51 protein-coding genes and 3 tRNA genes (2 of these 54 running past the window's edge) are annotated in these 57,671 nt (G+C 67.6%); 26 read left to right on the top strand and 28 right to left on the bottom strand.

The features are described from left to right. On the bottom strand, window positions 1-151 hold the start of the coding sequence (locus tag ACSVDM_RS20275) for an RDD family protein (RefSeq protein ID WP_439267015.1). 596 nt of this gene lie to the left of the window's left edge; only the first 151 of its 747 coding nucleotides appear in the window; its start codon is at window positions 149-151; the stop codon falls past the left edge of the window. An 18-nt stretch (window positions 152-169) separates the two neighbouring features. On the opposite strand from ACSVDM_RS20275, the gene ACSVDM_RS20270 reads away from it, so the two are divergent. Further along, complete coding sequence (locus tag ACSVDM_RS20270) at window positions 170-1,195, top strand: stage II sporulation protein M (RefSeq protein WP_439267013.1); 1,026 nt, start codon at window positions 170-172, stop codon at window positions 1,193-1,195. 701 nt (window positions 1,196-1,896) lie between these two features. Then, window positions 1,897-2,535 carry a class I SAM-dependent methyltransferase gene (locus ACSVDM_RS20265; protein ID WP_439267011.1) on the top strand — a complete coding sequence of 213 codons (639 nt, stop codon included), beginning with the start codon at window positions 1,897-1,899 and terminating at the stop codon, window positions 2,533-2,535. 57 nt (window positions 2,536-2,592) lie between these two features. Here the strand turns inward: ACSVDM_RS20265 and ACSVDM_RS20260 are convergent. Next, window positions 2,593-2,675 (bottom strand) — tRNA-Leu (locus ACSVDM_RS20260). Window positions 2,676-2,893: 218 nt separating this feature from the next. On the opposite strand from ACSVDM_RS20260, the gene ACSVDM_RS20255 reads away from it, so the two are divergent. From ACSVDM_RS20255 to ACSVDM_RS20220, 8 genes are all read left to right on the top strand, one after another. Continuing rightward, window positions 2,894-4,285, top strand: coding sequence for a DUF3662 and FHA domain-containing protein (locus ACSVDM_RS20255; RefSeq protein ID WP_067495183.1), 1,392 nt, complete (start codon window positions 2,894-2,896; stop codon window positions 4,283-4,285). A 165-nt stretch (window positions 4,286-4,450) separates the two neighbouring features. Continuing rightward, window positions 4,451-4,927 (top strand): FHA domain-containing protein FhaB/FipA, encoded by a 477-nt coding sequence (locus tag ACSVDM_RS20250; RefSeq protein WP_067495180.1) that lies wholly within the window; start codon window positions 4,451-4,453, stop codon window positions 4,925-4,927. Continuing rightward, window positions 4,924-6,366 (top strand): PP2C family protein-serine/threonine phosphatase, encoded by a 1,443-nt coding sequence (locus tag ACSVDM_RS20245; RefSeq protein ID WP_067495178.1) that lies wholly within the window; start codon window positions 4,924-4,926, stop codon window positions 6,364-6,366. Before ACSVDM_RS20250 ends, ACSVDM_RS20245 begins: the two co-directional genes overlap by 4 nt. Next, window positions 6,366-7,838 (top strand): FtsW/RodA/SpoVE family cell cycle protein, encoded by a 1,473-nt coding sequence (locus ACSVDM_RS20240; RefSeq protein WP_067495175.1) that lies wholly within the window; start codon window positions 6,366-6,368, stop codon window positions 7,836-7,838. The genes ACSVDM_RS20245 and ACSVDM_RS20240 overlap by 1 nt, the downstream gene beginning before the upstream one ends. Beyond that, a complete protein-coding gene (locus ACSVDM_RS20235) occupies window positions 7,835-9,298 on the top strand; it encodes a peptidoglycan D,D-transpeptidase FtsI family protein (protein WP_067495172.1) in 1,464 nt (487 codons plus the stop codon). The genes ACSVDM_RS20240 and ACSVDM_RS20235 overlap by 4 nt, the downstream gene beginning before the upstream one ends. A gap of 37 nt (window positions 9,299-9,335) precedes the next feature. Then, window positions 9,336-10,826, top strand: a complete 1,491-nt coding sequence (locus tag ACSVDM_RS20230; RefSeq protein WP_439267007.1) for a protein kinase domain-containing protein — start codon at window positions 9,336-9,338, stop codon at window positions 10,824-10,826. Then, complete coding sequence (gene pknB, locus ACSVDM_RS20225; protein ID WP_067495166.1) at window positions 10,823-12,712, top strand: Stk1 family PASTA domain-containing Ser/Thr kinase; 1,890 nt, start codon at window positions 10,823-10,825, stop codon at window positions 12,710-12,712. Before ACSVDM_RS20230 ends, pknB begins: the two co-directional genes overlap by 4 nt. A 65-nt stretch (window positions 12,713-12,777) precedes the next feature. Next, window positions 12,778-13,197, top strand: a complete 420-nt coding sequence (locus ACSVDM_RS20220; protein ID WP_067495164.1) for a CBS domain-containing protein — start codon at window positions 12,778-12,780, stop codon at window positions 13,195-13,197. A 6-nt stretch (window positions 13,198-13,203) separates the two neighbouring features. Here ACSVDM_RS20220 and ACSVDM_RS20215 read toward each other — a convergent pair whose 3' ends face one another. The 3 genes from ACSVDM_RS20215 to ACSVDM_RS20205 all read right to left on the bottom strand — a co-directional run bounded on the left by ACSVDM_RS20215 (window position 13,204) and on the right by ACSVDM_RS20205 (window position 15,205). After that, window positions 13,204-13,662, bottom strand: a complete 459-nt coding sequence (locus ACSVDM_RS20215; protein ID WP_245655532.1) for a deaminase — start codon at window positions 13,660-13,662, stop codon at window positions 13,204-13,206. A gap of 131 nt (window positions 13,663-13,793) precedes the next feature. After that, window positions 13,794-14,480 carry a RibD family protein gene (locus ACSVDM_RS20210; protein ID WP_439267005.1) on the bottom strand — a complete coding sequence of 229 codons (687 nt, stop codon included), beginning with the start codon at window positions 14,478-14,480 and terminating at the stop codon, window positions 13,794-13,796. A gap of 62 nt (window positions 14,481-14,542) precedes the next feature. Beyond that, entirely contained in the window at window positions 14,543-15,205 is a 663-nt protein-coding gene (locus ACSVDM_RS20205; protein ID WP_439267003.1) for an aminodeoxychorismate/anthranilate synthase component II, read from the bottom strand. A 95-nt stretch (window positions 15,206-15,300) separates the two neighbouring features. Here ACSVDM_RS20205 and crgA point away from each other — a divergent pair, with 95 nt between their 5' ends. Together crgA and ACSVDM_RS20195 are read left to right on the top strand one after the other, a co-directional pair. Then, window positions 15,301-15,564, top strand: coding sequence for a cell division protein CrgA (gene crgA, locus ACSVDM_RS20200; RefSeq protein ID WP_067495154.1), 264 nt, complete (start codon window positions 15,301-15,303; stop codon window positions 15,562-15,564). A gap of 76 nt (window positions 15,565-15,640) precedes the next feature. Continuing rightward, the gene (locus tag ACSVDM_RS20195) at window positions 15,641-16,099 is read left to right on the top strand and encodes a PH domain-containing protein (RefSeq protein ID WP_439267001.1); all 459 of its coding nucleotides are present in this window, start codon (window positions 15,641-15,643) and stop codon (window positions 16,097-16,099) included. A 68-nt stretch (window positions 16,100-16,167) separates the two neighbouring features. Here ACSVDM_RS20195 and ACSVDM_RS20190 read toward each other — a convergent pair whose 3' ends face one another. Beyond that, a complete protein-coding gene (locus ACSVDM_RS20190) occupies window positions 16,168-16,695 on the bottom strand; it encodes a peptidylprolyl isomerase (RefSeq protein ID WP_439267000.1) in 528 nt (175 codons plus the stop codon). A 99-nt stretch (window positions 16,696-16,794) separates the two neighbouring features. On the opposite strand from ACSVDM_RS20190, the gene ACSVDM_RS20185 reads away from it, so the two are divergent. Beyond that, window positions 16,795-16,971 carry a hypothetical protein gene (locus ACSVDM_RS20185; protein WP_166655808.1) on the top strand — a complete coding sequence of 59 codons (177 nt, stop codon included), beginning with the start codon at window positions 16,795-16,797 and terminating at the stop codon, window positions 16,969-16,971. Window positions 16,972-16,975: 4 nt separating this feature from the next. Here ACSVDM_RS20185 and ACSVDM_RS20180 read toward each other — a convergent pair whose 3' ends face one another. From ACSVDM_RS20180 to dnaA, 13 genes are all read right to left on the bottom strand, one after another. Next, complete coding sequence (locus tag ACSVDM_RS20180) at window positions 16,976-17,818, bottom strand: ABC transporter permease (protein ID WP_439267058.1); 843 nt, start codon at window positions 17,816-17,818, stop codon at window positions 16,976-16,978. 8 nt (window positions 17,819-17,826) lie between these two features. Then, window positions 17,827-18,822, bottom strand: a complete 996-nt coding sequence (locus tag ACSVDM_RS20175) for an ATP-binding cassette domain-containing protein (RefSeq protein WP_067978046.1) — start codon at window positions 18,820-18,822, stop codon at window positions 17,827-17,829. Window positions 18,823-19,392: 570 nt separating this feature from the next. Next, on the bottom strand, window positions 19,393-20,331 hold the full coding sequence (locus ACSVDM_RS20170) for an acyl-CoA dehydrogenase family protein (protein ID WP_439266998.1): 939 nt from the start codon (window positions 20,329-20,331) through the stop codon (window positions 19,393-19,395). A gap of 5 nt (window positions 20,332-20,336) precedes the next feature. After that, window positions 20,337-20,409 (bottom strand) — tRNA-Ala (locus tag ACSVDM_RS20165). A 31-nt stretch (window positions 20,410-20,440) separates the two neighbouring features. After that, on the bottom strand, window positions 20,441-20,548 hold the full coding sequence (locus tag ACSVDM_RS20160) for a DLW-39 family protein (RefSeq protein WP_210740150.1): 108 nt from the start codon (window positions 20,546-20,548) through the stop codon (window positions 20,441-20,443). Between the two features lie 29 nt (window positions 20,549-20,577). Continuing rightward, a tRNA-Ile gene (locus tag ACSVDM_RS20155) sits at window positions 20,578-20,651 on the bottom strand. 137 nt (window positions 20,652-20,788) lie between these two features. Further along, window positions 20,789-21,811 carry a DUF3566 domain-containing protein gene (locus ACSVDM_RS20150; RefSeq protein WP_067495142.1) on the bottom strand — a complete coding sequence of 341 codons (1,023 nt, stop codon included), beginning with the start codon at window positions 21,809-21,811 and terminating at the stop codon, window positions 20,789-20,791. 39 nt (window positions 21,812-21,850) lie between these two features. Next, window positions 21,851-24,361: a DNA gyrase subunit A gene (gene gyrA / locus ACSVDM_RS20145; protein ID WP_439266996.1), complete on the bottom strand. Its 2,511-nt coding sequence runs from the start codon at window positions 24,359-24,361 to the stop codon at window positions 21,851-21,853. A 54-nt stretch (window positions 24,362-24,415) separates the two neighbouring features. Next, window positions 24,416-26,449 (bottom strand): DNA topoisomerase (ATP-hydrolyzing) subunit B, encoded by a 2,034-nt coding sequence (gyrB, locus tag ACSVDM_RS20140; RefSeq protein WP_439266994.1) that lies wholly within the window; start codon window positions 26,447-26,449, stop codon window positions 24,416-24,418. A gap of 375 nt (window positions 26,450-26,824) precedes the next feature. Then, a complete protein-coding gene (locus ACSVDM_RS20135) occupies window positions 26,825-27,391 on the bottom strand; it encodes a DUF721 family protein (protein WP_357151920.1) in 567 nt (188 codons plus the stop codon). A gap of 102 nt (window positions 27,392-27,493) precedes the next feature. Continuing rightward, window positions 27,494-28,678 (bottom strand): DNA replication/repair protein RecF, encoded by a 1,185-nt coding sequence (gene recF / locus ACSVDM_RS20130; RefSeq protein ID WP_439266992.1) that lies wholly within the window; start codon window positions 28,676-28,678, stop codon window positions 27,494-27,496. 17 nt (window positions 28,679-28,695) lie between these two features. Then, window positions 28,696-29,871 carry a DNA polymerase III subunit beta gene (dnaN, locus tag ACSVDM_RS20125; protein WP_067644045.1) on the bottom strand — a complete coding sequence of 392 codons (1,176 nt, stop codon included), beginning with the start codon at window positions 29,869-29,871 and terminating at the stop codon, window positions 28,696-28,698. A 773-nt stretch (window positions 29,872-30,644) separates the two neighbouring features. Beyond that, on the bottom strand, window positions 30,645-32,852 hold the full coding sequence (gene dnaA, locus ACSVDM_RS20120; protein ID WP_439266990.1) for a chromosomal replication initiator protein DnaA: 2,208 nt from the start codon (window positions 32,850-32,852) through the stop codon (window positions 30,645-30,647). Between the two features lie 683 nt (window positions 32,853-33,535). Between dnaA and rpmH the strand changes: the two genes are divergently transcribed. The 9 genes from rpmH to ACSVDM_RS20075 all read left to right on the top strand — a co-directional run bounded on the left by rpmH (window position 33,536) and on the right by ACSVDM_RS20075 (window position 40,326). Further along, window positions 33,536-33,679, top strand: a complete 144-nt coding sequence (gene rpmH, locus ACSVDM_RS20115; RefSeq protein WP_071932098.1) for a 50S ribosomal protein L34 — start codon at window positions 33,536-33,538, stop codon at window positions 33,677-33,679. A gap of 22 nt (window positions 33,680-33,701) precedes the next feature. Beyond that, window positions 33,702-34,118 (top strand): ribonuclease P protein component, encoded by a 417-nt coding sequence (gene rnpA, locus ACSVDM_RS20110; RefSeq protein WP_439266989.1) that lies wholly within the window; start codon window positions 33,702-33,704, stop codon window positions 34,116-34,118. After that, window positions 34,118-34,417 carry a membrane protein insertion efficiency factor YidD gene (gene yidD / locus ACSVDM_RS20105; protein ID WP_067495118.1) on the top strand — a complete coding sequence of 100 codons (300 nt, stop codon included), beginning with the start codon at window positions 34,118-34,120 and terminating at the stop codon, window positions 34,415-34,417. Before rnpA ends, yidD begins: the two co-directional genes overlap by 1 nt. Window positions 34,418-34,421: 4 nt before the next feature. Further along, window positions 34,422-35,498, top strand: coding sequence for a membrane protein insertase YidC (gene yidC, locus ACSVDM_RS20100; protein ID WP_439266987.1), 1,077 nt, complete (start codon window positions 34,422-34,424; stop codon window positions 35,496-35,498). Window positions 35,499-35,524: 26 nt separating this feature from the next. Next, a complete protein-coding gene (locus tag ACSVDM_RS20095; protein WP_439266985.1) occupies window positions 35,525-36,058 on the top strand; it encodes a protein jag in 534 nt (177 codons plus the stop codon). Between the two features lie 93 nt (window positions 36,059-36,151). Continuing rightward, window positions 36,152-36,898, top strand: coding sequence for a 16S rRNA (guanine(527)-N(7))-methyltransferase RsmG (gene rsmG / locus ACSVDM_RS20090; protein WP_356984759.1), 747 nt, complete (start codon window positions 36,152-36,154; stop codon window positions 36,896-36,898). 534 nt (window positions 36,899-37,432) lie between these two features. Beyond that, window positions 37,433-38,428 (top strand): ParA family protein, encoded by a 996-nt coding sequence (locus ACSVDM_RS20085; RefSeq protein ID WP_439266983.1) that lies wholly within the window; start codon window positions 37,433-37,435, stop codon window positions 38,426-38,428. A 37-nt stretch (window positions 38,429-38,465) separates the two neighbouring features. Continuing rightward, on the top strand, window positions 38,466-39,494 hold the full coding sequence (locus ACSVDM_RS20080; protein WP_067644027.1) for a ParB/RepB/Spo0J family partition protein: 1,029 nt from the start codon (window positions 38,466-38,468) through the stop codon (window positions 39,492-39,494). A 106-nt stretch (window positions 39,495-39,600) separates the two neighbouring features. Continuing rightward, entirely contained in the window at window positions 39,601-40,326 is a 726-nt protein-coding gene (locus ACSVDM_RS20075) for a hypothetical protein (protein WP_067495097.1), read from the top strand. A gap of 57 nt (window positions 40,327-40,383) precedes the next feature. Here ACSVDM_RS20075 and ACSVDM_RS20070 read toward each other — a convergent pair whose 3' ends face one another. The 8 genes from ACSVDM_RS20070 to ACSVDM_RS20035 all read right to left on the bottom strand — a co-directional run bounded on the left by ACSVDM_RS20070 (window position 40,384) and on the right by ACSVDM_RS20035 (window position 53,351). Continuing rightward, window positions 40,384-41,571, bottom strand: a complete 1,188-nt coding sequence (locus tag ACSVDM_RS20070; RefSeq protein ID WP_067644024.1) for an N-acetylmuramoyl-L-alanine amidase — start codon at window positions 41,569-41,571, stop codon at window positions 40,384-40,386. A gap of 134 nt (window positions 41,572-41,705) precedes the next feature. Then, window positions 41,706-42,038: a thioredoxin gene (trxA, locus tag ACSVDM_RS20065; protein ID WP_067495091.1), complete on the bottom strand. Its 333-nt coding sequence runs from the start codon at window positions 42,036-42,038 to the stop codon at window positions 41,706-41,708. 31 nt (window positions 42,039-42,069) lie between these two features. Further along, on the bottom strand, window positions 42,070-43,056 hold the full coding sequence (gene trxB, locus ACSVDM_RS20060) for a thioredoxin-disulfide reductase (protein ID WP_439266980.1): 987 nt from the start codon (window positions 43,054-43,056) through the stop codon (window positions 42,070-42,072). A 212-nt stretch (window positions 43,057-43,268) separates the two neighbouring features. Further along, window positions 43,269-44,072, bottom strand: coding sequence for a hypothetical protein (locus ACSVDM_RS20055; RefSeq protein WP_439266978.1), 804 nt, complete (start codon window positions 44,070-44,072; stop codon window positions 43,269-43,271). Window positions 44,073-44,168: 96 nt separating this feature from the next. After that, window positions 44,169-44,726: an RNA polymerase sigma factor SigM gene (gene sigM, locus ACSVDM_RS20050; RefSeq protein ID WP_439267056.1), complete on the bottom strand. Its 558-nt coding sequence runs from the start codon at window positions 44,724-44,726 to the stop codon at window positions 44,169-44,171. Between the two features lie 329 nt (window positions 44,727-45,055). Beyond that, entirely contained in the window at window positions 45,056-48,784 is a 3,729-nt protein-coding gene (locus tag ACSVDM_RS20045) for a murein biosynthesis integral membrane protein MurJ (RefSeq protein ID WP_439267054.1), read from the bottom strand. A gap of 1,667 nt (window positions 48,785-50,451) precedes the next feature. Next, window positions 50,452-52,899 (bottom strand): DUF6049 family protein, encoded by a 2,448-nt coding sequence (locus ACSVDM_RS20040; RefSeq protein ID WP_439266976.1) that lies wholly within the window; start codon window positions 52,897-52,899, stop codon window positions 50,452-50,454. Next, on the bottom strand, window positions 52,896-53,351 hold the full coding sequence (locus tag ACSVDM_RS20035) for an NUDIX hydrolase (protein ID WP_067495077.1): 456 nt from the start codon (window positions 53,349-53,351) through the stop codon (window positions 52,896-52,898). Before ACSVDM_RS20035 ends, ACSVDM_RS20040 begins: the two co-directional genes overlap by 4 nt. A gap of 270 nt (window positions 53,352-53,621) precedes the next feature. On the opposite strand from ACSVDM_RS20035, the gene ACSVDM_RS20030 reads away from it, so the two are divergent. Continuing rightward, window positions 53,622-55,076, top strand: a complete 1,455-nt coding sequence (locus ACSVDM_RS20030; RefSeq protein WP_439266974.1) for a CCA tRNA nucleotidyltransferase — start codon at window positions 53,622-53,624, stop codon at window positions 55,074-55,076. Here ACSVDM_RS20030 and ACSVDM_RS20025 read toward each other — a convergent pair. Next, window positions 55,073-55,927, bottom strand: coding sequence for a hypothetical protein (locus tag ACSVDM_RS20025; protein ID WP_439266972.1), 855 nt, complete (start codon window positions 55,925-55,927; stop codon window positions 55,073-55,075). The genes ACSVDM_RS20030 and ACSVDM_RS20025 overlap by 4 nt on opposite strands. Window positions 55,928-56,025: 98 nt before the next feature. Here ACSVDM_RS20025 and ACSVDM_RS20020 point away from each other — a divergent pair, with 98 nt between their 5' ends. The 3 genes in view from ACSVDM_RS20020 to ACSVDM_RS20010 are tightly spaced (each overlapping or abutting the next) and all read left to right on the top strand, a layout consistent with a single transcriptional unit that may run on beyond the window. After that, window positions 56,026-56,424, top strand: coding sequence for a TOBE domain-containing protein (locus ACSVDM_RS20020; protein ID WP_439266970.1), 399 nt, complete (start codon window positions 56,026-56,028; stop codon window positions 56,422-56,424). Next, window positions 56,421-57,161 (top strand): molybdate ABC transporter substrate-binding protein, encoded by a 741-nt coding sequence (gene modA, locus ACSVDM_RS20015; protein ID WP_439266968.1) that lies wholly within the window; start codon window positions 56,421-56,423, stop codon window positions 57,159-57,161. The genes ACSVDM_RS20020 and modA overlap by 4 nt, the downstream gene beginning before the upstream one ends. Next, on the top strand, window positions 57,158-57,671 hold the 5' portion of the coding sequence (locus ACSVDM_RS20010) for an ABC transporter permease (RefSeq protein WP_439266966.1). The gene runs 317 nt beyond the window's last position; the window shows 514 of its 831 coding nt (coding positions 1-514); its start codon is at window positions 57,158-57,160; its stop codon lies beyond the right edge, outside the window. The genes modA and ACSVDM_RS20010 overlap by 4 nt, the downstream gene beginning before the upstream one ends.

Raw genomic sequence — 57,671 nt, 5'->3', positions numbered from 1 at the left:
TCCACAACAGCATCAGCATCCCGGCGTAGAACAGGCCGAAGGCCAGCGTCAGCTGCAGCATCAGGTCGAGCAGGAAAGCGCCCGCACGGCTGGGGATGCGCGCGATGGGGAGTTCGAGCGCCACCGCTTCGCCGGTGGTGAATTCGGCCATGTGGCTAGCATTCCCGATATGGACACCGATGCCTACAGCTGGGCGCGTCAACGGTCGTGGTATCGGCTGGATCAGCTGGTCCGTCAGCGCAGGCTCACCGGGGCCGAGGCCGACGAACTGATCGCCCTGTACCGCTCGGCGTCCCAGCAGCTGGCCAAGCTGCAGGGTCATCGGGCCGATCCCGAGGTGCTCGCCGGGCTCAGCGCGCTGCTCGCCCGCGCGCGTGGGCGGGTGCTCGCGGCGCGCGCACAGCCGTGGCGCGAGATGGGCAGATTCTTCACCAGGGGCTTTCCGGCGGCTGTGTACAGAGCGTGGCCGTGGTGGTTGGGGACAACCGCGATCTTCCTGCTCGTCAGCACGGTGATCGCGGTGCTTGTGGACAACTCGGCGGGCGCCCGCGAAGCCCTGGGGATTCCCGAGGGCGATCACTCGATCATCACCGGACCTGGGGGTTCGTTCGAGACCTACTATTCCGAACACCCCAACGACGCCTTCGCCGCCAAGGTGTGGACCCACAATTCCTGGGTCTCGGCCATCGCCTTGTTCACCGGCGTGCTGATCCTCCCGGCTGTGTATGCCCTGTTCATGAACGCGCTGAATCTGGGGATAACCGGTGGATTGATGGCCGACGCCGACCGGCTCGACTCGTTCTTCGGTTTCATCCTTCCGCACGGAACGCTCGAGCTCACGGCGCTGTTCGTGGCGGGCGGCGTCGGCTTGAAGCTCGGCTGGACGCTGGTCGATCCCGGTCGGTCGAGCCGGGCCGTCGCGATGGCCCGGCAGGGCAGGGCGACTGCCACTGTCGCGCTCGGTCTCGTCGCGGTGCTTCTGGTGTGTGGGTTGCTGGAGGGCTTCGTGACGCCGAGCGGCCTGCCCGCGCCCGTGCGCATCGCTCTCGGCTTCCTGGCCGAGGGATTGTTCCTCACCTATGTGTTCGTGGTGGGCCGCCGGGTCGCCGAAGAACAGGACGCCGCTTCCGCGCTGCCCGAGGCCATGCCCGATCCGGCCCTGCGATGGCTGCCGAAGGTTCCCACGCGGGTGTGATCACGCATCTGCACGTGCATTTGTGCGGCAGGCAACTCCGAGCACACCTCGGCTGTGAGCCCACTGGGCAATCGACAGCTACGTGAGGTTACGAGTTGGTGAACTCCCCCGATTTGAGTTCCGCTGGCCGCAGCGAGTCGAGCTCGAGCTGCGGCCAGCGTTGCCGTTAACTGTACACAATCGTTATGCCCATGCAACCCCCAACGCGCAGGTTAGGGGTATCGAGTGCGGGTCTGCGAAGACGTGTGAAGCGCACGCTCTCCACAACTACAGCTAACTCCTGGCGCGTCGTCGGGACGGCAATTGCACACACCGGGAATTCACCTTCGGCAAACCTGGGACCGTCGGTCCCATGCGTTCGAAGGGGCGGTCCAGGGAATATTGCTGCCCATTGCCCACACCCCCGACCGCACCCCGCGCATAGCCGATAACCTGCGACAACGGCAACCGGATTTCGGTTTGCGCGATACTCGGGGCCTTAAAAGAAACCTTAAGTTTGTTTACAAGGCTGCAAACATGATCAACAACTAGCAATCAGGTCGAATCACCTGCCATACAGCTACTTACTGCGCGGCTGACAAGTTGCGCAGGGCCTCCCGAACGGCGCGAGACGGGCAGTGAAACAGCTGGAAGACGGCCGGATTACCGCGCTGTGATCTTCGCCTCACCGACCCGATACGGCGAAGCCCTACGATGACGAGATGACCGGGGTCAAGGACCGTTTGCTCACCATCGTTGCCGGCCAGCTCGGTAATCCGCACGGACCGCTCGGCAAGGTAGTGGCCCTGCTCCTCAATCGGGGGAACAAACGCGCCATCGCGGGTGCCGTCGACGGCGCCGCCCCCGCCGCGGGCGCGGAGGTGGCCGATATCGGTTTCGGTGGCGGCGCGGGCCTGGCGATGCTGCTGGAACGAGTGGGCCCGGACGGCGTGGTGCACGGCATCGAACCCTCGCCCGACATGCTCGCCCGCGCCCGTGGCACCTATGCCATGGAGGTGGCCGAGGACCGGCTCGTGCTCGCCGAGGGCACCCTTGCCGCCCTGCCGCTGCCCGATGCGAGCCTGGACGCGGCGATCACGGTGAACACCGTCTACTTCCTCGACGACCTGCCCGCCGCGTGTGCCGAACTCGACCGGGTGCTCCGGCCCGGCGGTACGGCCGTGATCGGTATCGGCGATCCGGACGGTATGGCCCGGATGCCTTTCACCCCTTATGGATTCACGCTGCGCCCGGTGGCCGAGGTGACGGGCGCGCTGACCGGTGCCGGTTTCACGGTCGAACAGCGCACCCTGCCCGGCCCGCCGTTCCCCTTCCATCTACTTGTCGCGCGCAAGGAGTGAGCGTCGCCGGAAACGACAAAAGGCCCGATCCCGTGGGATCGAGCCTTTTGCTCTCTGTGGGCGAAGGGGGACTTGAACCCCCACGTCCTTACGGACACTGGCACCTGAAGCCAGCGCGTCTGCCATTCCGCCACTCGCCCGAGCGACTCGAAAAATCTAACATGCCCTCCGGCTGAAAATAAAATCGGGTCCCTGACCTGCGGTGATGCGGACGCGTTCGGCTCGGGAACCGGGGCGCCGCGCCGGGAGTTACCTGGTAGGAGGATCGTGGATATCATGCAAGGAACGTGGTCGGGTTCGGACACGCCGTAAAGGGCACTCCGACAGGACGGACACGCGCACCGAAGGGAGGGCTGTGATGGGCATCGTGTCGAGATTCGAACGTCGCTTACAGAGCGCCGTCGGTGACGTGTTCGCGAGGGTGTTCGGCGGCAGCGTCGTTCCCCAGGAGGTAGAGGCCGCGCTGCAGCGCGAAGCCGCAGATCGGATCCAGGAACTGGAGGGCGGGCATCAGCTCGCACCCAACAGTTATGTGATCACGATCAACGAATCAGATTTCGGGAAACTCGACGCAGATCACGACCTGACGACCAAGGCGTTCGCCAAACATCTGCAGGATTACATCCGCGAGCAGGGCTGGCAGACCTACGGCGAAGTGCACGTGGCGTTCGAGGCATCACCTACGCTGCACACCGGAATGTTCAGAGCGAGCGGCCGCGTCGACCCCGACGCCGGTCGCGGGACCGTCCCACCTCGCCCCGGACCGCCACAACGACCCGCACACCCGCAACCAGGAGCTGGCCCCATGACGCACAACTCAGGCTACGAGCCAAGCCGAGAGCCCGCGGAGTCCGATCCACGCAACCGCGGGTACGCACCGCCGCCCGCCGCGCCTGGGGCTCCCTATCCGCCTGCCGACGACTACGGCCGCGGTGGCTACGGCGCGCCCGAGGGCCAGCCCGGCTACGACCCCGCCTACGGCCAGCAGGGCGGCGAGTACCACAACGGGTACGACCAGGCCCCGCAGCCGGGCTACGGTCAGCCCGGGTACGGCCAGCAGGGCTATGCCGAACCCGGTTACGACCAGCAGGGCGGGTACGGCCAGCAGGCCTACAGCCAGCAGGGTGGTTACGGTCAGCCCGGGTACGCCGAGCCGGGCTACGACCAGCAGGGTGGGTACGGCCAGCAGGGTTACGCCGATCCGCAGCAGGCCTACGGCCAGCAGCCCGGATACGGCCAGCAGGGTTACGCCGAACCCGGTTACGACCAGCAGGGCGGCTACGGCCAGAACGGTTACGCCGAGCCCGGCTACGGCCAGTCCTCCGGTTACGGCGCCCAGGCGGCCGGTTACGCCGAGCCCGCTTACGAGGAGCCCGCCGGTTACGGCCAGCAGGGTGGGTACGCCCAGCCGCAAGCCGGTTACGGCCAGCCCGCGGGTGGTTACGGTGCCCCGGCGCAGTCCAGCTACTCGGCCACGCTGCAGCTCGACGACGGCAGCGGCCGCACCTACCAGCTGCGTGAGGGTTCCAACATCATCGGCCGCGGCCAGGACGCGCACTTCCGGCTGCCCGACACCGGTGTGTCGCGCCGCCACATCGAGGTCCGCTGGGACGGCCAGACCGCCATGCTCTCCGACCTGGGTTCCACCAACGGCACGCTGGTCAACGGCTCGCCGGTACAGGACTGGCAGCTCGCCGACGGTGACGTCATCCGGGCCGGACATTCCGAGATCCTGATCAGGATCGTCTGATCCCGTAAGCTGCGCGGTGCAGGTCACGTGTCGACGCCGTCGGCCCTATGATGCTGCCATCACACGCACGGCCCCGACCTCGGGGCCCGCAAGCCAGCACGCTGGTGGGGGTCACTTCGTCCCCTGCCGCACCGACGTACCCGGGCGAACAGGAGGTGGAACGCCGTGCAGGGACTGATCCTGCAATTGACCCGCGCGGGGTTCCTGCTGCTGCTCTGGTTGTTCGTCTGGGCCGTTCTGCGGACCTTGCGCAGCGATATCTACGCGGCATCCGGCATCCGGATACAGCCGAGGGCCGCACGCGGAGCGCGTGGTTCCATCGGTCTGCCATCCCTGAGCCGAGGCCAGAAGGGCGCCAAGTATCTAGTGGTGACTCATGGTTCACTAGCCGGCACTCGGATCACACTCGGCACGCAGCCGGTCCTCATCGGCCGCGCCGACGATTCGACGCTGGTACTCACCGACGACTACGCCTCGACCAGGCACGCGCGACTGTCTCAGCGTGGTGACGACTGGTACGTGGAAGACCTCGGTTCCACCAACGGCACGTATCTCGACCGCGCGAAAGTCACCACCGCCGTCCGTGTTCCGCTCGGCACTCCTGTCCGGGTCGGCAAAACAGTGATCGAGCTGCGATCGTGACACTTGTTCTGCGCTACACCGCGCGAAGCGACCGCGGACTCGTCCGGGGCAACAACGAGGATTCGGTCTACGCGGGCGCTCGCCTGCTAGCCCTCGCCGACGGTATGGGTGGACACGCCGCCGGTGAAGTCGCCTCCCAGTTGATGATCGCCGCGCTGGCGCATCTCGACGACGACGAACCCGGCGAGGACATCCTCGGCAAGCTCGACCGCGCCACCCGTTCCGGCAACGCCGCCATCGCCGACCACGTCGAGGCCGAACCCGAACTCGACGGCATGGGCACCACGCTCACCGCCATCCTGTTCGCGGGCCGCAAGCTCGGCATGGTGCACATCGGCGACTCGCGCGCCTACATGCTGCGCGACGGCGAACTCACCCAGATCACCCGCGACGACACCTTCGTGCAGTCGCTGGTCGACGAGGGTCGTATCACGCCCGAACAGGCGCACACCCACCCGCAGCGATCGCTCATCATGCGCGCCCTCACCGGCAACGAGATCGAGCCGACGCTCATCATGCGTGAAGCCCGCGCCGGTGACCGGTATCTGCTGTGCTCCGACGGACTCTCCGACGTGGTGAGCGACGAGACCATCGGCAACACCATGCGCGAGGGCAATACCGACGAGTGCGCCGACCGGCTCATCGAATTGGCTTTGCGCTCAGGCGGTCCCGACAACGTCACCGTTGTCGTCGCCGATGTGATCGACCTCGACTACGGGCAGAGTCATCCGATCGTCGCCGGTGCCGCCTCCACCGAGGAGGAGGAAGACGCGCCGCCGCCGAACACCGCGGCCGGCCGCGCCGCCGCCATGCGTCCGCCGCGCGCCCAGCCGCGCCGGGCCGCCGCCGCTCCCCCACCGCCCGAGACCAAGTCGCACAAGCTGCGCTGGCTGCTGCTGTCGGTGGCCTTGATCGTGGCCGTCGCGGTGGGACTCGTGGTGGGCTACAAGATGATTCGCAGCAACTACTACGTGGGCGCCGACAACGATCAGGTGGTCGTGATGCGCGGCCTGCCCGGTTCGATCCTCGGCTACGCCATCCACGATGTGGAGCTCACCGCCTGCGTGAACAGCAAGAACGAGATCACGCTGCTCGAGGTCGGCGCCACCGCTCCCAACGGCTGCAAGAAGCTGATGGTCAGCGATCTCAAGCAGACCGGCCGCGATCAGGTGGAGCGCAGCCTGCCGCCGGATTCGCTGGCCCAGGCCCGCGAGAGCATGCGCCGGCTCACCGGCGAGGTCCTCGACCCGTGCCCCAAGAAGGAATCGGTGCCGCAGCCGGGTGTGCTGCCCACCGAGGTTCCCCCTGCCACCCCGGCGCCCGCGCCCGGACCCGGTGACCAGCCCGCCACGGCGACACCGACGCCTGCCCCGACCACTACGCCCGCCCCGACACCTTCCCCGCAGATCTCAGGGGAGAACTGCCGGGTGACGGACTGATGTCCGCACCGGCACCACCGTCGGCGGGGGCTTTCCCGAGTCCCCCAGGCGGATTCGCGCCCGCACCGCCGCCCTCGACGCGGCGGAATCAGGAGCTGTTGCTGCTGGCGGGCGCGGCGGGTATCACGACGGTGTCGTTGTTCATCGTCGAGGCGAGCCAGGAACAGTCGATCACCTGGGACATCGCCAAGTACGGTGTGGCGTTCCTCGCGCTGTTCGGAGTGGCGCACCTGGCGGTTCGCCGGTTCGCGCCGTTCGCCGACCCACTACTGCTACCGATCGTGGCGCTGCTCAACGGTCTCGGTCTCGTCCTGATCCACCGCCTCGACCTCGCCGACGCGCAGCAGGCGGCATACGACTCGAGCCCCATACCGTCCCCGGACGCCAACCAGCAGATCATGTGGACCGGCCTGGGCATCGTCGTGTTCATCAGCCTGCTCATCGTGTTGCGTGACTACCGCACGCTGGCGCGCTACACCTACACACTAGGCCTGGTCGGACTGATCGCGTTGGCGATTCCGGCACTGTTGCCGAGCCGGTTCTCCGAAGTCAACGGCGCCAAGATCTGGATCAAGCTCCCCGGATTCAGTGTGCAGCCGGGCGAATTCGCCAAGATCCTGCTCATCATCTTCTTCGCGGGTGTGCTCGTCGCCCAGCGTGACCTGTTCACCGCCGCGGGCAAGCACTTCCTCGGCATGGAGTTCCCGCGTCCGCGCGACCTCGGTCCGGTGCTGATCGTGTGGGTCGTGTGCATCGGTGTGCTCGTGCTCGAAAAGGATCTCGGCACCTCGCTGCTGATCTTCGGCACGGTGCTGGTGATGCTCTACATCGCGACCGAACGGGTGGGCTGGTTGCTCATCGGCGGCGGCCTGCTCGCGCTCGGCTTCGTGTTCGCCTACCAGCTGTTCGGGCATGTGCGCGTGCGCGTGGATACCTGGCTGCACCCGTTCGACGACTACCACAACACCGGCTACCAGATCTCGCAGTCGCTGTTCGGTTTCGCCACCGGCGGCCTGGCGGGCACGGGTCTGGGCAGCGGGCGTCCGCAGCAGGTTCCGTTCGCCAAGACCGACTTCATCGTCACCACCATCGGTGAGGAACTCGGCCTGATCGGCCTGGCCGCCGTGCTGATGCTGTTCCTGATCTTCATCGTGCGTGGGCTGCGCACCGCGCTCGCCGTGCGCGACAGTTTCGGCAAGCTGCTCGCGGCGGGCCTGTCGTTCACCATCGCCATCCAGATCTTCGTGGTGGTCGGCGGCGTCACCAAGCTGATCCCGCTCACGGGTCTGACCACACCGTTCATCTCCTACGGTGGCTCCTCGCTGCTGGCCAACTACGCGCTGCTCGGGTTGCTGATCAAGATCTCCGACGCCGCCCGCGCGCCCGCGCCGACCCGCAAACGCGCACCGGCGCCGATCGCCGAGGCGTCGACCGAGTTGTTGCGCAGGTCGGAAGGCAGGGCGAGCGCATGAACACTCCACTACGCCGGGTCGCCGTCGCCGTGATGGTGATGGTCGTCGCGCTCCTGGTGAACGCCACCTATCTGCAGGTGGTGAAGGCCGACGACCTGCGGGCCGACCCGCGCAACGTGCGCGTGCTGCTCGACGAGTACTCGCGCCAGCGCGGACAGATCTCCGCGGGCGGCACCGTGCTCGCGGGGTCGGTGGCCACCGACGACCGGTACAAGTACCTGCGCCAATACCCGAGCAGCCCACCGGCTTACGCGCCCGTCACCGGGTTCTACTCGATGCAGTACGGCAAGACCGGGATCGAGCTGGCCGAGGACCCGTTGCTCTCGGGCAACGACTCGAGCCTGTTCGGGCGCAGGCTCGTCGACATGTTCTCCGGTCGCGACCCGCGCGGCGCCAATGTGATCACCACCTTGAACCCGGTGATGCAGCAGGTGGCCTACGACGAGATGACGGCCAAGGGCTACACCGGATCGGTGGTGGCGATCGAGCCGAGCACCGGCAAGATCCTGACGATGGTCTCCACCCCGAGCTACGACCCCAACGAACTGTCGGGCCACGACGGCGCGGCCGGCCGGGCGGCGTGGGACCGGCTCAAGAACGACCCGTCCCAGCCGATGCTCAATCGCGCGGTCTCCCAGACCTATCCGCCCGGTTCCACGTTCAAGGCCGTGGTCACCGCCGCCGCGCTTGCCAACGGCGTGAGCGTGGACGACCAGTTCACCGCCGCCCCCAACATCACCCTGCCCGGCACCAGGACCACGCTGGAGAACTACAACGGCGCCACCTGCGGTGACCAGCCGACCGCCTCGCTCACCGAGGCCTTCCGGCGGTCCTGCAACACCGCGTTCGTCGAGCTGGGGATGAAGGTCGGCGCCGCCGAACTCAAGGACCAGGCCGCGGCCTTCGGGATCGGCCCGCACCGCGGCGTCCCCATCCCGGTCGCCGAGTCGACGGTCGGGCCGATCCCCGACAACGCGGCTCTCGGCCAGAGCAGCATCGGTCAGCGCGATGTCGCGGTGACCCCGCTCGACGTCGCCGTGATCGCCGCCACCATCGCCAACGGCGGCTCCCGGATGCAGCCGTACCTGGTGGACCAGACGCAGGCTCCCGACCTGTCGGAGCTGAGTGTGACCGAACCCTTCTCGGTGGGCCAGGCCGTGAGTCCACAGGTAGCGTCGAGCCTGGTGAACCTGATGATCGCCTCCGAAGCCAACACCGCGGGCGGCGGCCGGTCGCCGTACCAGATTGCGTCCAAGACCGGCACGGCCGAACACGGCAGCAATCCCCGTAACACCCCGCCGCATGCCTGGTATATGGCCTTCGCGCCCGCGCAGAACCCGAAGATCGCCATCGCGGTGATCGTCGAGAACGGCGGCGACCGGGCGCTGGCGGCGACCGGCGGCTCGGTGGCCGCACCGATCGCCAGGTCGGTACTGGACGCAGGCCTGGCAGGGGGCTGAACGAAATGAGTGTGCGAGTGACAACACGGGGGCCCCGATGCTGAACAACGGCGCCATGATCGCCGACCGCTACCGCCTGCAGCGGCTCATCGCCACCGGCGGTATGGGTCAGGTGTGGGAAGCGATGGACACCCGGCTCGACCGCCGGGTGGCGGTCAAGGTCCTCAAGACCGAGTTCTCCGCCGACCCGACGTTCCGTCAGCGGTTCCGGGTCGAGGCACGCACCACCGCGCAGCTCAACGCGCCGGGGATCGCGGGCATCTACGACTACGGCGAGACCACCGACCCGTCCGGCGGCGAAACCGCCTACCTGGTGATGGAGCTGGTGCAGGGCGAACCCCTCAACGCCGTGCTCAACCGCATGGGCAGGCTCTCGGTGATCCAGGGCCTCGACATGCTCGAGCAGACCGGACGCGCGCTCGAGGTGGCCCACGCCGCGGGTGTGGTGCACCGCGATGTGAAGCCGGGCAACATCCTGGTGACGCCGACCGGTCAGGTGAAGATCACCGACTTCGGCATCGCCAAGGCCGTCGACGCCTCGCCGGTGACCAAGACCGGCATGGTGATGGGCACCGCCCAGTACATCGCGCCCGAACAGGCCGTCGGCGAGGATGCCACCGCCGCCTCCGACGTGTACTCCCTCGGTGTGGTCGGGTACGAGGCGCTGGCAGGCGCGCGCCCGTTCACCGGTGAGGGCGCGATCACCGTCGCCATGAAGCACGTGCGCGACGCGCCGCCGCCGCTGCCCGCCGATCTGCCCGCCAATGTGCACGAGCTGATCGCGATCACCATGGCCAAGGATCCGGCGCAGCGCTACCGCAGCGGTGGCGAGTTCGCCGATGCCGTGGCCGCCGTGCGCGCCGGGCACATGCCGCCCGTGCCCGGTGGTGCCGCCGCGTCGATGACCGGGGCGACCCGCGTGCTGCCCCCCGGCCCCACCACCGTGATCCCGGCCGCCGACTACGACGGCGCGACCATGCGTTTCGGCAATCAGCCGCCGACCGGCGGATACGCGGGCCCGGCCACGCAGGCCGCCGCGCCCGCCGCCGTCGCCGCGACCAACGATGCCAAGAACAACCAGAAATGGCTGATCGCGCTCGGTGTCGGCGCGCTGCTGCTCGGCGGTGGCGTGATCTGGCTGCTGTTCGGCGGCGAACCCAACCGCGACACCGGCCCGACCACAACCACCGTGCAAACCACCGCGCCGGTTGCCCCGCCGGTGACGACCACCCGTCCGCTGCCGCCGCCGGTCACCTCCGAGGAACCCGCGCCGACGCAACCCGACCGCCCGACGACGACCACGCCGGAACCGACGACGACCACGGAACCGCCGACCACCACGCCGGAACCGACCACGACCAAACCGGAACCGACGACCACCGTCCCCAAGACGACCAAACCCGCGCCGACCACCACGAAACCGGCGGCGGCGACCACCACCCGGGACAAGCCGCGTATCCCCACCCTCGATCTACCATTTCCGAATGAGGACAACAACGCCGTAGGCCCGAACATAGGACAGCAATGACCACCCCGAAGAATCTCTCCTCGCGGTACGAGCTGGGCGAGATCATCGGGTTCGGCGGCATGTCGGAGGTGCACAAGGCCCGCGACGTGCGCCTCTCGCGCGACGTCGCGATCAAGGTGCTGCGCGCCGACCTGGCCCGCGACCCAACGTTCTACCTGCGCTTCAAGCGCGAGGCGCAGAACGCGGCCGCGCTGAACCACCCGGCCATCGTCGCCGTCTACGACACCGGCGAGGCCACCGTCGACGACGGGCCGCTGCCCTACATCGTCATGGAATACGTCGAGGGCGACACCCTGCGCGACATCGTGCGCGGCAAGGGTCCGCTGGCGCCGCGCAAGGCGATGGAGATCGTCGCCGATGTCTGCGCCGCACTCGACTTCAGCCACAAGGCGGGCATCGTCCACCGGGACATGAAGCCCGCCAACATCATGATCAACCGCGCGGGCGCGGTGAAGGTGATGGACTTCGGCATCGCGCGCGCGATCGCCGACAGCTCCAACCCGATGACCCAGACCGCCGCCGTGATCGGTACGGCGCAATACCTTTCCCCCGAGCAGGCGCGCGGCGAGACCGTCGACGCGCGCTCGGACGTGTACTCGGTCGGCTGTGTGCTGTTCGAGATCCTCACCGGCCAGCCACCTTTCACCGGTGATTCGCCGGTCGCGGTCGCCTATCAGCATGTGAAGGAAGACCCGCCGCTGCCGTCGTCGGTGAATCCGGCGGTCCCGCGCGAGCTCGATTCGGTGATCCTCAAGGCGATGGCCAAGAACCCGGCCAACCGCTACCAGACCGCCGCGGAGATGCGCGCCGATCTGATTCGCGTGCTCGGCGGGCAGAAGCCGAGCGCGCCGATGGTGATGAACGACGAGGACTACGCCGGCTACGACGAGCCGGCGCCGCGCCGGTTCCACGACCGCGACGACACCTCCGAACACCCCGCCGTCGGCCCACCCGCCGAGCAGGGCAATCGCACCGGTTTGATCGCGCTCGGCGTCGCCGCGGCGCTCGCCGTCGCGTTCGGCATGTTCTGGGTGCTGATCGGTCCGGGCAGCAAGCCCGACCAGGTCGCGGTGCCCGACCTGTCCGGCAAGACCGCGCAGCAGGCCGAATCCGAGCTCGTCAAGGCCGGTTTCAGCGTGGCCGTGCAGCAGAAACCGGACGGCAAGGTCGCGCCGGGCAATGTGATCGCCACCCAGCCGCTCGGCGGGTCGCGCATCGACGAGGGCAGCACCGTCACCCTGCAGGTGTCGACCGGACCCGCGCAGGTCGCGGTGCCGCGCATCCTCGGGATGACCCAGGCCGAGGCCGAGCAGGCGCTGAATTCGACCGGGCTGCAGATGGATCCGAACGTGCAGCGGCGCGCCTCCAGCGTCGCCGACACCGACCGGGTGATCGGGCAGGAACCGACCGCGGGCGTGCGCATCGACATCGAGCAGCCGATCGTCATCGTCATCGGCAGCGGGCCCGAACAGGTCCGGGTACCCGACGTGGTCGGCCAGGACATCTCCGTCGCCGAACCGAACCTCACCGTGAGTGCCGGGTTCAAGGTGGAGGTCAAGGAGGTGCTCTCGCCCCAACCGAAGGGCCAGGTGCTCTCCACCAGCCCGGCGGGCGGCAGCAACGCGGAGAAGGGATCGACCATCACCGTGCAGGTGTCCCTCGGCGACCGCATCACCGTTCCTGACCTGACCGGGCTCACCCCCACCCAGGCCCAGGAGAAGTTGCGCGCACAGGGCTGGACCGGTCAGCTCAGCCAGACGACGGTCATCACTCTCGACGGCAGCGCCTCGGGCAAGGTCGTCGGGCAGAATCCGCCTGCGGGCACCTCGGTGACGATGAGTGGAAATGTGATCCTGCAGGTAGGCGCCTCACCCATTCCACGGTGACGCCCACGGGCCTAGACTTGGGCTAGCTCCATCCCACCCAGCACTGCTGAACGAGGAGGTAGCCCATGACCACAGCCAGGGACATCATGAAGCCCGGCGCTCAGTGGATCACCCGCGACGACACCGTGGCCACGGCCGCGGCGGCGATGGCCGATCTCGGTGTCGGCTCGCTCGTCGTCGCCGACGACAACGAACGCATGTGCGGCATCATCACCGACCGCGACATCGTCGTGAAGTGCATCGCGCGCGGCCTGTCGCCGGAACTGACGACCGCGGCCGAACTGTGCGAGGCGACGCCGCGCTGGATCAGCGCGGACGCCGATGTGGAAGACGTGCTCGACCAGATGGAAGACCATCGGGTGAAGCGGATGCCGGTGATCGAGAACAAGCGGCTGGTCGGCATGATCAGCGAGGCCGATCTGGCTCGCCACCTGGACGACAATCAGCTCGGCGAGTTCGTCACCGCCATCTACGGGCGGCCCTGACTCCCGTCAGCTCAGGTCGAGGTGATCGTTCATCGACCTGGCCGCCTCGGCCAGGTCGGTGAGTTCGACGACCTCAACCCCGTTGGTGCGGAGTTTGTCCACACCCTCGCAGGCCGCGACGAACAGGCTCGGTTCGCGCCAGGCGATGACCACCCTGGGGATACCCGCCGCCAGGATGCGGTCGGTGCAGGGCAGCCGGGTCGCGGTGGCGCGCGTCGAGCAGGGTTCGAGCGTGCTGTAGATCGTCGCGCGGGCCAGGCGGGGGTCGTCGGCGTCGAGTTTGTTCAGCGCCGATTCCTCGGCGTGCACCTTTTCGTCGGTCTCGCGTGAGTAGCCGGTGGAGATCTCCACACCGTCGACGACGATGACGGCGCCCACCGAGTAGGCCGTCGAACTGGGCGGACACTGCCGGGCCAGTTCGATGGCCCTGTGCATGAAGCGGTGATCGAGGCTGTCTGTGTGCACGTTTTCCCCTGGGTTCGAAAGTTATCCACAGCCTGTGGCAGTTGTGGAGCCGGTCATGTTCAGGTTGTGCAGTACGCCGGTGAATGAACTGTGAACAGCGGCATTTCCCCAGGTCGGCACCGGGAATTCAGTCACAGGGCCGGTGGGTGAATCGGCTCCGTCGGCGCGCCGACCAGGTAGTTCACAACAGCGACATCCCCAAGTTGTTCCACACCCGTCAAGTGGAGTCGACGCTGCGGTCCACCTGGGAACAGGGCCGGGCCGACGAAGCGGGGCGCGGCCGCGTCACCGACCAGGATCGGCGCGATCGCCAAGCGGATCTCGTCGACCAGGTCGGCTGCGAGGAAACCTGTGTGCATCCCGGTGCCGCCTTCCACCATCAGCCTGTGGATTCCGCGCGCGGTGAGGTCGTCGAGCAGGGCGGCCAGGTCGAGCCGGTCACCCAGGCACACGACCTCGGCCGTGTCGGCGAGTCGATCACCGAGCCGGACCGCGCCCGCCGTGGTGGTGTAGACGATCTTCGCGCCTCCGGTGTGCCAGAAGCGCAGCGCCGGATCCAGCTCGCCCGATGCGGTGACGGTGATCTTCACGGGATACTCCGGGCGCCCCGACGCGACGCGTGTTGCCCGCCGCTCGGCGCTGTTGACCAGCAACCGTGGATTGTCGATCCGTAAAGTGCCCGCACCGATCAGGATCGCGTCGGACTCGGCGCGCAAACGATCGACCTCGTCGAAGTCGGCGCTGTTGGACAGCAGCAGCCGCTGCGCGCTGGCGTCATCGATGTAGCCGTCGAGACTGGTCGCCACGGACAACAGCACTCGCGGGCGTCTCGGCGGGGCGGCGCTCCCGTCGCCTCCGCCGGATGCCGCGGGCACCTCGCTCACGGGGTCACCAGCGCGGCGACCTCCGCCTCGAGCGCCGACACCAGCGCCTCGGCCGGGCGTTCGCCGCAGACCTCGAGCCAGTTGGCCAGCATCCGGTGCCCGCCCTGGGTGAGCACCGACTCCGGGTGGAACTGCACGCCGTGGATCGGCAGGCTGCGGTGCCGCATGGCCATCACGATGCCGCTCTCGGTGTGGCCGACCACTTCCAGCTCCGCGGGCATGGTCTCCGGGAGCACGGTGAGCGAGTGGTAGCGGGTGGCGGTGAAGGGGTCGGGCAGACCGGCCAACACGCCCGAGCCGAGGTGGTACACCGAACTGGTCTTGCCGTGCAGCAGTTCCGGCGCCCGGTCGACGGTGCCGCCGAACGCCTCGCCGATGGCCTGGTGTCCGAGACACACGCCGAGCAACGGCTTCTCGTACTTGGCGGCGGCGTGCACCAGCGGAATGCTCGCGCCCGCCCGGTCGGGGCTGCCCGGCCCGGGGCTCACCAGCACGCCGTCGAAAGCGCCGCCTTCGTCGCCACGGGTGAGCAGGGTGTCGAGGTCGGCCAGGCGCGGGTCGTCGTTTCGCCATACGACGGCGTCGGCACCCAGCTGGCCGAGGTATTGCACCAGGTTGAACACGAAGCTGTCGTAGTTGTCGACGACCAGAACACGCATGCAACGAGGGTACGTGCCCGGCCGGTAGGTCGTCGCATCCATTACCTGGTGGGATAGCCTAGGAGACGACCAGTACCGGAGAATACGAGGACGTCATGCCCAAGTCCAAGGTCCGTAAGAAGGCCGATTACACCCCGAGCCCTGCCAGCCGTACCCCGGTGAAGGTCAAAGCGGGTCCGTCGCCTGTCTGGTACGTCGCGATCATGCTCGGCTTCATGCTGGCCGGCCTGCTCTGGCTGCTCGTGTACTACCTGGCTGCCGAGAAGATCAGCTGGATGAACGACCTGAACGCCTGGAACTTCCTGATCGGTTTCGGCCTGATGGTCATCGGGCTCATCATGACCATGCGGTGGCGCTGAACTACACCGTTGTCATTCATGCACACCTGTGGATGAAGCTGTGGACAACTCGAGGATCAATGGGGGAACAAGCCGCGTGAACGCAGGTCGACCCGCCGCCAGCTTGTCCTGGACCACGCCGACCGCCGCCCTGGTCGCGGTGACCGGCGGTGGCCTCCTGCTGACCGTAGCGGCCGTTCTCGCCCAGGACGGCCCTTCGCGGCTCTTCCTCGGCGTCGCCGCCGTCGCGGTGCTGGCCATGGCCGTGCTCGCGCTGCGTCAGCGCCCCCGGCTCACCATGGTTCCCGGTTCCCCGCCGCGCCTGATCGTCGGCACTCTCACCGGCCGCGACGAGTACCCCCTCGACCACATCGACCGGATCCGTGTGACCTCCTACCGGCGCATCGGCCGTAAGAACACCATGCTCGAGGTCGACGTCCGCCACAACGACACCGAGCGCCTGCTGATCTTCGGCCGCTGGGACCTGGGCGCCAACCCCGCCGACGTCTTCGACGCCCTGGTCGTCAACGGCTTCGCGAAGGTCGCCACCGACTGACGTTGTTTCACGTGAAGCAAAGAACTCCCCGCCGCGAATATCGCGACGGGGAGTTCTGTTTTCCAGATTCAGTCGATTTTCACCGAGGAGATGACGACCGGTTCGGTCGGGCGATCGTTGCGGTCGGTCTCCACCGCCGCGATCGCATCGACCACCTTGCGTGAATCCGGGTCGACCACCTCGCCGAAAATCGTGTGCTTGCGGTTCAGGTGCGGTTGCGGGCCGACGGTGATGAAGAACTGCGACCCGTTGGTGCCCGGTCCCGCATTGGCCATGGCCAGCAGGTATCCGCGATCGAAGCGCAGCTCGGGATGGAACTCGTCGCCGAATTCGTATCCCGGACCGCCGCGGCCGGTACCGGTCGGGTCGCCACCCTGGATCATGAATCCCCGCATCACCCGGTGGAAGACGGCGCCGTCGTAGAACGGGCCAGCTTCCGTGCCACCCGCGTTCGGGGTGGTGTACGGCGCGCTGCCGTCGGCGAGGCCGACGAAATTGCGCACCGTCTTGGGCGCGTGGTTACCGAAAAGCGCGATCTTGATCTCGCCGTGGTTGGTGTGCAGCGTCGCCACGGCCGTCTGATGGGGTGAGGTCACGCAGCAATGGTGCCACGCGGTCACCGCGCTGCCGGGCACCTGGTGGAGCGTGGTTTTCGTGTTTGTGCCGTCGGCGGCGTTCTATGCCACAGTGGTCGCATGAAGCTTCGTAACCCGCTCATCGCCTCCCTCGCGATCGCCGGTGCGGGCGCGCTGGCCTGGATCGCCCGCAGCAAGCGCCCCCAGCTGCCCGAACCCGCCGCCGAACCGCCGCGTCTCGGCTACTCCCGCAATGGCTCCGCGCCGGCCCCCGTCGCGGAGACCGGCGCGAGCTGAACCCTCAGCGGCTCACGGACTTCTTGTACTGCACCTGAGCCAGCGGCACGAAGATCAGCAGGATCAGCACGATCCAGATCAGCGACGTGGCCACCGGGTGCTGCATCGACCAGGCCTCCGAGGTGGGCGCCAGCGGGCTGGTGTTGCCGAACAACTGACGCACCGACTCGGTGACGGCCGACATCGGATTCCACTCGGCGAACACGCGCAGCGGGCCGGGCAGGTCGTTGATCGGCACGAAGGCGTTGGACAGGAACGTCAGCGGGAAGATCACCATGAAGCTGGCGTTGTTGAACACCTCCGGCGCCCGTACGAGCAAGCCGACCACGGCCATCATCCACGACAGCGCGTAGGCGAACAGCAGCATCAGCAGGTACGCGAGCACCGCGTCGAGAATCGACCCTCGAATACGCCAGCCGACGATCAACCCGGTCAGCGACATGACCACCAGGCTGACCAGGTTGATCACCACATCGCTGATCGTGCGCCCGAACAGCACCGCCGAGGGCGCCATCGGCAGCGACCGGAACCGGTCGATGATGCCCTTCTGCATGTCTTCGGCCAGGCCGGCGCCGGTGAACGAGGCACCGAACACCACGGTCTGGACGAAGATGCCCGCGATCAGGAATTCGCGGTAGCCGCCTTCCAGCCCCGGCACCTTGATCGCCGAGCCGAACACGTAGGCGAACATCAGCACGAACATGATCGGCGACATGGTCGTGAAGATCAGCACGTCGGGCACGCGCTTGATCTTGATGACATTTCGCTTGGCGATCGTGAGACTGTCGCTGACCACCATCGACAACCGCTGCGCCAGATCTGGCTCGGTCACCGGCGTCTTGTCCATCGTGACGCTCATCGGCTCTGTCCTTCCTTGACGCCTGCCTTCTCGGCATCCCCGGCGACGAGTTCTTCGGCCTCGTGCCCGGTGAGGGTGAGGAATACGTCGTCCAGCGAGGGCCTGCGCAGCGCGACGTCGTTGATCTGAACCTTGTGCTCGGTGAGCCTGCCGATGGCGGTGACCAGGTCCTGGGAACCGTCGGCCACGGGCACGGTGATCTTGCGCAGACCCGGTTCGATGTGGATTTCGCCGTCGGCCAGGCCGCTGAGCACCTGTTTGGCGTCGGTGAGCTGGTCGGCGGTGGCGACGGTGAGTTCGATGCGGTCGCCACCGACGAGTGCCTTGAGTTCGTCGGCGGTGCCGCGGGCGATGACGGTGCCGCGGTCGATCACCGCGATGGAATCGGCCAGGCGGTCGGCCTCCTCCATGTACTGGGTGGTGAGCAGCAGGGTGGTGCCGCCGGAGACGAGTTCCTCGATCACGTCCCACAGATCCAGGCGGGCACGTGGGTCGAGGCCGGTGGTCGGCTCGTCGAGGAACAGCACCGGCGGGTTGGCGACCAGCGCGCCCGCGAGGTCCAGGCGCCTGCGCATGCCGCCGGAGTAGCCCTTCACCGGGCGGTCGGCGGCGTCGGTGAGCCGGAAGCGTTCGAGCAGCTCGCGGGCCCGTTCCTTACTGCGCTGCGTGCCGAGGTGATAGAGCCTGCCGACCATTTCGAGGTTCTCGAAGCCGGTCAGATATTCGTCGACGGCGGCGTACTGGCCCGACGCGCCGATGCGCGAGCGCAGTGCCTGCGGATTGTTGATGACATCGACCCCGGCGACGGTGGCGCGGCCTTCGTCGGGAACGAGCAGAGTGGTGAGTACACGGACAGTCGTGGTCTTTCCCGCGCCGTTCGGGCCGAGAAGTGCGGTGACGGTGCCTTCGGGGACGGAGAGATCCAGCCCGTCCAGTGCGGTGAGCTGTCCGTACCGTTTGACCAGACCCTCGGCGACGATTGCGTCGGGCATGATTCTCCTGATGTCGTAGTTCGCGAACCCTTGATGGCCTCAGTATTGCCCCACCCACCGACAAGTCGCATCCTCATTTCGGGTGGTTCGCGATGTCAGATGTACAAATCTGTTCGACATGCCGAGTGCATGCGACACGCGGCGAATCGGACTGATTTTTCGGCGATGCGGCTGCGCTCCGGCCCGGACTCCGGGTGGCCGCACATCGCCGCCGACGAGAACATGTTCAGCGCGCGCGAGGCGTAAAACCTTGCGTACCAGCGACTTCGGGCGTTCGTAAGAGGTTTGTGATGTGTCACAACCCTGCGGCGACCGCTCTGCCGCTGCGGCCGACACCCCCATGACGGGCCGCGACACGAAAAATTCTCGGAAACTGATCCGTTGCGCGTACACGATTTCCGCGTGGATCGCGTAGGATCGTTCACGTCGGCCCCTCCCCCCCGGGCCGACCCTACGCGGGCCTCGGCTAACTCCCCCCCTTCGCCGAGGCCCGCTCCCCATTTTCCGGCAAGGTGCAGTTCCATCGCCCGACAGCCGGGTTCAGGCCACGCGACGCGGCCACGAGAACAGCTAGTGATCCTCGTGGCCCGCAGGCGCTCCAGCCCCCTGTTCGGCCACTGTGCGCCAGGCGGTAGCCAGCCGGGCCGCACGGACCTTCCCGGCGACCCCGAGCAGTGGCGCGTCCCGCTCCCAGCGCTGCCGGATCTCCTGATCCACCCGGTCCCAGTACGGTTCGAGTTCGGTGAGCAGCGCGGTGCAGCGATCGAAGACGCCGGCGAGCGCGATGTGCACGCCCGCAGACGCGGCGGGTTCGGTGCTGAGGCCACGCACGGCCGCAAACAGCGCCAGCAGGGCCGTGAGCGCGTCGGCGGGCCATTGTGCTTGCCGGGCCACCCGCACGAGCTGACCGAGCACAGCGGCAAGCACGTGCAGGTCTTCGACGGTGCGGAACGGCTTCAGGTAGTCGGCGTACCCGTCACCGGGCAGCGTTTCTCCCGGCGCGTCCGTGAAAGTGACGGTGGCGTGCGGGATCTCCGGTGCGAACGGCAACGGCGGCAGCGGAGTCACCACCGCCTGCGGTCCGGCCGCGACGAGCACCGCACGCAGCTGCGGCTTGCCGTCGGAATGTGTACCCGCACGGGCGATCACGAGGAACCTGGTGGCGAAGGTACCGAGGGTGGCGAACGATTTGGTGCCGGTCACCATGCCGTCGCCGGTGACGCTCGTCGTCATGGCCGAGGGCCGCGCTCCCGTGGCCTCGGTAGCGCACATCGAACTCAACTCGTCGGGGGCCAGCGTGGGCACCAGCGCGTGCAGCGCTTCCTGATACCCACCGAGGAACGCGGAACCCAATGCGACACTGTCGAATCCGGCGACAGCGGCGCGGTCGACAGAATTGGTGAGATCCGCGCAGCGAGCGCGGTGACGTGCCCAGTCCGCCGCGAAATCCGCCGAATCGGCGGCACCGGGGGCGGCGGTGAGCAGGAAATCGAAAACCGAGGAATTCACAGAAGTGGAGCCTAGGGGAATCGAACCCCTAACCCCTGCCTTGCAAAGGCAGTGCTCTGCCAATTGAGCTAAGGCCCCTTACCGGTGGTGTACCGGCTGGCAACCCGAATCAGCGGGTGGTGACCTCACGCCAGAGATCGGCTTCGTCGCGCTTGCGGAATTTGGTGATACCGATGAGAACCGCGATCACAACACCGACCGTGAGGACAATCTTCATGATTCCCACCCTACTGTGATGTTCGGGAGTGGGCCTAGGAGGACTTGAACCTCCGACCTCTTCGTTATCAGCGAAGCGCTCTAACCGCCTGAGCTATAGGCCCGAACTCGATTCCGATCCCCTGCCGGAGCAGTGAACCGCAACGAGACACGAGGTTACCTTACCCTCCCGCCGATAACCAAAACGGCCGGTCAGAGCCAGTTTCCTGGTCCGACCGGCCGTGCCGGAAAACGCGTGTTCCTAGTCCGGATCGGCCAGGGTCACCTGGATACCGCCGACCAGATCGCAGCACTGGTTGTAGATGAACACACCGACCGTCGCCAGCGCGGTGAACAGCACCACGTTGATAAGGCCGATGACGCCCGCGTACCCGAAGATCGTGCCCGCGTCGATCAGGCCGCCCGAGCTGCCCTCCTGGTTGAACATCTCGCCCAGCGAGTTGTCCAGGTTGTCCCACACACCCATGCCCGCGAGCACGATGTAGAGCAGGCCGACGGCGACCATCCACACGAAGAACAGCGCCACACTGATGACCAGCGTGATCTTCAGCGTCGACCACGGATCGATGCGGCGGATCTGCACCGTCGCGCGCAGCGGCTCACCCGACGCGGCGGCCGCGATGGCCACCGGAACGGCGGGCGACACCGGGCCCGAGGCGGCCGCGGCCCGCGCCGACGGCCCGCTCTGCGGCTGCTGGGGAGCCATCGGCAGCCCGGTGTTGGCCATCGGCAGGTCCGACCCCGGATGACGCACATCCGATAGATCGGGCATGTCCTTGACCAGCTCGGGACGCGCGATGCTTCGGGTCGGCCCGTCGATACCGACGGACTTCACCATCGCGGCTTCCTTGCGCGCCGCCTTGGCCGCCAGGTCGGCGGTGGTGCGGGCGTTGGACGGACCGCTGCCCTTGAGGCCACCGCCACCCTGACCACCCGAGGACGGGCGGCCCTGGCTCGGCGCCTCACCCGGGCGGTACAGGTTGGACTGCGGTTCCCGCTGCGGCAACTGCGCCCAGCCGTCCTGGTAGGGCGATTTACCCTTGCCGTTGCCCGAGCCGTTGGCAGGCCCGTTCGGCTCGGTACCCATCCGCACGGTGGCCTGGTCGAACGATTCGTCCCCGGCGCCACCGGATTCCGGTGCCTTGGCGCCTTCGGCCGCACCCTGACGTGGGATCGGCCGCGGCTGGATCGGAGACGAGGCGACCCGCTCGGTGACGCCGTTGGTCTGGTTCCGATCGTCGTTCGACTGATTCGGTGTGGTCAATGGAATCCTCAGATCCGTTCGTTGCCGCCGCTGGTTGGGTTATTGCTCCGAGGCCGCGTCGCCGATGAGCTGATCGGGATCGGGCTCGTCGGCGTTGCGCGCGATCGCTAGCAAGGTATCGCCATCCGCGAGGTTCATCAATCGCACGCCCTTGGTCTGGCGTCCGGCTTTGCGGACCTGCTTGGCCGCGGTGCGGATGACGCCACCACTGGAAGTGATCGCGTACAACTCGTCCTCGTCGTCGACGATGAGCGCACCCACCAGGCTGCCACGCTTCGGATCGTATTGGATTGTCAATACGCCTTTTCCGCCGCGACCCTGCGCGGTGTACTCCTCGATCGCCGTACGCTTGGCATACCCACCGGCGGTCGCGACCAACAAATAGGTGTCCGGGCGGACCACATTGAGCGAGAGCAGTTCGTCGTCGGTGTTGAACCGCATGCCCTGCACACCGGAGGTGGCGCGGCCCATCGGGCGCAGCGCCTCGTCGGTCGCGGCGAAGCGGATCGACTGGCCGTGCGCCGAGACGAGCAGCAGGTCGTCGTCGGCCGAGCACAGCACCGCACCGACCAGTTCGTCGTCGTCGCGCAGGTTCACCGCGACGATGCCACCGGAACGGTTGGAGTCGAAATCGGTGAGCTTGGACTTCTTCACCAGGCCCGCGCGGGTCGCCAGCACCAGGTACGGGGCGTCCTCGTAGGTCTTGAGCTGGATGATCTGGGCGATCTTCTCGTCCGGCTGGAACGCCAGCAGGTTGGCCACGTGCTGACCACGCGCGGTGCGGTTGGCCTCGGGCAGCTCGTAGGCCTTGGCCCGGTACACCCGGCCCTTGTTGGTGAAGAACAGCAGCCAGTCGTGGGTGGAGGAGATGAAGAAGTGCTTGACGATGTCGTCCTGCTTGAGGCCGGCACCCATCACGCCCTTGCCGCCGCGCTTCTGCGAGCGGTACAGGTCGGTCTTGGTCCGCTTGGCGTAACCGGTCTCGGTGATCGTGACGACCACGTCCTCGCGGGCGATCAGGTCCTCGTCGGCCACGTCGCCGTCGGCGGCGATGATCCTGGTCCGGCGGTCGTCGCCGTACTTCTCGACGATCTCGGCCAGCTCGTCACGCACGATCGCGCGCTGGCGTTCCGGCTTCTCGAGAATGTCCTTGTAGTCGGCGATCTCGAGCTCGATCTTGGCCAGATCGTCGATGATCTTCTGACGTTCCAGCGCCGAGAGGCGACGCAGCTGCATGTCGAGGATCGCGGTCGACTGGATCTCGTCGATGTCGAGCAGCTGCATCAGGCCGGTGCGCGCGGTGTCGGTGTTGGCCGACCCACGGATCAGCGCGATGACCTCGTCGAGCAGGTCGAGCGCCTTCACCAGGCCGCGCAGGATGTGGGCCCGCTCCTCGGCCTTGCGCAGCAGGTAGCGGGTGCGCCGGACGATGACCTCGAGCTGGTGGTTCACGTAGTGCCGGATCATCTGATCCAGGCGGAGCGTGCGCGGCACACCGTCGACGATCGAGAGCATGTTCGCGCCGAAGCTGGTCTGCAGCTGGGTGTGCTTGTAGAGGTTGTTCAGCACCACCTTGGCGACCGCGTCGCGCTTGACCGTCACCACGATGCGCATGCCGACACGGTCGGAGGACTCGTCGTGGATATCGGAGATACCCGCGATCTTGCCGTCCTTGACCTGCTCGGCGATCGAGTTGACGAAGTTGTCGGTGTTCACCTGGTACGGCAGCTCGGTGATGACGATCGTGGTGCGGCCACGCGCGTCTTCCTCGATCTCCACCACACCGCGCATGCGGATGGAACCGCGACCGGTGGTGTAGGCGTCGTGGATGCCCTGGCTGCCGACGATCAGGCCGTGGGTCGGGAAGTCGGGGCCCTTGACGCGTTCCATGCACGCGGCGAGGGTGGATTCCTCGTCGGCGTCGTAGTTCTCCAGCGACCAGTAGATGGCCTCGGCCAGCTCGTTCAGGTTGTGCGGCGGGATGTTGGTCGCCATACCGACGGCGATGCCGTTGCTGCCGTTCATCAACAGCGCGGGCACGCGCGCGGGCAGCACGGTCGGCTCCATCGAGCGACCGTCGTAGTTGGGCACGAAATCGACGGTCTCGCTGTCGATGTCGCGCAGCATCTCCATCGCCAGCGGCGTGAGACGGCACTCGGTGTAACGCATGGCGGCCGCGCCGTCGTTGCCGCGGGAACCGAAGTTGCCCTGGCCGTCGACCAGCGGGTACCGCAGCGACCACGGCTGGGCCATGCGCACGAGGGTGTCGTAGATCGACGAGTCGCCGTGCGGGTGGTAGTTACCCATGGTCTCGGCGACCGGACGCGCCGACTTCACGTAACCGCGATCGGGGCGGTAGCCGTTGTCGTACATGGCGTAGAGCACGCGCCGGTGCACCGGCTTGAGGCCGTCGCGCACATCGGGCAGCGCGCGGCCGACGATCACGCTCATCGCGTAATCGATGTAGCTGCTCTGCATTTCGTTCTGGATGTCGACCGGTTCGATCCGGTCGCCCGCACCGCCGGACGGTGGCAGCGTGGTCTCAGTCATCGAATCTCCTTAGAGGGCTGATGTGTTCGCGGGCGCGCGATGGCGCAGCACCGCTCACACATCGAGGAAGCGAACGTCCTTGGCGTTACGGGTGATGAAGCTGCGACGTGCTTCCACGTCCTCGCCCATCAGCACGGAGAACAGCTCGTCGGCTGCGGCGGCGTCGTCGAGCGTCACCTGACGAAGCACCCGCACCGACGGATCCATGGTGGTTTCCCACAGCTCCTTGGCGTTCATCTCACCCAGACCCTTGTAGCGCTGGATGCCGTCGTCCTTGTTGATCTTCTTGCCCGCGGCCAGACCGGCCTCGACCAGCGCGTCGCGCTCGCGGTCGGAGTAGGCGAACTCCGGGTCCGAACGCATCCACTTGAGCTTGTACAGCGGCGGCTGGGCCAGGAACACGTGACCCTGCTCCACCAGCGGCCGCATGAAGCGGAACAGCAGCGTGAGCAGCAGCGTGGCGATGTGCTGACCGTCGACGTCGGCGTCGGCCATCAGGATGATCTTGTTGTAGCGCAGCTTCGCGATATCGAACTCGTCGTGGATACCGGTGCCGAACGCGGTGATGATCGACTGGACCTCGTTGTTCTTGAGGACGCGGTCGATACGGGCCTTCTCGACATTGATGATCTTGCCGCGCAGCGGAAGAATCGCCTGGTACATCGAGTCGCGGCCGGACTTGGCCGAGCCACCGGCGGAGTCACCCTCGACGATGTAGATCTCGCACTTGCCCGGATCCTTGGAGCGGCAGTCGGCCAGCTTGCCGGGCAGCCCGCCCAGGTCGGTCGCCGACTTGCGGCGTACCAGCTCACGCGCCTTACGGGCGGCCATCCGGGCCTGCGCCGAGGACACCGCCTTCTGCACGATGGTCTTCGCGTCGGCCGGATTGGCCTCGAACCAGTGCGTGAGGTGCTCGTTGCAGGCGCGCTGCACGAACGACTTCACCTCGGTGTTGCCGAGCTTGGTCTTGGTCTGGCCCTCGAACTGCGGCTCGCCGACCTTCACGCTCACGATGGCGGCCAGGCCCTCGCGGATGTCGTCGCCGGTGAGGTTGCCGTCCTTCTCCTTGAGGAGCTTCTTCTCCTTGGCGTACTTGTTGACCACCGTGGTGAGCGCCGCGCGGAAACCCTCTTCGTGGGTACCGCCCTCATGGGTGTTGATCGTGTTGGCGAAGGTGTGGACAGACTCGGAGTAACCCGAGTTCCATTGCATCGCGACCTCGAGCTCGTGCCCGGTGCCCTTGCCGGTGAAGCCGACGACCGAGTTGTGGATGGCCGACTTGGTGCGGTTGATGTGGCGGACGAAATCCACCAGACCGCCCGGGTAGTGGTACGTGCGGGTCTTCACCTTGTGCTCGACCGCCTGGGCGGCGACCTCGTCGGCGTGCTTGGGCGCCTCGGCCGTCTCGCTGACCACCTCGTCGGTGACCTCGGAATCGCTCACCCGCTCGTCGGTCAGGGTGATGGTCAGGCCCTTGTTGAGGAACGCCATCTCCTGCAGACGGCGCGCGACCGTCTCGAAGTTGTAGGTGGTGGTCTCGAAGATCTCCGGATCGGCCCAGAACCGGATGGTGGTGCCGGTGCGGTCGGTGGGCTCGCCCTGCACCAGCTTGCCGGGCTTGGAATCCTTGTAGACCTGGGTCCAGTGGTAGCCGTCGTTGTCGATCTCGGCTTCCAGCTTGCTCGACAGGGCGTTCACCACGGAGATACCCACACCGTGCAGACCGCCGGACACGGCGTAGGCGTCGGAGTCGAACTTGCCGCCGGCGTGCAGCTGGGTCATGACGACCTCGACGGTCGGAATGCCCTGCGCGTGCATGGCGGTGGGGATACCTCGGCCGTCGTCGACGACCTCGACACCACCGTCGGCCAGCAGCGTCACGTCGACCCTGGTCGCGTGGCCCGCCATCGCCTCGTCGACCGAGTTGTCCACAACCTCCCAGATCAGGTGGTGCAGACCGCGTTCACCGGTGGAACCGATGTACATGCCAGGGCGCTTGCGCACCGCCTCGAGGCCTTCGAGGACCGTGATGGACGAGGCACCGTAGCCCGAATTGTTGCCCGATGCGTTGGAGTCGTTGGCAGCCACTTGTCGGTAGCTCTCCTTACTTGCTGATCCCTGGCGCGGACAGCTCGCAAGCGGCTGCACAACACGCGCGTCGAGGGTTCGCCGCTGGTTACGTCACCATCCTACTGGTAAGCCCAACTTACAGTGCACCTACGACACCCCTGGCTTCGCCGTGAATGCGAGAACTCGAAGGAGCGCGAGTGGCTTCCGCCTCGGCGGGAGTTTTGCCGGTCTTAGGGGCCGCTGGCTTCATCTTCGGTCGGGCCGCGAGCTCGGGTGTGTTCCCGGCGTGTGCACACCGTGTCCCGAAGTTATCCACAGGTTTTGTCCACAGGCCGCGAATCTGGGGATCGAAGCGGCGCTGCCGCAACGGAACTCGCACCGGTGACCGCCCGGCTACCCGTAGGTGTCGCGCGGGCCGCGGCCCTTGATGTGGCGTTCACCCTTGCGCCAGCTCGGCGCCGCCGGACCGGTGATCCGCAGGGAGGTGACCACGCCCTGCCCGACCGCCGCGTTGATCTTGGCGAGGATCTGGCTCTGCAGCATCCGCAGCTGGGTGGCCCAAGCCGTGGACTCGGCGGCGATCTTCAGCACGCCGTTCTCGAGGGTCACCGGGGTGGCGTGTGCGGCGATGTCCTCACCGACCACGCTCGACCATCGACCGAAGACCATTCCCTCGGCAACCTTGCCTGACCAGCCACGATTCTTCGCGATCGAGCCCGCGAGCGCGGACAACAGCTGGGGATCGCGGGCGTCGGGGCCCGCACCGGACCAGCCGCTGCGGCGACGTCCGCCCGCGCGCAGCTTGCGCACCGGCGACGCCCGGCCCTGCCCCACCGACTTACCGCTGGCCTTGGCCGCCGCCCGTGCTTCCTCGAGGGCGCGGCGGGCCAGATCGATCCCGCGCAGTTCCGCTTCCGGCTCGTCCTGCACGCGGTCCCACCTTCCGGTCTCGAGGCTCATCGGTCGGTTCGGGAGTCTACGCCGGGTACCCGACAGAGCCGTCGCGCACCGATGCGGCATATGTCCAGCATGTCCACGGTTTTCCACAGGGCCTGTTGATAACTATGGCCGGCTGTGCATATCTTCGGCCACGATCCGTGAGGTGCGCCGGTCCGCGTCGCCCTCGGTCTGCACCCGCAGCGGCGCGGCGGCCAGTTCGGCGGGTACGTCCTCGGCGACCGCGGCGGTGATGAGTACCTGTTCGGCACCGGCCGCCACCTCCGCGAGCGCGGTCCGGCGGCGCCGGTCCAGTTCGGCGAACACGTCGTCGAGCAGCAGCACCGGTTCGGCGCCGGTGTTGCGCAACAGCTCGAACGAGGCCAGCCGCAGCGCCAGCGCGAACGACCACGACTCGCCGTGACTGGCGAACCCTTTCGCCGGCGCGCTGCCGAGCAGCAGCTCGAGATCGTCACGATGTGGGCCGACCAGGCACACTCCGCGGTCGAGTTCGCGGCCGCGCGCGGCGGCCAGTTCGCGCAGCACGATCTCGCGCACCTGGTCCACGTCGTCGGGTTCGGGTGCCCGCGCGGGATCGAGCAGGTCCGGTGGAAGGTACCCGGAGCGGTAAGCGATTGCGGCAGGGCGTGATTCGGGCGCGATCGACCGATATGCCTCTGCGAGATAGGGATACAGGTCGTGCACCAGGCGCAGCCGCTGGGTGAGCAACACCGAGGCGTGCTCGGCCAGGTGCCCGTCCCACACGTCGAGGGTGCTCAGATCCGAACGCGAACGCACCTGGCGCCCAGCGGTTTTCAACAGCGCCGACCGCTGGCGCAACACCTTGTCGTAGTCGGCGCGCACACCGGCCAGCCTGGGCAGGCGGGCTGTGCACAACTCGTCGAGGAACCGGCGCCGCTCCCCCGGGTCGCCACGCACCAGCGCCAGATCCTCCGGCGCGAACAACACGGTCTGCAGGATGCCGAGGATCTCGCGCGACCGGCGCACCGGCGAACGATTGATCTGCGCGCGGTTGGCGGCACCCTGCTTGAGTTCCACATCCACCCGCAGCTCGCGGCCGGCGTTCACCACGGTCGCCCCGATGGCGGCCTGGGTGGCGCCCATCCGGATCAGCGGCGCGTCGGCGGACACCCGGTGCGAGCCGAGCGTCGCCAGATAGCCGACCGCCTCGAGCAGATTGGTCTTCCCGTTGCCGTTCGCCCCGAGCAGGACGGTGCGCCCTGGGGACAACTCCAGCTCGGCGTGATCCCACGAGCGGAAATCACGAACCGACAGCGCACGGATGAACATGTGCGGCGCGGCCCCGCTCAGCCGGGCAGCCGGACCGGCATCAACAGGTAGATGTACTGGCTCTCCAGCGCCGCGAACGCACCGGACTCGAGCACCTTGGGCTCCTCGTCGGAGGCGGGCAGCAGCACGGCGGGACGGCTCGGCGTGGTGAAGCCGAAGGTGACCCGATCGGCGTGCAGCGCCGACAGACCCTCGGTGAGGTATCCGGGGTTGAACGCGATGGTCAGCGGCTCACCACGGAAATCGGCCTCGAGCCATTCCTCGGCGCGGCCCGCGTCGTCCCCACCGGCCGACAGCAGTACACCGTCTGTGGAGAACTCGAGGCGCACCTGGGCGCCGCGCTCGGCCACCAGCGCCACACGCTTGATCGCCTCCGACAGCGCCGACACCGGCAGCGTGGCGATGGAGGTGTGCTCCTTGGGGAGCAACTGGCGGAACTTGGGGAATTCCGCGTCGAGCAGCCGGGTGGTGGTCCGCCTGCCCGCGTTGACGATGCCGAGCAGGCCGTCGGCCCCGTTGCCGTTACCGAGCGAGAGCTGCACGGGCGCGGAGGCGGCACCGAGCGTCTTGGCGGCCTCGGACAGCGTGCGCGCGGGGATGAGCACCGCGGTCTCGATGTCGGGGCGTGTGGGCTGCCACTGCAGGTGGCGCACGGCGAGGCGGAAGCGGTCGGTGGCGGCGAGCACCACGTCGTTGCCCTCGATCTCCACGCGGATACCGGTGAGCATGGGCAGCGTGTCGTCACGACCGGCGGCGACGGCGACCTGACCGACGGCCTCGGCGAAGACGTCGACGGTGAGTTCACCGGTCTGCTGGGGCACCTCGGGCAGCTGGGGATAGTCCTCGACCGGCATGGTCGGCAGGGAGAACTTGGCGCTGCCACAGGCGATGAGGACACGGGTGCCGTCGACGGATACGTCGACCGGCTTGTTGGACAGTGCCTTGGTGATGTCGGCCAGCAGACGGCCCGAGACCAGGACCTGACCCGGACCGGCGACCTCGGCCGCGACGCGCATCTGCGCGGAGACCTCGTAGTCGAATCCGGAGACCGTCAGGCCGTTCTCATCGGCCACCAGCAGGACGCCACCGAGAACCGGCACGGGAGGCCGGGACGGGAGGCTACGGGCCACCCAGGCCACCGACTCGGCGAAATCCTCTCGGGCGACCCGAAACTTCATGCTCGCAAGCTCCATCGCCCGATTTGTCCTCTCCGAGTTTCGAATCCGTATGCGGGTGTGTTCAGCGGAGTTGAGGTGCTGCGTCGGCCGCGCACTGAGTCTCGCACAACCTGCCGACAACCAAACGGTACCCGGACAACGCGTGATCTCCGCATCGACCCTCTAGGAGTTCCGCGCGTCCTGAACCATCCCCTCCTGTCCTTGCCTGCTTGTGAGTGAACCACCGACCGAGCCGAGCCTCCCCGACCGAGTTTCCACACACCCTGTTTTAAAGAGATCTCTCTATGAATGAGAACTGAAGTAGTAGTAGGCACTGTGGAATCTGTGGACTTCCGTCGTTTTCCCAGCTCAGAGGGCTTGGTGGCATGGGGATGACCGTGGAGTGACTCGAGGATGAATCGGGAGTGTCTGTGGACACCCGAAGTTGTCCCACATCCATCCTCGAGTAGTCCTCGAGTTGTTCCACCGATTTCACCCACTTGTTCACACCCTGACCAAGGGTGGTGACGAACCGGTGGATTCCTCGAGGAGTCCACAAGAAGTCCTCGAGGAATCCACAGGCCTGATCCGGCGCCGCCGCAGGTCAGTGGCACTCACAGGCTGTTGGTGGAGGAACCTGTGGACGATGTGCACAACTGCCTGTGGGTAGATGCTCCCCAGATCCCTCCCCAGGCCTGTGTGTGAACCGGTGCACAACCGGTGGATTCCTCGAGGACTCCACAGGGATTCCACAGGGCAAAAAAGAACACCGCCCCAGCTCAGGGCGGTGTTCGAGGGTGTGGATGGAATCAGCGAGAGCGCTGTTTAATTCGGGCTGTGAGTTCTTGGACCTGGTCGTAGACGCGGCGGCGCTCGGTCATCTCCTTGCGCACCTTCTTCTCCGCGTACATCACGGTGGTGTGGTCGCGGCCGAACGCCTGCCCGATCTTGGGCAGCGACAGATCGGTCAGCTCACGGCACAGGTACATGGCGATCTGGCGTGCCTGGGCCAGCGGACGCGCCTTACCCGGCCCGGTGAGCTCCTCCAACGTCGTGTTGAAGTACTCGGCGGTGACCGCCATGATCGTGGCCGCGTTGATCTCGAGCGCGGCGGTGTCGGGCATCAGGTCCCGCAGCACCACCTCGGCCAGCGACAGGTCGAGCGGCTGCCCGTTGAGCGAGGCGAAGGCCGTCACCCGGATCAGCGCGCCCTCCAGTTCGCGGATATTGCGTTCCACCCGGCTCGCGATGAGTTCCAGCACGTCGTGGGGCACGTCGAGCCGGTCCATCCTGGCCTTCTTGCGCAGGATCGCGATGCGGGTCTCGAGTTCGGGGGGCTGCACATCGGTGATCAGGCCCCACTCGAACCTGGTCCGCAGCCGCTCCTCGAGGGTTGCCAGCTGCTTGGGCGGACGATCCGAGGACACCACGATCTGCTTGTTCGCGTTGTGCAGGGTGTTGAAGGTGTGGAAGAACTCCTCCTGGATGCCTTCCTTACCCTCGATGAACTGGATGTCGTCGACCAGCAGGATGTCGGTCTCGCGGTAGCGGCGTTTGAAGGCCACCTTGCGGTCGTCGCGCAGGCTGTTGATGAAGTCGTTGGTGAATTCCTCGGTCGACACGTACTTCACCCGCATGCCGGGGAACAGCCGCTGCGCGTAGTGACCGGCCGCGTGCAACAGGTGTGTCTTGCCCAAACCCGAAGCGCCCCAGACGAACAGCGGGTTGTAGGCCCGGGCAGGTGCCTCCGCGATGGCCACCGCGGCGGCGTGGGCGAACCGGTTCGACGCGCCGATCACGAACGTCTCGAAGGTGTACTTCGCGTTCAGGCTGGCCGAGGACGACGACTGCGGCGGCGCCTCGGGCGACTTGCTGAAATACGTCGGCCAGTTGTTGCGCGCGTCGACCACCGGCTCGTCGTCGACGGGCTGGGCGCCCGGCGTCCCCGGGCGCGGCGGCTCGGGCGCGGTATCGGCCGGTGTCTCCTCGACGCGCGCGGCGGCCGGCTCCTCCTGCGGTTGCGGCCGTCGCGGCGCACGTGCGGGCGGATCGGTGCCGAACAGGGTCTCCTGACCGGAATGCTCACGACGCGACGAGCCCTGCTCGCGCCTGCCCTGGGGCTCCGGCGCGCGCTGCTCGGGACGACCGCCACGGAAGTCGGGACGGCCGGCGAACTCACCGTTGGTGAAATCCTGGACGGGATAGACGGCGGTCGGCTCGAAATCGGCGCCCGGAAAATCGTCACCGGTGTACTCGGCGGCCTTGTACTCCTGCGGCTTCGCGTATTCGGCAGCCTGCTGGTATTCCGGTTTCTGCTGGTAGTCGCCCTGCTGCTGGTACTCCGGCTCGGCCGGGTACTCGCGCGGACCCGGGTACTCGCCGCGCTCGCCGTACTCACCGGCCGACCGCTCGCTGTACTCACCGGCAGGCGCGGGGAACTCGCGGCCGCCGAAGCTGCTGCCGCCGTACTCACCCTCGCGCTGGTAATCCGGGGCCTGTTGATACTCGGGCGCCTGCTGATAGTCGTTGCCGTACTCACCGGAATTGCCGTTGTAGTCGTCGGCGCCATAGCGCGGCCTGCCGTAGTCACCGCGCTGGGGATAGTCGGGCACGCTGAAATCGGGGCCGGGGTAGCCGGCGGGCGGGCGGACCTGCTCACGCGGACGCTCCGGACGGCTCGTCATCCTGGCGTGCCGGGGCGAACTGCCCGTGCGCTCCCCCGCGGCCGGGCTCGGCGCGGCGATGCGCACACCGAGTCCTTCCACCTGCGGCCCGAGTCTGCGGCCGAGCGAACGCAGGATCGGCTCGCGCAGATCGCGCTCGATCGCCTCCTGTGCCAGCGACGACGGAACGGACAGCAACGCGAAACCCTGGGCGACGGTGAGCGGTTTCACCAGCTTCAACCACGCCTGCTGAGCTCGGCTCACCGCGGGAATGGCGCCGTCGGCCGAGCCGGTGGTGAGTTCGGCGACCACCTCGGGCCACACTGTGGCCAGCACGTTCTGCTCGTCGTCCATGCAGCGTCCTCCCCGGACCGGTTTGTTGGGCCAACGGCCGCCGAGCACGCCAGCGCAGCACCTGTGACCAGGTGCGATCGGCGTGATCGAAGCGAACAACCGAAGCCGGTTCGAACGCCGTGCGGTCCCGGGATCGGACTTGGCGAGGGCACCGTCGGCCCTACGAATATGCCACTCCGGCCGTCTTTCCACACAATTATCCACAGATGTGGACAAACCTGGGGATAGAGGAATTCTGCCAGCGTGTGGCAGTGAAAGGAGCTGGACCTGCGGTTCTTCAGCAATCCCCCGGCTACAGAGGCTAGCCGCAAGGCGCCCGCGACGCCAGAGGTGTGGAGGAACTCACGAAAAGTTGCTGTCCGCGTCGGTGACGCCCGGGCGTGTCGCCGCAGGTCGGCCGCCGACGGCCGGACACGGCCAACAGGTAATCTGGACCTAGGTACTCGTCCCGACCCTATCCGGGCCGGACGTTCGCCGACCGTTTCGCCCATGTGGGCCGAATTTGACCCTGTATGGGGCGATCAGTACCCTCATACAGTCACCCCTTGGCGCGGTGGCGGCTGTGCGCTGCACGCTGATCGCCAAGGCACTCTGTGCGTAGACCGCGGTCCGCAGCGCAGAATCCGAATCACCGAAAACTTCGGGTACCTCACCGGTGCCCACCAACTCGAGGAGTGTTGACCGTGGCCAAGGGCAAGCGGACGTTCCAGCCGAACAACCGTCGTCGGGCGCGCGTGCACGGCTTCCGCCTCCGGATGCGGACCCGTGCGGGCCGCGCCATCGTTTCGGCGCGTCGCCGTAAGGGCCGCTCCGAACTGACTGCCTGATCGCGCGTAGTCGGACGCTCGGGTGTTGCCTGAGCCGTATCGGTTGCACCACCGTGCTGATTTCTCCCGCACGGTGCGCCGCGGTCAGCGAATCGGGAGGCGAGATCTCGTCGTACACGCGTTCACGCACACGTACGACGATGTCGCCGACGGCGATTCCCTGGTCCGCGTAGGCGGTCCTCGGTTCGGGCTGATTGTCAGCAAGGCGGTGGGTAACGCGGTGGTTCGCCACCGGGTGGCCCGCCGCCTGCGTCATATGTGCGCCCAGGTGATCGATGAACTGCCCGCCGATACCGATGTCGTGATCCGGGCCCTGCCCGGTGCGGCCACCGCCGACTCCGTCGAGTTGCTGCGCCAGCTGCGCGCCGGCCTCCGCAAGCTCGGCTTGCAGCGGGTCCCGGCGGCCGCGCTCGGTCGCACCCCGGCCGGTGAACGGTGATGCGCACGCTCGCTCGGTTACCCGCGAACGCGCTGATCTTCCTGATCGAGCTCTACCGCACTTATGTCTCCCCCACCCGGATGCCGATCTGCCGCTTCACCCCCACGTGCAGTGAGTACGCGGTGACCGCCCTGCGGACCCGCGGGCTGGTCGTCGGATCGGTACTGACGGTCGTTCGCCTGGCCAAATGCGCGCCCTGGCACCCTGGGGGGTGGGATCCCGTGCCGGAGCGCGGGTCGAATGCTTTCACCAAGTCATCGCCCGCGCTGATCGGCGATACGAACGACGGGAGTACCTAGAGCCGTGCTCGACATCATCTACTGGCCGGTATCCGCCATCCTATGGTTCTGGCACAAAGCCTTCGGCTTCGTGTTCGGCCCCGACAGCGGGCTCACCTGGAGCCTCGCCGTGGTGTTCCTGGTCTTCACCCTGCGGCTGGTGCTGTACAAGCCGTTCGTGAAGCAGGTCCGCACCACGCGGCAGATGCAGGAGCTGCAGCCCCAGATCAAGGAGCTGCAGAAGAAGTACAAGAACGACCGCGAGACCATGGCGCGGGAGATGCAGAAGCTGCAGAAGGAACACGGCTTCAACCCGCTCATGGGCTGTCTGCCGGTGCTGGTGCAGGTGCCGGTGTTCCTTGGTCTGTTCCATGTGCTCCGCTCGTTCAACCGGACCGGTCACGGCTGGGGTCAGCTCGGTTTGACCGCCGAGGAAAACGCCAACATCGGCAACTACATCTTCAGCGCCACCGACGTCCAGTCGTTCCTGAGCGCCCGCATCTTCGGCGCCCCGATCGCGGCGTTCATCACCGCGCCGGTGAGTGAGCTGCAGGCATTCGCGGACTGGGGCGGCACCCCCACCCGCATGAGCATCGCCCTCGTCGCCGTCCCGCTGATGGTGATCGCCGGTGTGGCGACCCACTTCAACGCTCGCGCTTCCGTCGCCCGCCAGACCCCCGAGGCCGCGGCCAACCCGCAGGCCGCCATCATGAACAAGCTGTCGCTGTGGGTCTTCCCGCTCGGCGTGATGGTCGGTGGCCCCTTCCTGATGATCGGCATCCTGCTCTACTGGGTGGCCAACAACATCTGGACCTACGGACAGCAGCACCTGGTGTTCGGCCGGATGGAGAAGGAAGAAGAGGCCAAGAAGCAGAAGAAGCTCGAGCTGCGGGCGCAGAACGCGCCCAAGCCCGGTGCCAAGCCGGTCGACGTCCGCAAGAAGCAGGACGCACCTGCCGACGAGTCGCCCTCGGCGAACGGAACCTCGTCGACCAACGGCACCCCGAAGCAGTCGGCCAAGCAGGGCGGCGGAAAGCGCAAGCCCGGCGGGCAGCAGCGGCCGGGTAACCGTGGCCGCGCGAACCAGAAGCGTAAGCGCTGAGACGCGACCGGATAGAGGGAAATCCAATGACTGTTGAGACCCAGACCGACGGAGGGGACGCCACCGTGTCGACGACTGTGGACGTCGTGAACGACGCCGAGGAGGCGTTGATCGAAGAGGGCGAGATCGCGGGCGACTACCTCGAGCAGCTGCTGGACGTGCTCGACTTCGACGGCGACATCGACCTCGACGTGGAGGGCGACCGCGCGGTCGTGAGCATCGACGGCGGCCGCGACCTGACCAAGCTCGTCGGCCGCAATGGTGAAGTTCTCGACGCGCTTCAGGAACTCACCCGCCTGGCCGTGCAGCAGGCGACCGGCGTCCGTAGCCGCCTGATGCTCGACGTGGCAGGCTGGCGCGCCCAGCGCCGTGCCGATCTGAGCGAGCTGGGCGCGGCCGCCGCCAAGCGGGTGCTCGAGTCGGGCAAGCCCGAGGCGCTGTCGGCGATGACGCCGTTCGAACGCAAGATCGTGCACGACGCCGTTGCCGAGATCGACGGCGTGGCGAGCGAGAGCGAAGGTGTCGAGCCGAATCGTCATGTGGTGGTTGTGCCGGAGTAGGCTCACACCGCCGCGACCACGCAGGAAGTAATAAGGCCTCCGGTCCCGGACCGGGGGCCTTATTCATGCCCCGATCACCACCACTGGAGAAGGATGTTTCACGTGGAACGAGAACTGGGTGCGCTGTCCGCCGAACTGGAACCGCCCGCTGCCGCAGCCCGGCTGTTCGGTGACCGCCTGGACCTCGCCCGCCGCTACTGCGCGGCGCTCGCCACCGCAGGCGTGGAACGCGGGCTCATCGGTCCGCGCGAAGTCCCCCGGCTCTGGGAGCGGCACATCCTCAACTGCGCGGTGGTCGGTGAACTGATCGATGAAGGTGCGTCCGTGGTCGATGTCGGCAGCGGCGCCGGGCTGCCGGGCATCCCGTTGGCCATCGCGCGGCCGGACCTTCGCATCACGCTCGTGGAGCCGCTGCTGCGACGGACGGTGTTCCTGAGCGAGTTCATCGAGGACGCCGGACTCGATGTCACCGTCGTGCGCGGGCGCGCCGAACAGTCGGGCGTCATCAAGGAAGCGGGCGGCGCGGATGTCGTCACCTCGCGCGCGGTCGCCCCGCTCGCCAAACTCGCGCACTGGTCGCTCCCCCTCCTCCGCGACCACGGACGCATGCTCGCGCTAAAAGGAACCAGCGCCGCCGAGGAACTCGAACGCGACGGTGCCGAGCTGATCCGGGACGGCGCGACCGATCTTCGCGTCGTCGGCTGCGGCGCGGGCATCGTCGAGATCCCGACCCTTGTCATCAGCGCCGAACTCCTCCCCCGTGCCGAACGCCCGAACCGTCGTGGTGGACGTAAAGCCGCCGGCGCGGAAAAGAAGACGAGAAAGCGCAACAACTCCTGAATTGCCCTCGCTCGCTTTCTGGCGCGGCTCAAAGAGTTTCGTACCGTGACGAAATGAGCCGAGGGTGGTTGGGTGCAACTGATTCGGCTTGAATTTCGCCGTATCGACTGGGATGGCAAGAGGTGGGTGCAGGAGTGCGGCCCACGTCCATACCTTGACGGCCGCCGTGGATGATCGTCAACGGAGCCGGTTCGTGAACGATGCTCTGTCGCGACCTGGTTCTGAATGCGGAATCCGGTGGGGGCGACGGCGACTGGCTCGTGTGGTGTTTCACGTGGAACGTGATCACACGTTGTTTCCCGTGAAACAAGCGTCGGTGAAGTGAATTCTGTGCCGCGTTGTGCGTGTCCCGTGCGGCGTGCCGCGATTCAGCTTTCCTAACGGTCCCGGTGCTGGCAAGCTATTGAGGGTCGGCGCGAGTGAGTCCATCTCCTCGAATTTCGAGTTCTCCACCGACGCAGTTTGTTTGTGATGACACGGCGCCGACGTTCGTCGGGGATACGTGATCTGAAGTTCTCGGGTTAGGAGCAATCTATGTCGAGCGGTCCGGCGAATGTTTCACGGGAAACAACGTCGCGGGTCCCGGGGATGCTGGACTCCAGCAGCTTCGACGCGGAGACGTTCGGGAATACTCCTTTCGGGCACATCTCCCCCGCCGAGACCCCGATCGCGGCGGAAGCGCAACGCGCCAGCCAGATTCTGCATCCAGGAAAGGTCACTGTGCCGAAACCCCGCGAGCAACGGATCATCACCATCGCCAACCAGAAGGGTGGCGTAGGCAAAACGACAACGACGGTGAATCTTGCCGCCGCACTGGCGCATCAGGGGATGACCGTCCTCGTCGTCGATCTAGACCCGCAGGGCAACGCGAGTACGGCGCTGGGCGTCGCCCACCACTCCGGTGTGCCGTCCAGTTACGAGCTGCTGATCGGTGAGGTGTCGGTGACCGACGCCATCCAGCAGAGCCCGCACAGCGAACGTCTGTTGTGCGTTCCCGCCACGATCGACCTCGCCGGCGCGGAGATCGAGTTGGTCTCGATGGTCGCGCGCGAGGGGCGGTTGAAGACCGCGATTCGCGATGCCGCCGTCGCCGGATACGACATCGACTACGTGCTGATCGACTGCCCGCCCTCGCTCGGTCTGCTCACCGTCAACGCGCTCGTCGCGGCCAAAGAGGTGTTGATCCCGATCCAGTGCGAGTACTACGCGCTGGAAGGCGTCGGTCAGTTGCTGCGCAATATCGGGCTGGTGCAGTCGCATCTCAACCCGGAGCTGCACGTGTCGACGGTTCTGCTCACCATGTACGACGGCCGCACGAAGCTGGCCGACCAGGTCGCGGAGGAAGTGCGCAATCACTTCGGCGACGTGGTGCTCAAGTCGATGATCCCGCGCAGCGTGAAGGTCTCGGAGGCACCGGGCTACGGGATGACCGTGCTCGATTATGATCCAGGCTCCCGTGGCGCGATGAGCTACATGGACGCCGGGCGTGAGCTCGCCGGGCGCGCCGAGGTTGTCCAGGGCGCGTCGTAGTGCTGGTGTGTTGGAACGAGGAAGGGATCGGTAGCCGATGAGTCAGGCGAAAAAGGGCGGTCTCGGTCGCGGGTTGGCGGCGTTGATCCCGACGGGGCCAGCCGTGGCGCCGGGGCTCAGCAGTTCCGCGGCGAGCGTGATCGGTATCAACCCGATCGGCCCGCAACCGGCCGAGGCGTTCCTACATCGCGTTCCCGATGCCGAACCTGCGGAGCCTGAGGAAGATCTGGTCTCCCCCGGCGACGCGGTGTACCGCGAGATTCCCGCGGATCAGATCGAGCCGAACCCGAAGCAACCGCGCTCGGTGTTCGAGGAAGAGGCACTGGCCGAGCTGGTGCACTCGATCCGCGAATTCGGGTTGATGCAGCCGATCGTGGTGCGGCGGCTCGAGCCGGGTGTCGACAAGTTCCAGTTGGTCATGGGCGAGCGCCGGTGGCGCGCGTGCCAAGAAGCGGGCCTGGCCACCATCCCGGCCATCATTCGCGATACCGCCGACAGCTCGATGCTGCGCGACGCGCTGCTGGAGAACATCCATCGCGTGCAGCTGAACCCCCTCGAAGAGGCGGCGGCGTATCAGCAGCTGCTCGAAGAGTTCGATGTCACCCACGAGGAACTGGCCTCGCGTATCGGCCGTTCGCGTCCGGTGGTGACGAACATGATCCGGCTGCTGAAGCTCCCGATTCCGGTGCAGCGTCGGGTGGCCGCCGGTGTGCTGTCGGCCGGCCATGCCCGCGCGCTGCTCGGGTTGGATGCGGGCGCCGAGGCGCAAGAGGCGCTGGCGGAACGGATTGTCGCCGAAGGTTTGTCGGTGCGCTCCACCGAGGAAGCGGTGACGCTGGCCAACCGCAATCCGTCGGAGGTCGCTCCCCCGGCGCCGAAGCGCAAGCCGATCCACATGCCGGGCCTACAGGAAGTCGCCGAACGCCTATCGGGTTCCTACGACACCCGGGTGACGGTGAGCCTCGGCAAGCGCAAGGGCAAGATCGTTGTCGAGTTCGGTTCCGTCGAAGATCTCGAGCGCATTGTGGCGCTGATGGAGCAAGCCAGTCCTGAAACGTCACTGTGACAGGGACTTCCCAGCCTTTCTACATCTCGGAAAGAGGCGGCATTACTGTGGATAGTGATGTGGCGTGAGCGTGGACGAATCGGACAGCTGGAGGCTGAACAGAGCAGTGTCGACCAGCGTCACAGCATTGACCCTCGACGGACTCGATCGGCTTCCGGCGCATACCCGGCGGTGTGTTTTCTGGGAGCTCGATCCGGCCGTGGCCGCCGACTCCCAGTCCTTCAGCGATCCGGTTTTCGAGAAGGAGGCATGGCTCTCGACGGTCATGCTCGAATGGGGATCGTGCGGGCAGGTGGCACAGGTAGACAACAACATCGCCGGGTGCGCGCTGTATTCGCCACCGAGTTCGGTGCCGCGCTCGACCCTGTTCCCCACCTCCCCCGTGAGCCCGGATGCCATCCTGCTGACCACGCTGCAGGCCGAATTCCCCTATGACGAATCCGATGTAGCCCACCGGCTGGTGCAGGCCGTGGTGGCCGATCTGGTGCGTCGCGGTGTGCGGGCGCTCGAGGCCTTCGGCATCCGCAACGGGCCGCCGTCCAGTTCGGTGGCCGATCGCGGACTCGGCTCGTCGATGCGGCTGATGGAACGGATCGCCGCTCCCCTGCGCGACCCGGCCTCGGCTACCCAGTGCACCCCGGAAACCTGCATGATCGACGCGGATTTCCTCGAGGACGTCGGCTTCGAAGTGGTAGCGCAGCATCACCGCTTCCCACGCCTGCGCCTCGAGCTCGACTCCGATCACGGCTGGAAGGAAGACGTCGAGCGCGCTCTCGATCAGCTTCTGGCAGCTGCGGAAATGGCGCCCCCCGCCCGCATCGGCGTGCGCTGACGACAGAGACGAAAGCGGCCCCGCAGATAATCTGCGGGGCCGCTTTCGTTGCGATGGTTACACCAGACCGGAATTCTCCGGCAGCCGGTCTTGCGCCGCCAGTTCCTCGGCGAGCAGCTCGGCGAAGGTGTAGGTGCCGGTGGGCTGGTCGTCCTGGCCGAGCAGGTACAGCCGCTTCACCGAGATGAGGATGGCCTCGGCGATCACGTCCCGCATGCGCGGGTTCGTGAGAATGGAGGCGTCGTATTCGTTGGTGAGGTAGCCCAGGTCCACCTGGACCGTCGGCATCTTGGTGAGGCGCAGCAGATCCCAGGTGCGCTGATGGGTGCGGCAGTCCTGCAGGGACGTGCGGGCAACCACTTCGCGCTGGATGAACCCGGCGAGCACCTGCCCGATCATCGAGACCGAACCGTGCGAATTACCGAAGTAGAAGCCGGCGACGCCCTGCGCCGACGGATTGTCACTCATCGCACAGCGCAACGAGATCATCAGATCGGCGTCGAAAGCGTTGGAGGTCTCGGCGCGTTCGGCATCGGTCGGGTTGGCGCCCCACGGCCGCGACAGGAACGTCTCCATGCCGGTGGCGGCCATCCGGCCCTCGAGCCGCGAGGCCAGATCCCACAGGATCTCCGACTCGTACACGTCACCGAACTCCGTCGGCACGGCGAATCCCTTGTCGGGACCGCCGAATCCGGGGTCGATGACGATGCGCTTACCGGTGAGCTGCGGTCCCGCCCGGTGCACCACCTCTTCCTCGGCGATGCGATGCGGGTTGCCGCCGGTGACGCGCGCGCCGAGCAGGTCGAGCGAGCGCAGTGTGTCGGGACCACAGATGCCGTCGGCCGAGAGACCGATCTCGCGCTGGAAGGCGCTGAGTCCCTCGTGGGTGTGTGGACCGAAGTAGCCGTCGACCCGGTGCACGTAGAAGCCGAGGTCCTGCAGCTTGCGCTGCAGGGTGGCCACGTCGTCGCCGTACAGCGGGGCGGACAGCTGGTAGATCAGTGTGCGGGCACCCAGGCGGTAGGAGGCTTCCTTCAGCGCGCGATACGTGGCCGGGCCGACGATCCCGTCGACGAGCAGACCACGCTGCTGCTGGAACGCGCGAACCGCCGAGTCGAGCGAGCGGTCGAAGACCACATCGGTGTCCTGCCAATCGTGCTGGCGATGCAGGAAACCGAGGCTTGCGAGGGTGCTCCGAACCTCTGCGACGGCCGGTCCTGAATCGCCGTGACGAAGTCGGTGCATGCGTAAGAGCCCTTTCCTTCGGCCGGAGCGTCCGTCGATTGTCTCAGACCCGGGCGGTATTACGGGAATCCCGGGTCCAGGCATCCTACGGCGCGTCGGCCGGTGGGAGGTGTCTTTGTCGGATCGATCGCGGCTCAGATGAGCCCTTCGAGCTCGCGCAGCAGCGCCGCCTTGCCCTTGGCGCCGACGATCTGCTTCACCGGCTTGCCGCCTTGGAACAGGATCATGGTCGGCAGCGACAGGATCTGGTAGTCGCGGGCTGCGCCGGGGTTGGCCTCGGTGTCGAGCTTGGCGATGGTGAGCTTGTCGGCATGGGTGCCCGCGATCTCCTCCAGCACGGGGGCGACCATCTTGCACGGGCCGCACCAGTCGGCCCAGAAGTCGACGAGCACGGGCTTCTCGCTGAGCAGCACGTCGTCGGCGAAGGACTGGTCGGTCACGGTGATGGTGTTGGCACTGTCGGCCATGGGTGTTCTCCTGCCTGGGTGGAACGCGAAATCAGTTGGCGGACACCGCGGCCGGGCCGTCGGCGTTTTCGAGTGTGTTGGCGGTGATGTCGCCCTGCTCGGCGAGCCAGCGCTCGGCATCGATGGCGGCGCGGCAACCGGTGCCCGCGGCGGTGATCGCCTGGCGGTAGGTGTGGTCGACGAGGTCGCCCGCGGCGAACACGCCTGCCACATCGGTGGCGGTGCCCGGATCGGTCACCTGCACATAGCCTTCGCCGTCGAGCGCGACCTGGCCCTTGACCAGTTCGCTGCGCGGATCGTGGCCGATGGCGACGAACAGGCCGGTGGCGGCCAGCTCGGATTCCTCACCGGTCCTGGTGTCGCGCAGGGTCAGGCTGGTGACGCTCTTGTCGCCGTTGACCTTCACGACCTCGGCGTTGAGCCGGAAGTTGATCTTCTCGTTGGCCTTGGCCCGCTCGAGCATGATGCGGGAGGCACGGAACTCCTCGCGGCGGTGCACGATGGTGACGCTCGCGGCGAACTTGGTGAGGAAGGTCGCTTCCTCCATCGCCGAGTCACCGCCGCCGACGACCACGATGTCCTGGCCCTTGAAGAAGAAGCCGTCGCAGGTGGCGCACGCGCTCACGCCGCGGCCGAGCAGTTCCTGCTCACCGGGGACGTGCAGGTAGCGGGCGGCCGAACCCATGGCGAGGATGACGGCGTAGGACTCGAAGGTCTCCTCACCGACAGTGACCTTCTTCACCGGGCCGGACAGGTCGATCGCGTCGACGTCCTCGGTGCGCAGGTCGGCGCCGAAACGCTTGGCCTGCTCGCGCATCTGCTCCATCAGGTCGGGGCCCATGATGCCCTCGCGGAAACCGGGGAAGTTCTCCACCTCGGTGGTGGTCATCAGGGCACCACCGAACTGGGTGCCCTCGAAAACCAAGGGCGCCAACTCGGCGCGGGCGGCATAGACGGCCGCCGTGTAGCCGGCGGGTCCTGAGCCGACGATGATCAGGTCGCGAACTGGCGTGCTCATGGGGCCCTTCCGAAAAGCAATGCTGGGACGTGTGAGTCAACAACAGCCTAAACGGTGTTGTTCCCTGTGTTTATTTGGCGGCTGGCGCCGCGGTTCTCGGCGCTGAACCCCCGCCTCTTCCCTCCCTGCGGGCACTCCTTCGTCGCACCCTTCGGTCAGTCCAGAGGCGGGGACGCGCCGAGAACGGGTGAGTGTGGGGCCGGAAGGGCAGGTCAGCCGATGTCGCGGACGGCTAATCGGCTGGGGGCGCCGGTGGTGCATCCGGTGCCCACGACCAGGGCGGTGATGGTCGGGGTTTGGGGGCCTTTGACGAGGACGAGTACGGCGTCGTCGCCGCGGAAGGTGATGCTCGACGCACCGAGGACGGCACGGTCGATGCCGTTGGCCTGCACGCAGCGGGTGAGGGCGGCCTCGTCGGCGAGGGGGCCGTGCACGTCGCGTTTGCCGAGGGCGGTGAGGGCGGCGGCCGCGGTGAGGTCGTCGCCCGGGGCGGACGGTTCGGTGGGTGGGGCCGCCGTCGGTGTGCCGTCGGTGTTGTCGAGGGTGCCGACGACGGCGCCCGCACCCGCGAGGACGGCGATGGTGGCCGCTGCCGCCGCCAAGAAGCCCATCCTGCGCCGGGATCTGTACTGGGCCAACGAGATCGGTGTGGACTGTGCCGCGGCGGGGGTGGCGATAGCCGGGAGGGACGTGATTCGTTCGGTCGGGCCGTCTTCCGCGTCGAGTTCGGTGATGGCGGGCCCGGAGGTGATTCGTTCGGTCGGGCCCTCGCTCGCATCCAATTCGGCGACGAATCGGAACATGCGGTCGGCCACGTCGTCGGGCATGCGGTGCATGACCACGTCGTTGTCGGCCAGCGTGCGGAGGCGGGCGTTCACCTCGTCGAGATCGTTCAGGTAGCGCAGCGCGTCCGGGTCGGTGCGGACCTTGGGCCACAGTTGCTCGCGGAGTTCCGGTGCGAGATTGTCGGCGTGCAGATCGGCCAGCAGTTCCGACGGGAACGGAGGCTGCGGCACGGATCGAGCCACCTCGCACCTCCCCTGTTCTGTCGATTTTCGGATCGCAGCATGTACATCGCTGACTTGTTCGTCACTGTTAATGACGCATCCGGGCTAGCTCCGGTTCCCTGGATCCCGGAAAAATTCCAAACGTTCTTGCAAACGTACGCGCGCTCGGGCGCATCTGCTCTTGATCGTGCCTTCCGCCACGCCGAGTGCCAAGGCGGTTTCGGCCACACTTCGGCCCTCCATCTCGGTCATCACCAGGGCGAGCCGCTGTTCGTCAGGGAGGGTGAACAGCGCCTCGCTCACCACGAGGTTCAGCTCGTAGTCGGCGTAGGCATCGCGTGGCTCGACCGCCTCGGGCATGGTGTCGGGGGTGACGGAGATGGCGCGGCGGGTCTTGTTGCGCCGGATCCGGTCGAGGCAGGCGTTCACGACGATGGCGTGCAACCAGCTGCGGACCTCGGACTCGGCGCGGAACGTCTCGGCGGTGCGATGGGCGGACAACAAGGCGTCCTGCAGGCAGTCGGCGGCGTCCTCACGGCTGTAGGACGTGCGCAGCGCGGTCTGCCAGAGGTGATCCTTGTGCCTGCGCAGCAGTTCGCTGAAGGCGTGCGGTTCGCCGCGTACGTGCGCGGCGAGGAGTTCCTTGTCGCTGCCGTTCTCCAGGAACGAGCGATCGCGGAACGCCGCCTGGCGCGTTGTCCCCCCGCGTACTTGCTCGTTGACTTCCGGCGACAACACCTGACCCCTTGGACAGCGCTCATTACGGCGACTTCACGTCGGCGAACGAGGCCGATCCATCACCTGACTACAACGCGGCGTCCAGGACCGACGTCGACAGATCCTGGGTAGCTCCCTGCCGAGAGCGCGGGGTGATCATATCGCTGATAACAATTGCGCACCAACCGGACCGCGGTTCGATGAACACTGATGTTCTAGCGCGAAATAGGCATCCACCTGCGCAGATAGCAGGTGGGAAGGACTGCGGCGCGGGTTTACGGCGCGGCGTCGAAGCGGACGTCGGCGACGGCGGTCTGGAACTGTCCGCCCGAATTCGCCAGTCCGGTGATCCATACGAGCACAAAGCGAGCAGCCTGATCGGTCTGCACAGGGACCTCGGTGACCCCATCGCCGAGGCGGGCGGAGCCGATCAGCTGGGTCTGGTCGAGCGTGGGCGTCTCGGTGGGCGAGGTCCGGATCTCGACGGTGCTGCCCGCGCTGGGCGAGGTGATCGAGACATTGGTGAGCTTGGCGGGCGCGGGCAGCGTGGCCAGCAGTCCCACGCCCTTCTTGAGGGCGGGGAACTGCTGGAAGTACTGGTCGGTGCGCCACACCGTTTCCGGGTTCTGGTCGAGCACCGCACTCGACGTGGCGGCGCCGTCGGGGGTGCCCTCCGGGGAGAACACCCTGGCACCGGTGACGGCCACCGGCACACTCGACGGCTGCGCGGGCTGGTCGGCCGTCGGCGCGGCGGCCGCGCTCGGCGGCGCCACACTCGACGTGAGCCCGATGTTGACCTGCTGATCCAGCGGCTTGTCCGACGCGCCGGGCGCGAAGATACTCACCATCCACCAGATCAAGATGCCGACCACCAGCGCGGCGAGCACGCCGAGCCCGACCATGATCCACATCATCCGCTTGGAGCGTTCGCGTTCGGCCGCGAGCAGTTCCGGGTCGGCGAGTGAATCGGGACCGGCCGCGACCGCCCGCTGACCCAGCCGAAGCACGGGGATGAAATCGGTCTTCTGGTCGACGACCGAGGCCTGCTCGAGCACGTGCTGCACGGTGGCAGCGGTGCGCACACCCTTGTTCGACTCCAGCGACCGCACGGCGACGGCCGAGATCTCGAACGGCACCTCGGGCCGGATCTGGCGCGGCTCCACCGGGGTTCCGTCGGGCCCGAAGTCGGCCAGACGCAGCCCGCCGATCGTCGCGGCCGTACCGGTGACACCGCCGACGCGAATCGGCCAGCGCGCGGTGATGAGCGCGTAGAGCATGGCGCCGAGGCCACGCACATCGGACTGGGCGTCGGAATCGCCGAGCGTGCCGGGGAAGGCGAGCACAGCGTCGCCCGAGGCACTGATCCGGATGCGGTCGGGATGGTCGATCGAGAGCGAGCCACCGCCGCGATGGGCCAGTTCGGCCGCCGAGGCGAGCACCCGGATGGCCCGGGCCGCACCGATCGGCGACGGCACCGTCTCGGCCATCTCCCGCAGCGACCGGCCGGGCGTCCACTCCGCGACCACGATGCCGCCGGAACTACCGCGCACCACGTCCAGGACCCTTGCCAGGCCGGGCGAGTTGATGCGGCCGAGGCGCAGCGTGCGCGACAGGATCGCCTGCGGGCCGTCGTGGCCCGCGTTCTCACCCGACTTCTGATCGGCATCGACGAAGGTCAGCGCGACCTCGCGGTCGAGTTTGATGTCGAGGGCCTGCCAGAACTTGAGCCCGCGCGCGCCGCCGTGGCTGGCGAGCAGGCGATACCGGCCGCCCGCGACCGACGCGCCGGGGATCAACTTCGGTCCGCGCTGCGGGCGCTGCACGTCCTGCGGCGGTACGGGGATCGGCAGCATGCCGGTGTCGTGGGTCGGATCGTGCGGCGGCGCGGCACCGCGACGGTCCTCGGTCGGTTCGTTCTTCTCCGGCGACCCGTCTGCCTGCGGGTTCTTGCTGTCGTCGGGCGCGTCGGCGTGTTCGGATCCCGCGGTGTCTGCCCCGTCGGGCCGGACATCGGTGGACCTTCCTCCTGCGGCGCGCGCCGCAGAATCAGCGGCTGGGACGCCGCCCACCGCGTCATCGCTCACCCTCGGTCCTCCTTCGGCCTGATCTCCCGTATCGGTCTGCCGAACAGCGTACGGGAACTGTGCTTGACCGGTGATGTCAACAGCACCGGGCCGGATCACCGGCAACACCATGGTCTGGGTATCCATCGACTGCCCGTACGCCGGGAAGGCGTAGGTGTCGGGCCTGCGCAACACGGTGGTCGCGTAGATGTCCTCGGCCGAGGCGTCCTCGTCGAGCGCGAGTTCCGGCGCGGGCGGGGTGATGCCGAGCTTGCGCGAGACGGCGACGGTGATCGCCACCACCTCGGGGATGCCGACCAGACGCATCAGCCCGAACGCCACCGAGAACAGGACGAGCGCGTCGACGGTGACCCGCAGCAGCGAGGCCGGGCCGCCGGTGACGTTCGCGAGGCCGGTCACGGTGTCGACGATGAGCATCACCGCGCCGCCCGCGATCGAGGCGAGCACTACCCGGGTGATGGTGCGGCCGACATTGGACATGCGCAGATCACCGAGGCTGCGGTGCAGCAGGATCCCGCCGATCACCGCGCCCGCGGTGAAGCTGAGGCCGGTGGCGACGCCGAGGATGATGACCACGTCGTCGCTGTCGCGAGCGAGCACCGGGGCGAGCGCCGAGCAGGCGATCTTCACAGTGGTGATGCCGAGGATGATCCAGGTCGGCGTCCACGCCTGTTCACGGGCGTAGAAGACGCGCAGATGGATCAGCACCAGCGAGTAGGGGATCAGCGTGAAGGCCGACCAGCTCACCGCGCTGCCGAGACGGGCGGCGTCACCGGAGAACCGGGCGTAGCCGTAGAGCGCCTCGCCGATCGCCGGGCCGGCCAAGGTCATGAAGGCCACGATCGGGATCAGCGCGATCATGGTGAGGCGGGTGGCCGCGGACAGATCGTCGACCACGGCGGGCGTGTCGTCGGCGGCGGCGTTGCGGCTCAGCCTCGGCATGATCGCGGTGAGCAGCGTGACGCCGATGACGCCGTAGGGCAGCTGCAGCAGGGCCCAGGCGTTGGCGAAGATCGCCGGACCCGCCTCGTCGGCCGCGGAAGCGATGTTGTTCGCCACCACCAGGCCGACCTGGCTGATCAGCACGTACAGGATGATCGCGGCGGCCATCCTGCCGAACTGCTTGAGGCGAGCGTCGATGCCCCACAGCGGGCGCAGATTGATCCCGTGCCTGCGGATGGCGGGCAGCAGGCTCAGCGCCTGGGTGGCCACACCGGCGGTGATGCCGAGGCCGAGGACCAGCAGTTTCGGGTCGCTCATCCGCACCGGGTCGAGGGTGATCTCACCGGGCGTGAGCGCGTACACCGCCAGCACCACGAGCGCGACGATGTTGTTCATCACCGGTGCCCACGCGCCCGGTTTGAACGCCTGCCTGGTGTTGAGAATGGCCGTGAACAGCGCGGACATGCCGTAGAACAGGATCGCCGGTGCGAGCAGGTAGGTGAGCGCGGTGGTCAGCGACGTGTTGACCTTGCCGTCGGAGTCGACGAGCACGTGGCTGGCCAGGATCGGCGTCGCGGCGAGCGTCAGGACAGTCGCCACGAAAAGCACGGCGAAGGCGGCGGTCACCAATCTTCGGATGAACTCGGCGCCGTTGTCGGCGTCCTCCTGTTCGGCGCGCACCAGCGTCGGCACGACGATCGCCGTGAGCACCGCGCCGAGGACCAACTCGGCAACCATGTTCGGAATCAGGTTCGCCGAGATGAACGCACTGGCGATCGCCGGACCGAGCACGGTGAGCAGCAACAGCTGCTTCGCGAACCCGGTGATCCGGCTGACGAGCGTCGCCACGGCGATCGACCCGGAATCCTTGAGCAGCTTCGCGTTGGCCGACTGTGGATTCGTGTCACGCGGCGCGGGCTTCTCGGTGCGAATCCGCTCCGGGCGCGCGATCACCTGGGTCTGCTCGGCCGCCCGCATCGCGTCACCACCGGGCCGGCTCGATGCCGCGGGCATCCCGGGGAAGCTGTCACGCCCAGGCCCCGGTCGAGCTGCCTCATACCCACGCGGCGGCGGACCGCCCTGCGGACGTCGCCCAGGATCCACCTCGGGACGTGCCTGCCGAGGAATCGCCCCGGATGCCCCCGCGGCCCGCTGCTGCGGAAACTCCCCCGACCTGGGGCCCGGGCGCTGTGGACCACTCGGCCGCTGGGCAGGACCTTGGGGTGCATCATCGCCGGCCCGACGACCGCGCGGTTGCCCACCGCCAGGCTGACCGACTCCAGGTCGTCCGCCGGCGCCGGGCTGTCCGCCGGCGGGCTGTCCGCCGACGCCAGGCTGTCCGCCGCGACTCCCTTGCTCGCCCGCATCGGGGTGCTCGACGCGACCGCGACCGCCCATGACCGAGGGTCCGGCCGGGCCCGCCGAACCGCGCTGCTGACCTGGCCGGTCCCCCGGCTCGACGCCGGTGGGACCAGGTCGCTGACCTGGCGCGGGCGGGAACTCGCCCCGCTGACCGCCGGGCACCGAGCCGAAGCCGCCCGGGCGTCCCTCGAGGCCGGGGCCCGGTGGTCGGAACTCGCCGGGGGGACCCGGTTCGGGGCGTCGCGGCGCACCGGCGCCGGGGACTCGCGGATCAATCGGCGGTGGTTGCGACGACTCGCCATAAGGAGCGGCCGATCGAGGATCGGGCGGCGCGGGTCGCTGCGGCCCGGGGCCACCAGTTCGCTGCTGGCGGGGGAACTCCCCCGAACGCCCGTCTGCCGGATAGGCCTGAGGAGGCGGTGGAGCACCCGGTCGCTGCTGCCGAGGGAACTCCCCGGAACGCCCGTCGGCCGGGTACGGCTGGGGTCGCTGCGGACCAGGGCCACCCGGTCGCTGCTGGATCGGGAATTCGCCGGAAGGCGCGGGCCGACGGTGGCCTTCGCCGGTACGTCCCGGTGCGCGCAGCGCGTCGTCCGGCACGGCACCGTTCGGGTCCACCGGTCGCGGTGGCTGCCCGCGCAGCGGATCCGCAGGCCCCGGACGGTGATTCGGCTCAACGGGAGGCAGCGGCCGATGCGGAGCACCGGGTGCCGAGGTGTAGTTCGACTCGCCGGGATGAGGTGCGCGCGGAGGTTCGCCGCCGGGGCGATGACGCGGGTCGTCATCGCGCGGATACTGCGCGTGCGGCGGTTCACCGGGCGATGGACTGAAGTTCGGTTCGCCGGGCCGGAAGGCTTGCGGGTACGGCGGCTCGCCGGTACGGCCGGGCCCGTGGGGCGGCTGGCGCGGGGGCTGGACACGCGGGATTTCGCCCGAGCTGCCGGGAACGGGTCGTCCTGTCGGTTGGGCGGGTCGGGCACCCTGCTGCGGGCCGGGATCAGCGGGGTGCGGCCGGGCCGGGTCGACGGGACCGAGGCGCGGCGGGACCGGGCGATCACCGGGGCGGGCGGGCACCTGCGGCTCGTCGGTGTCGCGGCCGCTCATTCCACGCTCCCATGGCGCGGCGGGACCCCAGCGGTGGGTCGCCTCGTCGCGTTCGTCGTGGTTGTGCCGATGAGCGGAATCATCGTCGCCCATCATGCCTCCTGTACCCGGCGCAACCCGCGAATCCCGCCTCGTTCTTGCCTGTCATGGTCCCCCGCGCGCCGGTCAGGCGTGGGTGTTCACTGCCGACGCAGTCGTTGCCGGGCGCGTCGCAGCCGTCCGGCCCGTTCCACCGTTTCGGGGGCGAAGCCCTCGTCGGCGGGGTCGGGTCGGCCGCGGAAGCGCCGCCACAGCCGGCGCCCGGCCAACAGCAACAGCAGTATCGCGGCACATGCCGTAATTATGGCCAAGGCCTGACCGTAGGCGTTCGAGCGCACCGAGACCGACGTCGGCTCCCCTAGCGTGATTCCGTCGGGGGTGGTAAGAGCGATGGGAATGACCAGCTTACGGCTGTCGCTCACCTCGGTCGGTATCTGAAATGACCGGGTTCCATTCGGCGGAAGGAGCTGTTCGCCGATATCGGTGATGTTCGTCTCGGAAGGCGCCGAGATCCGGAAGTTCACCCGGATCGCCACCGGCAGATCATTGCGGGCCACCAGCAGCAACGGGCTCTGCTCGGACGCGAGCGTGTACACACCGCCCGGGGGCAACACCGACACCGACGCGAAGACGGTGTCCACTTCCCGGGTCACCTGATCGACACGCCGGTCGGCATGCAGGTCGGCCAGAGTGTCGTCCTCGCCACGCCGGTCCGACAGGCTCAACGCCCGCAGCAGATCCTCGCGCGCGGGCGTGAGGAAGGCCAGCGGCGTCAGTTCGGCCTCGGGCAGTTCGACGAGCGCCCGCATCATTTCGGTGATCCGCGCACCCTGGTCGCGCACGGGCACGACGAGATGTTCGGGCGCCGCGTCCTGAGCGGCCGACGGCAGGTATTCGAGGGTGAACGGGCGCGGATCCGGCTCCTGCGCGACGAGCTCCGCGAAGGGCCGCGGCTGGGCCAGCTGGTTGCGGGCGAGCAGTTCCACCTGTTTCAGCAGCGCCACACCCTCCTCACGGCTGGCACCCCACTGCTGCGGCGGCATCAACAGCTGCGAACGCGGCCGGTCCGGCGCCGGATTCAGCGCGGTCCACGCCATCGCGCCGAGCGCGTCCTGCAACCGGGCGGCCCGTGAGTCGTTGGTGACGTCGAAGCGCACCTTCGACGGCGTGAACGAGGGCGTCGGCGGGTTGGAACCCACGGCGGCCAGCGCGGTCGCCGACCAGATGTCGAAGGTCGTCACCCGCAGCGCCGGATCGGTGTTCGGCCCCGCCTCGACGCTCACATCCGGCACCCGCACCACGTCCGGCGCGGCCTGCTCCCCGCCGACGACCGTGCCGGGCACGAACGTCGACGGCGTCGAGGTGAGCGCGGTCTCCGGATCCGGCACCGAACCCTCACCCGATACCGCCGACCCGGCGAGCACCGCCGTGCCGTACCCGTACTCACGCAGCAGTTGCCCCGCCGCGTGGTCGATGCTGCCGGAATCGGGCAGGCTCACCCCGCGCAGCGACCTGGTGCCGAGGATCGCGTCCACCACATCGGCCGGTGCGTGCAAGGCCCGCGCCGACAGACCCGGCTCGTTCACCGCCGCCAACGCCGTCACATCGACCTGCGCGTACGGCAACGCCACCGTGCACATCGACCCGGCGAGCGCGCGCAACCGGTCGAGCCAGGCCTGCGCGTTCGCGGCGCCGGTCCCCTCCCGCGTCGCACCCTCCGGATCCGACGGACTCGCCAGCACCCGGTAACCGCGCGTCATCGTCTGCGCGGTCGACACCAGGTCGGGATCGATGGCGATGCACACCGACCCGGCGACCGCGTTGTCCTTGCCCGGTGCGGGTGCGACCGCTTCCAGCGCGGCGACCAACTGCTCGAGCCGCCCGCCCTTGCCGAGCGAGGCGGCGAGCTCGTCGTCGAGCAGTTCCACCTGCCCGTTCACCGACCCCGGCTTGCCCGCGACCATGCGCGGGCGGTCGGCCAGCGGCCAGATCACCGTCGTCGCCACCGGCGTGGCCTCCGGCGGCGCGGCGACCGGGGCCGGGTCACCGTCGGCCGGTGGCAGTCCGAGCACCGGAAGCAGGAAGCGGGCGTCGTCGAGCCGGGCCTGCGAGCCGTAGGCCGGCTCACCGTTCACATTCAGCAGCAGCGGATACACCCCGGGATCGGTGATGCCGAGCGACGCGCCGTCGCCGCCGCGCAACGCGATCCGCACCGAGAACTGTTTGCGCTGGCCAGGACTCAGCTGCGGCGTCACGTCCTCGAACGGCCCGGTCACGTCGTAGTTCACCTGATCGAGCCGCAGCGAACTGCGCAACCCGCTCGGCGACAGCACCGGCGCGGCACGCTGGATGCGCACGCTCACATCGTCGACCACCCGGTCACCGATATTGGTGACCGTTCCCGACACGGTGAGCACCGGATCGCTGCTCGTGGTCACCGTGCCCGGCGCCACCGCGTCCAGGGTGAGTTTGAGGAACTTCGGTGCCGACGCGTCGTCCGGTTGCGCCTGCGCCACCGCGGGCAGCAGCGCCACCGAACCCAAGATGGTCAGGACCGCCGTGATCAGCCGGAACAGTCCACCCGTCATCGCTTGCCGGTCTCCATCCGGTCGATCATCCGATTAGCCACCTCGGCCAGGCGCCGCTCGTCGGCGTAGGCCAACCGGGAATCCAACTCGCTCAACGGAACCCACGCAACCTGGGTGACTTCCACGTCGGCATCGGACAACTCACCGCCGAGACACCGCAGCAGGTAGTGGTGCACGGTCTTGTGTACCCGTCTGCCCTCGGTGACGAACCAATAATCGATATTGCCCAGCTCGGCGACCACCTCGCCGATGATGCCGGTCTCCTCGGCGACCTCACGCATGGCGGTCTGCTCGGAGGTCTCGCCCTCCTCGATATGGCCTTTGGGCAGCGACCACAGCAACCGCCCGCGCCGATCGGTCCGCCCGATCAACGCGGCACACCGCAGCTCCCTCGGCCCGTCCAACCCGTCGACAACGAGGCCGCCCGCGGACGTTTCGCGCACGGTGCGCATACGCGGCTTACCGCCGTTACCCGCCCCGCCGCGCCGCCGCGGCTGGCGGCGTCGACTGTTCGCGCGATCGGCCGGAGGAGACACTCCGCCAGCTTAGCTGTGTTGCTGGAGCGCTGTTGTCGCCGCAACCCACCGATCACGCGCGAACATGGGTAACTCACCGGGGACGGGCTGACCAGGCCATCACAAGAAGCTTGCCGCGTCCGCAAGTCCGCACGCACCTGAGTCTGGCCAGTGTCGCGGGGAGGCGGAACAGTAAGCTCTGTACTCGTGGTTTCCTCTGATGTTGTCGCGGATCGTCGTGCTCGGCTGCTTGCTGGTGCGGCGGTGACGTTGGGGCAGCTGTCCGAGGTGCTGGTGCCGTTGGGGGGCATGTTCGCCGCGCGGGGGCATTCGCTGTATCTGGTGGGGGGCAGCGTGCGTGACGCGGTGCTCGGGCGGTTGGGCAATGATCTGGATTTCACTACCGATGCGCGGCCGGAGGTCGTGCAGGAGCTGATGCGGGGGTGGGCCGATCAGTTGTGGGACACCGGTGGGCTCGCGTTCGGGACGGTGAGTGCGGCCAAGGGGGATCACCAGCTCGAGATCACCACGTTCCGGGCCGATACGTACGACCGGGTGTCGCGCAATCCGGAGGTGACCTTCGGTGACACGCTCGAGGGCGACCTGGTCCGGCGCGATTTCACGGTGAACGCGATGGCGGTGAAGATCGCCGAGGACGGTTCGCTGGAATTCGTCGACCCGCTCAACGGACTGGATGCCCTGCTCGAAGGCGTGCTCGATACGCCTGCGGCACCGCAGGATTCGTTCGACGACGACCCGTTGCGCATGCTGCGCGCGGCCCGCTTCGTCGCGCAGCTCGGTTTCGAGGTGGCGCCTCGGGTGCGCACGGCGATCGTGGAGATGGCCGAGCAGATCGACCGCATCACCGCCGAACGGGTGCGCACCGAACTCGACAAGCTGATCGGTGCGGAGCATCCGATCGACGGCATCAACCTCATGTGCGACACCGGTCTCGCCCAGCGGGTGCTGCCGGAGGTGCCCGCGATGAAGCTCGAGATCGACGAGCACCACCAGCACAAGGACGTCTACCAGCATTCGCTGACGGTGCTGTCGCAGGCGATCGACCAGGAGGAGGGCGACCCCGACCTGGTGTTGCGCTGGGCGGCGCTGCTGCACGACATCGGCAAGCCCGACACCAAACGCAACGAGCCGGGCGGCGGCGTGAGCTTCCACCATCACGAGGTGGTCGGCGCGAAGATGGTGCGTAAACGCATGCGGGCGCTGAAGTATCCGAAGGCGTTCACCGAAGACGTTGCGCGCCTGGTGTTCCTGCACCTGCGGTTCCACGGCTACGGCAAGGGTCAGTGGACCGATTCGGCCGTGCGCCGCTACGTCACCGACGCCGACGACCTGCTCGATCGCCTGCACAAACTGGTCAAGGCCGACTGCACCACCCGCAACAAGCGGCGGGCGGCGGCGTTGCGCGCCACCTACGACGAGCTCGAGCAGCGCATCGCGACCCTGCGTGAGCAGGAGGATCTGGCGCGGGTGCGCCCGGATCTGGACGGCAACGCGATCATGGAGCTACTCGGTCTCGAGCCGGGCCCGCAGGTGGGCAAGGCGTGGAAATACCTCAAGGACCTGCGCCTGGACCGAGGCCCGATGACCCGCGACGAAGCCGAGGCAGCCCTGCGCGAGTGGTGGGCGACCCAGCAGTCCTAGAACACGATCAGTGTTGTCCCGGCGATGATGGCGTCGCGGATCTGGGTGAGGTCGAACGAACCGGTGGTCTCGGGCAGTTCGATGCGGAATTTCACCACGTCGCCGCGGCGGTGCGCGTAGGAGATACTCGCCCGGTTGGGCAGGTCGTCGAGCAGCAGCGCGGGCGCCTGCACCACCCGGCGCGGTAGCCGGATGCGGTACCAGCTGGCGCGGCGGATATCGATGGTGAGCAGGTTGTCGTAGACCTGCGCGTCGACGACGGCGCTCATCTTGCGGGTGCGGTGGGTGGCGACGATCCGGCCCTGCTCGTCGAGCCGGAGCTTCCAGTCCAGGTTCTGCTCGTCCACCCAGTCGATGAGAGCACCGATGCCGATGCTGCCCTCGATGTCGAGTTGCTGCACGCGAATCTTGGTCGGCACACCGGGAATGAGGCGAACGCCGTGCGCGATCACGGTGACGGTGTCGAACGGATGCGTGTCCCAGACCAGGTCCGACAGCACCGTCTTGCTCTGGAAGTGGGCACCGCGCCTGCGCACCTTGAAGGTGTCGAGGGTGGCGGTGAGGTCGTGGCCGAGCAGGGTGGCCGACACTTCCCGCCCGCCGAAGCGGCTGAAGATGCCCTCGCTGAGCACGGTCATCAGGACGTCGGGCATCAGCGCGGTGACCGTGCCCGAGCCCAGGTCGGCCACCGGGTCGGCCCAGGACGTGGTGAAGCCGAGCCACTGGTCGATCCACGAGGGGTCGAGCAGACGTTTGCCCAGGTCGACAGCGCCCGCCAGTGACCAGGACTTCGGATCGAAATACGTGGCCATGATGGTCCGAGCGTACTTGCCCGCGGCGTCGGCGGCCATGCTCGACGGCGTGTTGAGCCGACATCACAGCCGGATGCTTCCGCATGTGCGGAAGATTTATCTATGTATCGCCGTATCTGCGGAACTATCCTGGTCGGGTGGCACTACTGCGAATCAAGGAAGCCGCCGATCTGCTCGGCGTCAGCGACGACACCGTGCGCCGGTGGATCGACTCCGGCGCGCTGTCGGCGAGCAAGGACGGCGCGGGCCGGTTGGTCATCGAGGGTCGTGAGCTGGCGGCTCTCGCCGTCGAGCAGGCACGCACGCCGCACACCGAGGTCGGCAGTGCCAGTTCGGCCCGGAATCGGTTCCCCGGCTTGGTCACTCGCGTCGTGACCGACAAGGTGATGGCACAGGTGGAGATGCAATGTGGCCCGTTCACGGTGGTCTCGTTGATGAGCAGCGAAGCGGTGCACGAGCTCGGGCTCGAGCCCGGGAGTGTGGCGTTGGCGAGTGTGAAGGCCACGACGGTCGTCGTCGAACGGGCCGCCGGATGAAGCGCGCACTCGCCCTGGCGGCCACGCTGACCGTGCTCACCGCCTGCGGTTCCGAAACAGATTCGGGGACAAGCGATTCAACGCTTACCGTGTTCGCCGCCGCCTCGTTGAAGAAGGTCTTCACCGAGCTCGAGGACGACTTCGAAACCGCGAATCCCGGTGTGGACGTGCAGTTCTCGTTCGCCGGATCGTCAGATCTGGCCGCCCAGTTGCAGGCCGGCGCGCCCGCCGACGTCTTCGCCTCGGCCGACCAGCCGACGATGGACAAGGTGATCGCCGACGGACGCATCGCCACTGCGCGCCCCTTCGCCACGAATGTCCTCACCATCGTCACCGCGCCCGGTAATCCGAAGGGAATCAACAGGTTCCGCGATCTGGCCAGGGACGGTCTGTCCGTAGTGGTGTGTGCGCCGCAGGTGCCGTGTGGCCGGGCGACACAGAAGGTCGCAGCAGCGGCTCAGGTGACAGTGCGGCCGGTGAGTGAGGAATCGTCGGTTGCCGACGTGCTCACCAAAGTGACCTCCGGACAGGCAGATGCGGGCCTGGTGTACGTCACGGACGCGGCGGGTGCCGGCGCGAAGGTGAGTACGGTCGCGATCCCCGAGGCGTCGGCGGCGGTGAACACCTATCCCATCGGGGCGGTCGGGGATTCCACCGGTGCGGGGAAGTTCATCGACCTGGTGACCGGCCCGACGGGTCGGCAGGTGCTGACCGAAGCCGGGTTCGGTGTGCCGTGAGAACCGGCGCCGCAGGGTTCCCCCGCTGGTTGTTGCTGCCCGCGCTGATCGGATTCGCCCTGGTCGTCGTGCCGCTCGGCGCCTTGGCCTGGGGCGTGGAATGGGGTCGGTTCGGTGCGTTGGTGACCACCGAGGCCTCGCGTGACGCCCTGTGGTTGAGTCTGCGGACGGCGGCCGCGAGCACGCTGTTGTGTGTGTTGCTCGGTGTGCCGATGGCTGTCGTCCTGGCCAGGGCCCGATGGCGTGGGCTGCCCGTGTTGCGCGCACTTGTGTTGCTGCCCTTGGTATTACCACCGGTGGTCGGCGGTATCGCCCTGCTGTACACCTTCGGGCGGCGTGGGCTGTTGGGAAGCCACCTCGAAGCCCTCGGCGTGCAGATCGCGTTCAGCACGACGGCGGTGGTGCTGGCGCAAACCTTTGTGGCGCTGCCGTTTCTGGTCCTCACGCTCGAGGGTGCGTTGCGGACGGCCGGTCACCGCTACGAGCAGATCGCGGCCACCCTCGGTGCCG

The sequence above is a fragment of the Nocardia sp. JW2 genome (genome assembly GCF_051843015.1).
GTDB lineage: Bacteria > Actinomycetota > Actinomycetes > Mycobacteriales > Mycobacteriaceae > Nocardia > Nocardia coubleae.
Note: the sequence above shows the minus strand (reverse complement) of the source record. Positions and strands in the feature narration are given on the sequence as shown.

Coding starts and splice junctions, on each gene's coding strand:
- ACSVDM_RS20270 (WP_439267013.1), top strand. CDS start 170: ATGGACACCGATGCCTACAGCTGGGCGCGTCAACGGTCGTGGTATCGG.
- ACSVDM_RS20265 (WP_439267011.1), top strand. CDS start 1,897: ATGACCGGGGTCAAGGACCGTTTGCTCACCATCGTTGCCGGCCAGCTC.
- ACSVDM_RS20255 (WP_067495183.1), top strand. CDS start 2,894: ATGGGCATCGTGTCGAGATTCGAACGTCGCTTACAGAGCGCCGTCGGT.
- ACSVDM_RS20240 (WP_067495175.1), top strand. CDS start 6,366: ATGTCCGCACCGGCACCACCGTCGGCGGGGGCTTTCCCGAGTCCCCCA.
- ACSVDM_RS20235 (WP_067495172.1), top strand. CDS start 7,835: ATGAACACTCCACTACGCCGGGTCGCCGTCGCCGTGATGGTGATGGTC.
- ACSVDM_RS20230 (WP_439267007.1), top strand. CDS start 9,336: ATGCTGAACAACGGCGCCATGATCGCCGACCGCTACCGCCTGCAGCGG.
- pknB (WP_067495166.1), top strand. CDS start 10,823: ATGACCACCCCGAAGAATCTCTCCTCGCGGTACGAGCTGGGCGAGATC.
- ACSVDM_RS20220 (WP_067495164.1), top strand. CDS start 12,778: ATGACCACAGCCAGGGACATCATGAAGCCCGGCGCTCAGTGGATCACC.
- ACSVDM_RS20205 (WP_439267003.1), bottom strand. CDS start 15,205: ATGCGTGTTCTGGTCGTCGACAACTACGACAGCTTCGTGTTCAACCTG.
- crgA (WP_067495154.1), top strand. CDS start 15,301: ATGCCCAAGTCCAAGGTCCGTAAGAAGGCCGATTACACCCCGAGCCCT.
- ACSVDM_RS20185 (WP_166655808.1), top strand. CDS start 16,795: ATGAAGCTTCGTAACCCGCTCATCGCCTCCCTCGCGATCGCCGGTGCG.
- ACSVDM_RS20180 (WP_439267058.1), bottom strand. CDS start 17,818: ATGGACAAGACGCCGGTGACCGAGCCAGATCTGGCGCAGCGGTTGTCG.
- ACSVDM_RS20175 (WP_067978046.1), bottom strand. CDS start 18,822: ATGCCCGACGCAATCGTCGCCGAGGGTCTGGTCAAACGGTACGGACAG.
- ACSVDM_RS20160 (WP_210740150.1), bottom strand. CDS start 20,548: ATGAAGATTGTCCTCACGGTCGGTGTTGTGATCGCGGTTCTCATCGGT.
- gyrA (WP_439266996.1), bottom strand. CDS start 24,361: ATGACTGAGACCACGCTGCCACCGTCCGGCGGTGCGGGCGACCGGATC.
- ACSVDM_RS20135 (WP_357151920.1), bottom strand. CDS start 27,391: ATGAGCCTCGAGACCGGAAGGTGGGACCGCGTGCAGGACGAGCCGGAA.
- recF (WP_439266992.1), bottom strand. CDS start 28,678: ATGTTCATCCGTGCGCTGTCGGTTCGTGATTTCCGCTCGTGGGATCAC.
- dnaN (WP_067644045.1), bottom strand. CDS start 29,871: ATGGAGCTTGCGAGCATGAAGTTTCGGGTCGCCCGAGAGGATTTCGCC.
- dnaA (WP_439266990.1), bottom strand. CDS start 32,852: ATGGACGACGAGCAGAACGTGCTGGCCACAGTGTGGCCCGAGGTGGTC.
- yidD (WP_067495118.1), top strand. CDS start 34,118: ATGCGCACGCTCGCTCGGTTACCCGCGAACGCGCTGATCTTCCTGATC.
- ACSVDM_RS20095 (WP_439266985.1), top strand. CDS start 35,525: ATGACTGTTGAGACCCAGACCGACGGAGGGGACGCCACCGTGTCGACG.
- rsmG (WP_356984759.1), top strand. CDS start 36,152: ATGTTTCACGTGGAACGAGAACTGGGTGCGCTGTCCGCCGAACTGGAA.
- ACSVDM_RS20085 (WP_439266983.1), top strand. CDS start 37,433: ATGTCGAGCGGTCCGGCGAATGTTTCACGGGAAACAACGTCGCGGGTC.
- ACSVDM_RS20080 (WP_067644027.1), top strand. CDS start 38,466: ATGAGTCAGGCGAAAAAGGGCGGTCTCGGTCGCGGGTTGGCGGCGTTG.
- ACSVDM_RS20070 (WP_067644024.1), bottom strand. CDS start 41,571: ATGCACCGACTTCGTCACGGCGATTCAGGACCGGCCGTCGCAGAGGTT.
- trxA (WP_067495091.1), bottom strand. CDS start 42,038: ATGGCCGACAGTGCCAACACCATCACCGTGACCGACCAGTCCTTCGCC.
- trxB (WP_439266980.1), bottom strand. CDS start 43,056: ATGAGCACGCCAGTTCGCGACCTGATCATCGTCGGCTCAGGACCCGCC.
- ACSVDM_RS20045 (WP_439267054.1), bottom strand. CDS start 48,784: ATGCGGGCGGCCGAGCAGACCCAGGTGATCGCGCGCCCGGAGCGGATT.
- ACSVDM_RS20040 (WP_439266976.1), bottom strand. CDS start 52,899: ATGACGGGTGGACTGTTCCGGCTGATCACGGCGGTCCTGACCATCTTG.
- ACSVDM_RS20035 (WP_067495077.1), bottom strand. CDS start 53,351: ATGCGCACCGTGCGCGAAACGTCCGCGGGCGGCCTCGTTGTCGACGGG.
- ACSVDM_RS20025 (WP_439266972.1), bottom strand. CDS start 55,927: ATGGCCGCCGACGCCGCGGGCAAGTACGCTCGGACCATCATGGCCACG.
- modA (WP_439266968.1), top strand. CDS start 56,421: ATGAAGCGCGCACTCGCCCTGGCGGCCACGCTGACCGTGCTCACCGCC.